The following is a 57,671-nucleotide window of genomic DNA, read 5'->3' as shown; positions in this document are numbered from 1 at the left end:
AGCCAGGGCCTTAGCTACTTCAAATGTCTTTCACGCATGAAAAATTCACAAAACACTCCAAAGATTTATGTTGGCACTTATGGAAGGTATAATTCCGGATCGCTTTTCGGAAAATGGTTTGATCTTTCAGACTATTCAGATGCAGCAGAATTTTACAAAGACTGCTATGAATACCACCGCAATGAATTCCTGCCAGAATTAATGTTTCAGGATTGGGAAGGCATCCCGGATTTTTTGATTTCAGAATGCAGTCTGTATGAAGAGGCTTTCAAATATTTTAAAGCAGTTTCAGAAATGGATGACGATAGGGCAGAGGCCTTTGAGTTATACTGCTCAAATATTGTCTCCTGGCCAGCCAATGGAAATGATCTGGAAGAGACATTGGAAGGGTTTAATGAGGCCTATCAGGGCTATTATGGAGGAGTCATGAAAGATCCTAAAACAGAGTTCACGTATCAATACGTTGAGGATACCGGAATGCTCGCGGGAGCGCCTTCTGTTTTGGAAAGATATTTTGATTACGAAGCCTTTGGAAAAGACTTGTTTCTGGATGGATACTCAGAGTATAACGGTCATGTTTTCATTGATATCTAACATGAAGTTCAGGAGTCTGACTAATTTCTTTCAGACTCCTGAATTACATAGGAAATACCACTCGTTTACCCCCTCTGAACCGATATCTGCACTTCCGAAGTGATGTGCTAACCTGATTTTGAGCTGATTAATTTTTTACCAGCAATTGGATTTTTTAGTACCTGTTGGTAACTTAACTAAAAAACCGACTGGCTATGAAAATATCCTACTTTAAAATCAGAGACAAATTCGACTTTTCACCTGACCGCTTTGAAATTGGCAACCCGCTGATCCAAAGCTGGCATTTTAACCACAATCACCTTTTTAAGAAAATTTACAGTCTGCCCGCCTGTGAGTATAACGCTTTTTATGATTACCACCTTCACTATTTTCTTGGGTCTAGTCCGGATCAACAGCAGCAATTCTTTGAAAACTTTTCAAGGCTTACATCCGAGCGGATCGCGTATTATAAAATGCAGGACCCGTTTTCTTCCAGACAGAAAACATATCAATCGAACCTTATCAAACTGGAATCCTTTCAATCGTTTCTTCGCTCCATCGATCAGTGGCACGTTTTCGACCCGCTTGAATCGGTCATCGCAGAAAAGAGCCGTCTGATCGATCAGCTAACCGCGGAAAACGCACAGTTAAAAGAGCAGCTCAAAGCGATGAAAGAATATGAGACGAGCGAAAAGATTGGCATTGTAGAAAACCACCTGGGCACTTTCGTTGATCTTCTTCTGCAAATGCAGGAGCTGACGCTGCCTGTGGAAAAGAAGACACTTCTCAGGGTACAAGGTAAAAGCGCCTGGTACAAACTGCTCTCCCGGTACTTTCTTCATGGGGGAAATCCTATCCCGATTGAGACCGCACGTAACTATTTTTCAGGAAAAGATGATGATGCATCTGCCAAAGGGACAAGAGTCAGAAAGGAGCATAAGTTATTTATAATCAGTAAAATGAAATAAACAGGTAGTTCTGGTGCTTGACCAATGGACCCTTTTGGTCATTATTATTGGGGCCTGTTCTTGTATGTTTGCTTTTGATGATTTCTGGCGGTGGTACCCCGTCAGCAGTCAGGTTTATGTTCCATTCTTAAACAAAAGCAGTCATGCATGTAGAGTTGATCACGAGGGAAGACTTGCGCCAGTTTAAAACTGAACTTCTCGAAGAACTTAAAACCGTTGTTTCCAAAACAAAACAGTCGCCACACAGCAGGTGGCTTAAAAGCGCCCAGGTAAGAGAGCTCTTAAAAATCTCGCCCGGAACACTTTTGAACCTGCGTGTCAATGGACATCTGCGCTACACCAAAGTGGGCGGCAGTTTTTACTACCAGTACGAGGACATCGAGCTCATGCTGGCAAACGGACCCTCTAAAAAGCGGTAACCGTTGAAAGTCTCAGAGACAAACATCACCAGTCCGGCGGGAGCCGGGTTGGTAGAAGGGGTATGGGATGATCCCAGGCTCCGCGCGGTGCACATCTGTCTGTTTGCGGCCATCGCTTTTCATTGCGGGAAGGCGGGCCAAGACCAGATACAGATCAGCCGCCGCAGACTGATGCGCTCTGCAAGGATTCAATCCGTTGCGACGTATCACAGCTGCATCCGGGACCTTGCCCGGTTTGGTCACATTGATTATCACCCTTCTTTTCATCCGCTGCGTGCGAGCCGTATAGGGCTTAGCGGTCAATATGAAAAGAGCTTAAACAGTCAGGACAATGGATAAAGAACTTTTGATAGCCATGTATGAGAAGAAAGATCCGAAGCGAAGAAGAAAACTCTACGAATTTTTCCAGGGGCTCTTCGACCAGAATCTTTCGGCCACGCTTACCGTCGAGCTCATCAACAAGGAGCTCGGCGCGCCGCTGACCGTGCTGTACGATGTGAAGTACATCCGCTCGCACGCCGGGCAATGGAATGACGCGGGAAAGTCTGGAAAAACGGCTCCGGTCAGCATTCCAAAACCGCTGGAACCACAAAGGTTACCGGTGGAAGAGGATGTAGTAAGAAGACAATCATTTAAAAGTAACAAATTTGGTAAATCATGAAAAAGTTTAATTTCATAACCCAGTCCAAAGGCGGCGTGGGTAAGTCCCTTTTGATGTATTTGTTTGCACTGAAATACGGACATAAAAAAGACATCCTTTTTGTTGACCTGGACTCTTCTACCGAATCCAGCAAAAAGCAGCTTTCCTTCATTGACCGTGACAACTTTGATATGGTCAGTTTGAACGATGACAGGGATGTTCTGGTACGGGATCTGTTGGTCGGTTACCTCGAAGAGGTTTCCGAGAGCCGGTACGAAACGGTTTATTTTGACCTTGGCTCGCCGGAAAGCGCGCAGCTCCCGTTTCTGATTCGGGACGATATCCCGATGAAGGAATTTGCTGACGACTCCGGTTTTGAAATGATTTTTCATGTCGTCATTGGCGGCGGTCCGGCTTACCAGTCTTCGGTCAATTACCTCGAGCAGATCAGGGCTGCGGTCGGAGATGATTTTAAGATCATCGTCTGGAAGAGTATTACTTCATTCCGGGGCTTTGGTGTACTTGCCCAGGAGCTGGAAGAGCGCTGCGCAAAGGCAGGCCTTACATTGAGACAATTCGGGGATTTCGTACCCACGACGGCTCAGGGAGGACAGATCCTGGATGGTGCAAGACTGGGCTGGGGACTGGATAATTATAGCCGTGGTACACGGTTCAGTTTAAAAAGACAACTTCAAATAGACATCAAAGATGAATGATGATAAGAGAGCACGGATGTCTGCCATGATCAGCTACATCCAGGCGGAGTATCTGATGAAATACGGCATGGAAATGGATGAATGGTCTGCCATTAATTTTGCTGAAATCAGGGAGCATTTTGGTGTCATCAGAAAAGAGCTGAATGCAAACCTTCTTGAAAGCAAAAAGTTGCAGCAGACCTTCAAGGGCTCTATCAGTTCGGTACACTTCGCTTCTGACAAACAATCGTTTCTTCACGGACTGGGCGTCAGTATTCCGTATGCCGTTTGCGTGTTGATCCTTGGCTTTTTATGCTACTATTATCTGAGCACCTTTAAGATGTATCAGGGTATAAGCAGATACGTTGAGGATTTGAAAAACATCGAATCTTACCAGGATCTTGTGCGGGAAGGAAATATCAGAACCCAGAACGGAGTTGAGTTTCTGATCCTGAAACAGGCGAAGCCTGGCGATAACACCTTTGGCCGGGTCTACGAGTTCGATGGGAAAAGAAAAGAGGTCCACGTTCCGCTTCGAAGGCTAAAATGATCCTTTTAGATCCAATCAAGGCAATTGAAGTCATTTTGGATCAGAAAAAGGAAATTAAAAGTCATAAGAATCATTTATGATCAATTTAAGTCACTGTTTAATCATTTTTAAACCGTTCGGGGCCTTGCGATGGCTTTCTCCATAGCCAGCTATCGCCGTTGCGTCGCGAAAATGCGACCAACGGCGAGAACTGGCCATGGGAAACCCCTGGACCCCGGCTATTCGCCTTTGGGCTCATAGCTTAATGCTGAAGACTTATGGAAAAAAAGCAAAAAGGCAGACCGCCGAAAGGGGAGCGGATTGCTAAAAAAGAACACTTCTCGGTGTGGGTAAGCAAGGATCAGAAAGCGCTGATCAATGAAAAGATCCAAAGGAGCGGACTTTCGGCGAGTCAGTACTTTCTCACGCAAGTACTGGATACGCCCATCAAAAGACCGCAGCTCAAAGTGCTGCCCAGGCAGACCGCGGAGCTTTACAAAGTACTCCGCATGCTCAGCGGACAGTTTGCCCTCGCGGTGCTTCGGGCCAGTCAGGCGGATATGCTTTCCAGGCAGTGGCAAGAGAGCAGCCAGAACATTTCACTGGTCTCCAAGTTGATTATGCAGTGGGTGTACGAAGACTTTGAAGTCAGATCGTTCCGTCAGACGCTGACGGATATCAACGAGTGGACGCGCCAGATTTATGGTTACCTTGAAAAGGTGTTGCCAACTGCAGAGAGCAAAACCGGTATCCTTGAAACGGCAGCCAGGCTACGTCATAAAAGCCAGGAGCTTCTTGAAAAGTACGAGGTGCATTATCTCAGGGATGAAGCTCCAAACGATCTGGCCGTTTGGCAGGATGAGAAACCGGACCCAAGAATTCCGGTTCATGATGTGATTAAAGAAACCATGGAGCAATTACTAAAACAACGAAAGTTATGATCGGGAAGGTAGGACTGGGCAGGTATGCCAAAGGGATTTTGGTATACTGCTATTATGACAAGCCGCTGAGCACAAAACAGATTAAGCAGCTGGGAACAGAGGACGTAAGAGGGGAGCTGGTGTATATTCAGAATCTGGCGCTTCAAAAGCTGCCGGATGGACGGTTTGATATTGAGAATCTGTCCAGGCAGTTTCTGGATAACATGGAAAAGAACAGAAGACTGACCAAGTTCATCTGGCACCAGTCATTTAGCTTCCCGCCGGGCGAGAATCCTGGCAACGAAAAGATCACAGAAATTGCCATGCAATTTGCCAGGGATTTCGGGTTTGAGGATAATCAGATGGCTGTCTTTTTGCATAGCGATAAAGCGCATAAACATTTTCATATCGTTGCCAACCGGATCAATTACAATGGAAAGAACACGGCTGACCATTTTAACAATTATGCCAGGGTCGGCAAGTTTTGTCGGAAGATGGAATTGGAGCTTGGCCTTCGCATCACGCCGGACATGCACCTGACAGCTGAGAATAAACAGCAGCCTAGACAAACGGTTGATCAGGCGCTTCTAAAATTGAAGCAGGCCGTTGACAGTATTTTACCGAATGTTTCTACCATGCAGCAGCTTGGCACTGCACTGCAAAAGCAAGGGGTTAAAACGCTTGTTAAGCGGGGAATCACTTTTATCAATACCCGAAACGGAATGAAGGTGAAGGGTTCTGATATCGGTAGGGAATATTCGCTTGCTAATCTGGAAAAACGGCTGGGCGAAGTTCAGAGCCCGCAGAAAAGTAAGTCGGCAGAACTAAGTCTGGCAAAGCAGCGAAAGAAGGGACTCAGTATCTAAAACCGTCATTCCTATTTTACTCACCAATATTTTTCCACTGCCTTACCGGGGAATGGGTAAGACAGTGGAAAAAATACCGTCTAAGTAAAAGTAATAAAGCCGATCTCAGTTGTATATGCCATAGCCCGGCATTTCATTAAAGCGTGCGCGGCTTTAATCCTGCGGCTGTACAAGCAGCCTCGTAATTTCTTTTTACTTAAAAATAAGCTAAACCCAGTTGTATATGCCCCAATGGACATTTAACGAAACTTTCCAAGTTTCATCCTGCGGCTTTACAAGCAGCCTCGTCATTTTTTTATTCCACCAGCACGGTGATGCCGGCACCGGCAGCTTTCCGCTCGATCTTTTGTTTTAATCCGCCATATCCCCAGTTGCGAAGAATAAAAGGATTTTCAGCGGCCTCTTCTTCTTTTTCCTGCTGGTCGACAAGCAGCAGTGTAGCGGCCTGGTTTCGGACGCAAAGGTCAATCAACCTTCTGCTGTATACGTGCTGTTTTTGGTTTACGTAGCGTTTTTCTGCGTTACGTAAATTTTCGATCGTGTTTTCCTTAATCTTCTTTCTGGCTTGGCTGTTCATAAAGGACATGGCATTTTGTTTTCTTCGGATGGCGGCCTGGATCGCAAGCCTTTTGTAAAGGAATTCATCCTTGTTTCCGATGGTGTAACGGCTCTTGCCAATAGTCAGCATGATCGGATAGTCCAGTGAAAGCGAGGCTTCCGCGATAATATTTTCGTCAAGGGGTTGCACGCTGTTTTCCGCCTGAAAAACAGCGGACATAAAGATCTTTCCTTTCTCGAGTACCAGCGAACTGGTGCAGAGTTTGATTTCTTTGTTGAGAAGTCTTTGCAGCAGCCCCCTTTTATCTGAGAAATCACTGCCAAGATAGGTTTTAAAAGGGATGTCAAAGAGCTTGAAATGAAAGACATACCCTTGCTCGTTCACGGTGAGCGATTTAAGGTCGGTACCCTTAAATGGAATCGGAATCTCCTTTTTGAAATTGGGAAGCGTTCTTTCGCCGGTGATATAGGACATCATGTTTGTGTTAAAGGTGCTCACCAGTGAAGCATTCAGCGAGCTCATAATATGCATCGGGATACTGCCCTTGAAGTTTCTGGCCAGGATCTGGTAGCTGGTGTTCATGCGGGAAGTAGTCAGAATGCCGCCTTCATCTACTTTTACATTGGCAAGTTTGACTTTGACTTCATCGGTAAGGTAAATGATCTCTTTGATCTGCTGCTGCACATAGTGGTGTGTAAAAATCAGATTGGACGCTTTGTAGCAAATGTAGCGCCAGTCGTAAAGCATTTTATAGACCTGAACTTTATAATCCGGGTCTTCGCTGTCCACTTTCAGCTGGATTTTACGGGTGAAGAATATCTTTTCCATTTTTCTGACCGGTTTGATTAAAATCGATTGACTTTCTGCTGGCTATTCTGATTTTTCAAAAGCTGATGCGCATGAATATATTGCTGCTGAACCTGGACCTGGTTCATTCCCAATTTCAAGGCGATGTCACCAAAGGACATCTTCCGGATTTTGCGAAGTTGATAAATGGAGGTCTGCTGAGTATTTAGTGATTCGGTGTCCGGATTTAATTTTTTGACAGAAAGATCCTTTGGTTTCCTTTTACCTTGCGCATGCACCATATTTTTAATTTGCTCCACACTTTTTTTGATCTGATTGGACACCTGGATGGTGCTGGTCCCTAATCGATCGGCGATTTGTTTATGGTTTAACCCTTGCTTAAAGTGAAGGGAAGCTATTTGCTGTGCGTCGGTGGACAGATATTTCAGTGCCTGGGTTATTCTTTCGAGATTTTGGATATCATTCTCATAAGATTCTTTATCTGTCAACACATCTTCAAAGTCTCCAATTGTCGATTCAAAATGGTCTATTAACACGGTTTTTCCGTATATGCTATGACGCGACTTTTCAATGTGTCGGAGAATCTGCCAGCGCAGGTTCATCCGGATGAATCTATATATATGGGGCAGGCTTTCCATTCTTTCACGATGCTGCCATGCTTTCAGGTAACATTCGTGAAGGATACAAGTAATTAGGAATTCGTCTTTGATTAGGGTTTTACCAAAATACAGAAGGTTATGGAAGGATTTACGGTAGATAAAATCCATTGCACGCTGATCGCCTCGATGAAACAGAGCGAGATATCCGTCATTTTTTTCACTGTCTATTGATAGATCATGTAGTCCCATGGTGCATGCTTTATGACTTACAGTTACAAATATAGTCAATTTCTAACAATTGTGAGTTATAACCCACTTTATTTTTTGGCATTTCCATCCAACTTTCGAAAAACAATGTAGAAAGTGAAAGACAGGTATAATAAAGAAATTAAGCTGTTTGGAGAAAGGTTAAAGGAAATTCGGCTGTATCGCGAAATGATTCAGCTTGATTTGGGAGAGGCTATTGGTATGGAGCGTAGTGAAATTAGTAAAATGGAACATGGGAAAAAAAACGTAGAGTTTAATACTTTGGTTAGACTTTCTGAGGCTTTAAATGTAAACCTTTACGATTTTTTTAGTCCGACTTTTGAAAGAAATTAAACTGATAACAAAGAGGTGGACTTATAGGTAGTTGAACAATAGTAATTTAGCTTACATCTTGAAACATTGAAATCTATAATCTTATAACTTGCCAACAGCAGTGAACCTTAGATCTTAATTTCAACATGTTAAAGTCATATCTGAACGGAATATGAATGCTCAAATCCTCCCCGCTGTCTCTATTTATTTGCTGTTATTAGATAATCAAATAATTTGCAGGAATTTTAAGTATAACCATGAATGGAAAGAAGTCAATAGTTATTTGCGATACTAATATTTGGTATGGGATTGGCGAAGGTACGATAGAGGAAAATGTTTTTAATGACGTTCATCTGGTGGGAACATTTGTCTCGGCTTATGAATTAAGCCATAGTCCAGCGATATACAAGAAAACTGAAATTTGGAAGAGAAGTGTTGATGCTTTTTTTCCAATTGCCAATTAGGCACAGATATTATTCTCCGCCTTCATATCTTCATTTTCTTGCTGGCAGGCAACTTCCTAATGCGGATGAACTAAGACTTTTCAGGGATCTTCAAATTTTGCGTAACAGTATTGACAACGTTAACCCTAATGATTTCTTGGAGCGAATTCAAACAATAAAATCTACGCTTAGTGAAAATGCTTCTAACGGGTTAGAGCAGATTAGGGAAGCTCAAACGGTATTTAACGATTTTAAGAAATTAAAGGAACTTTTAAAATATCCAAAGTACAAACTGGCACATGTTGAAATTGTCAAAACCCACCTTCTGAGTATTTCTGGAGAAGAGTATATGGATTGGACGATGTTAGATTTATGGTTACATACATATAATGAATGGCTAATAAAGATCACTAGAGATAAAAACACTGGCTTTACTAATAATGACTTTAACGATTTAATGAATTTAGTTTACGTCCCTCCCGGTGCGCTATATTGGTCACTCGATAAAAAAAAGACACTTCCATTGATTAGAGAGGCAGGATTTGAAAGGTATCTTTTCTCCTCTGATAAATAATTGACATTTTTTAATTTGTCATCATACATATCTTCTCTCAGGTTTATCTCAAATTTTTTAAAGGATCGTTGTGAGATTGAGCGAATTATTATAAGTGTACCAATACTTAGCTGCTTCAATTAATAGTCAATCATATAGAAATTTTGAAATTAAACTGAGTTAAAATTGCTTACTTTGGAATAAACCGTAAGTAACTCGATGTAGATCCAGGCTTTGCAATCCTGTTCTCATAGGTTAAAATAAAAGAACATTATATTAATTACTGGAATTGCCCTTTATGTCTGAAAATACCCATCCTGACCGCCTTGATATGGCAAGCACCGATTTGGTGAAACATAATATAGAAGCTCTTGCAGCCTTGTTTCCTAATTGTGTTACCGAAACAGCTGATGGCAAGGCAGTTGATTTTGATCTACTCAAACAGGAGTTAAACCATCAGGTTATTGAAGGTAACAAGGAGCGCTATCGCCTGGAATGGCCAGGCAAACGTGAGGCCATTGTAACGGCAAATCTTCCTACTACAAAAACGTTGCGCCCGGTACGTGAAGACTCGGTTGATTTTGACAATACTGAGAATCTTTATATTGAAGGGGACAACCTTGAAGTGTTGAAGATTTTGCAAGAAAGTTATTTTGGCAAGGTTAAGATGATTTATATTGATCCACCGTATAATACGGGGAAAGACTTTGTCTATCGAGATAACTTTACTCAGGACAGCGAAGAATTTAAAGAAGAAAGTGGGCAAAAGGATGAGTATAATCGTCGCCTTGTTGTGAATTCGGATACTTCTGGAAGATACCATTCAGATTGGTTGAGCATGATGTACCCAAGGATTAAGTTAGCCAGAAATCTTCTTACATCTGATGGAGTGGTTTTGATATCCATTGACGAAAAGGAAGTTCACAACCTCAAAAAATTATGCGACGAAATTTTTGGTGAGAAAAACTTTGTCGGGGAAATCATTTGGAAAAATAGTAGCAGGAATGATCAAGCCTACATAGCTATACAAAATGAATATATTCTTGTTTACGTAAATTCGAAGGAAGCTAACAAAGGTAATTGGGAAGAAAAGAAAGAGGGCCTTGAGTTAATATATAAGGCATTCGACACATTTAGGAGAGAGCGCGGTGATGATTGGGAGGCGATTCATAAAGACGCATTAGAATGGTACAAGCAGTTTCCTCCCTCCAATCCTATATATGGGTCGAAACACTATAGTTGGATGGATGAGAAGGGTGTATATTTTCCTGATAATTTATCTGGTCCAAATTTCGGTCAGTATAGATATGACATTATTCATCCTGAGACTAAGGGGGTTTGTAAAGAACCTTCTAGAGGGTGGGTTTACCCAGAGGAGACAATGAAGAAAAGGATAAATGACAAACTCGTTCATTTTGGAAAGGATCACACAACAGTACCTAACAACAAAACATATTTAAAAAATACAGAATTTCAGAGCATTCCGAATATCAAGTTTAAGGATGGAAGGGCAGCATCTAAGGAATTACGCGCGCTCATGTCAGGTGATGTCTTCACAAACCCCAAGGATGTAACATTGCTAACCGATTTGTTTAAGGCAATGAAATTGGATAAGGACGATATTATCATAGATTTTTTTTCGGGTTCCGGAACCATCTCCGAGTGCATTTTTAGATTAAATTATTCGAGTGGTTCAAAATGTAAATTCATACTAGTGTTAAGTTAACACTAAATTGACGGATAGAGTCTCTTTAATTTTATTCTGGCATCTTCCTTTTTAAACTGCCAGTTTATGGTTGCTTCTTTGTTGTTTCGATGATTTTGCCAGGCGTTTACTTCTGTTTCAATTTTTTCTCTGGTAGAAATATGTCGATTCAAGCATTGTCCAGTTAGAACATGCAGTTCTATTTCTGCCATATTTAACCAACTGCCGTGCTTTGGAGTATAAACAAATTCGAATCTATCCCAAAGTCTTTTTGCTTCTTCTGGCTCGAAAGCCTCATAAAATGCGGATGGGTCGTGAGTCTTAAAATTATCCATGACCAGTGTAATTTTTTGAGCATTGGGACAGAATTCGTCTGATATACGTTTGATGAATTTGGCCCATTCCTTTTTCGTTTTAAATTCTGTAACCTCAACAAGACGCCTTCCTCGCAATGGCTCGCTGGCCATAAAAATATTTGCAACTCCATGCCTGATATATTCATAATCAACTCTCGCCTCTTGACCCGGTTTCATTGGAACCGAAATTCTGGCGTCCTCAATTAGTTGTTTAGGCGACTCATCCATGCATATTATGGGAAAATGCTCATTATAAGGCCTTTGATATACATCAAGCACTCGTTCCATGTGTGCTACAAATTCGCTACTTTGCTCAGTAGCTATCACCCAACCCTTTACTTTCCAAGGTTTAAGTTCATTTTTTTTAGAACATTTCCCACTGCCACATGTGAGATACTTTCAACATATTTTAATTCTACCATTTTATCTGCTAAAAGCCGTAAAGACCATTTAGCAAAGCCTGTTGGTGGGCTGCTGCAACAGAGTGACACCAGTTTTGCTTCTATTTCTCCGTCTATTTTGGGCTCATATATACGGGTGGTCTTCCGACGTTCCAAAGTCGCTTCAAAACCATCCTCTACAAACTTTTTTTTTATCCTGTCAATTGTTCTCATTCCAATACGCAACACATTACTGATTTGTTCATTAGTTACTTTTTGAGAATATTCTCCTTCATCGCTATTCAAGAGAACATACGCTGCTCTAAAAGTCTGTGTGCTATGAGAGCCTTTATTGATAACCTGCATTAATTCTTCAACTTCTGTCTTCGTCAGTTTTATATGATACCGTATCATGAGCAATTTTTTTGACTAAGATACAGTTATTATACGTCATATCATAATTAACTTAACACTAGTTCAAATTCAGGAAGATTTAAATGAGACTTTAAAACTTGCATCAGGGGGAGCTGTATCCACCATAAAGAATGCAATTGAGTATCTAAGAGCTCAGAAATTGCCCGAAAATATTTGTGAGTTGGCCAAAATTAGAATACGGAAGTCTGGCGCAAAAATTAAGGCTGAAAAAGAATTAGCTAATTCAGGTAGACTACAATTCAAAGATAATTTAACTGATGAGTTGGATACTGGTTTCCGAGTGTATCGTCTGGATGAAAGCAATATGCAGGATGTTTACTATCGCCCCCAGGATTACAACCAAGAGCAACTGGAAATTTTTGCAGATAATATTAAGCCCGACAGAACTGCTGATGACCTATTAACTCAGGTCATGCTGGATTGGGGCTTGCCACTTACTTACAAAATTGATCAGCTTTCCGTTTCAGGAAAACAGGTCTTTCAGGTGGCTCAAAATTCGCTTATGGCTTGTTTTGATAACAGTATCGATGAGGCATTTGCAAAGGAAGTTGCTGTCTACAAGCCTATGCGTATCGTCTTCCGGGATAAAGGATTTAAGAATGATACTGCCAAAGAAAATGTGAGGCAGTTACTGAAACAATTGAGTTCTGAAACCGAAATGCGTGTGATCTAAGCTATGAAATTACAATTTAAAGAACAGGATTTTCAGGTTCAGGCAGTAAAGGCGGTTACAGATTGTTTTGCAGGCCAGCCAAGAGAAACCAACCGTTTTACGCTCGAAAGAAGTAAAGAAATTATCCGTAAGGCCAAAGCTGCGAGTGTTGGTCAAACTGATTTGGAGATGGATGTCATGGAAACAATTGGGTACCGTAACCGCCCTATCCAAATTACCGAAGATCAGTTGCTAAAAAATATTAAACTAGTACAACACGAAAATGATATACCGGAAAGTGACAAGCTTGAACGCCCCAAAGGCCTGAAACTTGGTTACAACCTAACCATCGAAATGGAGACGGGAACAGGTAAAACATATACCTACATCCGTACCATGTACGAATTGCATCAGTTTTATGGTTGGAGCAAGTTCATTATTATAGTGCCCAGCATCGCCATAAGGGAAGGGGTATATAAGTCATTCGAAGTTACCCAGGACCATTTTCAGGAATTGTATGGTCACCGTATCAGTCCGTTTATTTATAATTCTGGTCGTCCCCAGGATATTGAAAGTTTTGCGTCTGATAGCCGTATTAGCGTGATGATCATTAATACTCAGGCATTTAATGCAAAAGGAAAAGATTCCCGTAGGATATATATGGAGTTGGATCAGTTCGCATCCCGGCGTCCTATTGAAGTCATTGCGCAAACCAACCCAATACTTATTATTGACGAACCTCAGTCTGTTGATGGTGATAAGACGTTGGAAAGTATGCAGGATTTTCGTCCGCTTTTTACGCTTCGCTATTCAGCGACGCATAAGAATGAATATAACAAAGTGTACAGGCTGGACGCCTTGGATGCATACAATAAAAAGCTGGTTAAAAAGATACAGGTCAAAGGAATTAGTCTCAAAGGCAGCACCGGCACCACGGGGTATTTGTATTTGGAGCAGATTCAGCTTTCAACGAACAAAGCTCCCGTCGCAATCATTGAGTATGAGAAACGTAGTGGGACAGCCGTAAAGCGTGTCCGCGAAAAGCTCGAAAAAGGAGCCAACCTTTTTGAACTATCTGGTGAAATGCCTCAATACAAAAACTGGATCGTCCAGGATGTAGATGGTTATTTCAATAAGGTAATCATCAATGGGCAGGAGATTATAGCCGGTGAAGCCATAGGTGATCTGGACGAGAAAGCTTTCCGCCGCATTCAAATACGTGAAACCATTATTTCACATCTTAGTAAGGAACGTGATTTATTCGAAAAAGGAATAAAAGTACTATCACTTTTCTTCATCGATTCAGTTGAGAAGTATCGGGTATATGACCAGAATGGGGAACAGCAACTTGGAGAATATGCAAAGATTTTTGAAGAAGAATATAATCTTCAACGAAACGGACATATCAGCTTATTCCATCAGGACTACAATCAATATTTGTATGACACTGACCCCGGACAAATCCACAAAGGTTATATACCTGATGGATATGCCCAATATTTACAACGAGATGATGCAGAGCGTGTACACAATGGGTATTTCTCGATTGATAAAAATAAGAAACTCATTACCCCCTCAGTAAAGCGAGGAAAAGAAGATAGCGATGACATCAGTGCATATGATCTAATCATGAAAGATAAAGAGCGGCTATTGAGTTTTGAGGAACCAACGCGCTTTTTGTTCTCTCACTCCGCTTTGAAAGAGGGGTGGGACAATCCGAATGTATTTCAGATCTGTACACTTAAACACTCCGATGCCAACACTCGCCGTCGTCAGGAAGTAGGCCGAGGGATGCGTCTTTCTGTGAATAAGCATGGCATTAGGCAAGATTATGAAACAGTTGGTGAGCAGGTGCATGAGATTAACAAGCTGACAATTGTAGCATCAGAAAGCTACGAGGTATTCGCAAAAGGATTGCAAAGCGAAATAGCAGAGACCCTAAAAGATCGCCCTCAGAAAGCTTCGGTGGAATTCCTTGCTGGACGTTTGATTACGGACGTACAAGGGAATCAGCTACGTCTCACTCCTGAGGAAGCCAAGAAGCTAAACAAGTTCTTGTACAAGCGAGACGTGCTTGACGATGATGATAAGATTACAACTGAGGGACGTCAATTTATAGAAGGGAATACAGTTCCTATTCCGGATAATCTGGAAGTGTATCGTGCTAGCATAACGAGTTTGCTTCGCTCGGTATACACAGGCGAAGGTATATTGCCGGAAAACGATAGAGACAATATCATACTAACGATCAATCACAACTTTTACAAGAAAGAGTTTCAGGAATTATGGAGTAAGATAAATCTGAAAACGATTTATGAAGTTCAATTTGATTCCGTGAAGCTAATAAACGATGCCAAGATTCGGATCAACGCAAATTTGAACATAGATAAGCGTACATACGAAGTTCGTAGCGGTGAGCTTAAAGAAACTAATAAAGAAGAATTAAATAAAAGGGGAGGTTTTAAAGAAGAACAACGTGAGAGCAAAGAATTAAAGTCAGATATTTATACAAATACAGTATATGATATTGTTGGTGAAATAGTCAAATTAACAAATTTGACTCGTCGTACTGTTGTAGAGATCTTGAAAGCCATTAACCAGGAGAAGTTTTTCCTTTTAAGAAAGAATCCGGAAGAGTTTATCGCCAAGTGTGCCAAGCTGATTAATGAAGAAAAAGCAAGTTTGATCATCAATAATATTGTTTATCACAAGACAGAAGAGCGTCATGATGCCAAAACAGTATTTGCAAATGATAAGTCTACGATTCGTCAGTCTGAATTTCTAAGAAAACATATTTACGACTATTTGACTACGGACTCTACAACGGAAGCAACGTTTGCTAAGGCACTTGAAAATAGCAAAAATGTGTATGTATATGCCAAACTACCCAGAAGCTTTTATATCACGACTCCCGTAGCGAATTATAGCCCGGACTGGGCAATTGTGTTTGACAAAGAATCTGTAAGACACATTTATTTCGTGGCAGAAACCAAAGGTTCCGATTCCGATCTGGAACTTCGAAAAATCGAAGCGTTAAAGATTCACTGCGCAGGCGAACATTTCAAAACCATTAGCGGGCAAGAAGTGCAGTTTTCGAAAGTGAGCAGTTACGAGAAGATGTTGGAAATTGTACAGGTTAAGTGACGGTTTACAGTAAACTAATGGGAAAAGTTATTTGATCCGGAAACAGTATGGAATTATTTGATCGGAAAGATAGGGAAAACCTGAACTACGCGAAAAACAGGCATAGCACTTATCGCTTTTATGATGGGTCGGCCAAGGAGGAATTTGTTCGGGTCAGAGAGCGAATGAACGATTGGTTTTCCTACTATCCTTCTGATCATCAGGGGCAGTTAAAGTCTGATTTCAAAGCTCAGTTTGACTCAGCCTACTTTGAACTGTTTATTCATGAATTGTTCCTGAAACAAGGTTTTAATATGAAACCTCATGTAAGTCTGGATGCTTCCACGAAGACTCCGGATTTTCTGGCAGTTAAAGAAGGACTAGAAATATACATCGAGGCCAAAGTGGCAACAGATCTGACTGAGGCGGAAGTAGCTTTACGAAATAGGCAGGATATATTATTGGATTCAATTAATGAGATTCCGTGTAAGGATTTTTGGTTATCCATTAACCGACTTGAATTTAAAACAAGCCGCAACCCAAAAACCGCTACTATTAAGGCACATATCCGAGATTCATTTCAGGATCTTCGTGACGAGCTTAAAGGTTTTGAAGGTTCGCAAAACAACCCGGATTTTATCAGGGATTACTTCTATTCGGACGATTGCCTTGATTTAGAATACGCCCTGTATCCTTCTACAGTTGAACCGGAACCACTTATCGTATCGCAGCCGCCAGTAGCTTTTTGGGGAGGATCCGACGAGTCAATTCGCAAAGCTGTAAGTAATAAGGCAAGGAGGTATGGACTTCTGGATAAACCTTTTATTATCTGTATAAATGCTATAAGCTATAAATACACCACTGCAAGAGATGCTTTTAATGCCATCTTTGGTAATCACTGGGTTACCGAAGATGGCATTGAGGTAATCCACCACTCCGATGTCAACGGAATTTTTAATAACACGACACCAAAATTTACGACGGTTTCGGCGGTTTTTATTACTCGCACTAGTCCACATAATGCTCATTGTACAGAACACTGGCTGTTAGAAAATCCATCTGCCAGGAACCCAATCGATTTCAGTCATCTTGATTTATCTTATTACAAACTGGTAGATAACAAGATTGTTGAAATTAAAAAGACGGGAGTTCCCCAGATACTTTTCGGCAATAATTTACCAACGGAAATTGCTATTGAGAATGAAACTCTTTGATAATATATCTAGTCGCCTGGGCGATGACTTGAAAACCGAAATTAAACGGGGTAGTAAATTATCGATAGCCGCGTCCAGCTTCTCTATCTATGCCTTTGAGGCGTTGAAAAAGGAATTGCGAGGAATAGAATCCCTGCAATTTATATTTACTTCACCGACTTTTATAGAGGAGAAAATACAAAAGGAATCCAGAGAATTTTATATACCACATGTTCTTCATGAAGCAGACCTTTGTGGTGGAAAATTCGAAGTACGTCTCAAGAACGAGATGAATCAAAGGGCAATTGCCAGAGAATGCGCTGAATGGGTAAAGGAAAAAGTAATATTCAAATCCAATACGCAGGCAAGTTTACCGCTGACCGGGTTGATTCACGTGGATAACGGAAAGGAAGAAGGTGCTGCGTATGTTAACCAGAATGGATTTACAATTGCTGATCTCGGCTTCACTCCAAAAAAAGGTTTTCCAACGCTGATTCAAAAAACGGAATATCCTCAGAGTAATGCCTATCTTGAGTGGTTTAGTGAAGTGTGGGACAATCAGGAAAATCTTGCTGATGTAACAGAAGCTGTGCAGAGTTATTTTGAAAGTGCTTATAGAGAGAACAGCCCCGAATTTATCTATTTCGTCACACTCTATAATTTGTTTCAGGATTTTTTAAACGATCTATCCCTTGGGGCTTTACCCAATGAAAGTATTGGTTTTAAGGATACAGTCATTTGGAACAAGCTGTATAACTTTCAACAAGACGCTGTGTTAGGTGCGATCAACAAGTTGGAAAAGTACAACGGTTGTATTATTGCAGATAGTGTTGGTCTCGGGAAAACGTTTACCGCATTGGGTGTAATTAAATACTATGAAAAGCGGAATAAAGATGTTCTGGTGCTATGTCCAAAAAAATTAGAGGCGAACTGGAATACCTACCGTCATAATGATAAAAACAATATACTTGCCAAGGACAAGTTCGGTTATGACGTTTTATTTCATACAGATCTTTCTCGTGAAAAAGGTGTTAGTAATGGTCGCAACCTGGAAAGCGTCAATTGGGGTAATTATGGTTTAGTAGTCATAGATGAGTCCCACAATTTTAGAAATAACAATACTGTTGTCGGAAAGGAAAATCGTTATCAAAAGTTACTCAGAAAAATTATTCAGGAAGGTATTGAGACAAAGGTATTGATGCTATCTGCTACACCAGTAAATAACCGGTTTAATGACCTTCGAAATCAATTGGCGATAGCTTACGAGGGAGCACCTGACACAATTGACGCAAAGCTTGATACGGAACATGGAATAGAATTGGTTTTCAGAAGGGCACAACAAGCGTTTAATACCTGGTCTAAATACCCGACGGACAAGCGAACCTCCGAACGTTTATTGGAAATGCTGGATTTTGATTTTTTTGAAATCCTGGATAGCCTTACGATTGCGCGCTCCCGCAAGCACATAACTACTTATTACGACACTACTGCAATCGGTAAATTCCCGATTCGCAGCAAACCTATCTCTATTCACAGTGCCCTGAAGGAAGGGAAGGGTGTCAATTACAAAGATATTGCTGACTGGCTGGAGTTTTTAAACCTGTCGGTCTATTCTCCTTTAAACTATATATTGCCAAGTAGGGTACCAGTTTATGCCGCACGCTACGATAAAAAGGTAAAATCCGGAACCTTCAGGCAGCAGGATCGGGAAAAGAGTTTACAACTTTTGATGCGGATCAATCTGCTCAAACGTATAGAAAGTTCGGTAGATTCGTTTGTGCTAACGCTTCAAAATATTAGAAAGCTTATTGCGGAAGCCTTAGATGCCATCCACAAAGAAAATGCAGAAACTGTGTCAGGCGTCCAGGCAGATACTTCTTCGGAAGATTTTGACTGGGAAGCGGAGTGGGGCGAAGAAGAGAATGTTTTTGGCAATAAAGTCAAAGTACACATTGCTGATATGGACGTGGTTCGATGGGGCGAAGATCTTTCGACTGATATGCAAGTCATTGATGAGCTTCTTACCGAAATTACCACGTTGAAGGGGATTGAAGATCTGAAATTAAATAAGCTCATGCAGCTTATCTCCGCTAAGATCCAGAATCCGATCAATCCCGGGAACAAAAAAATTATCGTGTTTACAGCATTTGCCGATACGGCAAATTACCTGTATACACATTTGAAGGATTATCTGAAAATAAACTTTGGATTAAACACAGCACTCATAACTGGCTCCAAGCGCCTCTCATCATCAAAAGAAATTCCGTCTGATCTGAATGCATTATTGACGTGTTTTTCGCCAGTTTCAAAAGGGAAGGACATTATATTTCCCTCTATAAAGGAAGAAATTGATGTGTTAATTGCAACGGATTGTATTTCAGAAGGACAAAATTTGCAAGACTGCGATTACCTGGTGAACTACGATATACACTGGAACCCGGTTCGGATCATCCAACGTTTTGGCAGGATTGATCGTATTGGATCCATTAATAGTAATATCACCATGGTAAATTTTTGGCCTGATGTTACCTTGGACGCTTACATCAACCTGAAACAGCGTGTGGAAAGCAAGATGTTGATTAGTAATCTCGCTAGCACAGGCGATGACAACATTTTGAACACTGAAGAGAAAGACCTGGAATACCGGAAAATACAACTTCGTAAACTTCAGGAGGAAGTGGTTGACTTGGAAGATCTACGTGAAGGCGTCAGTATCACAGATCTGGGACTGAACGATTTCAGAGTTGACCTGTCAAACTTTATCAAGACATACGGTAACCTAAAATCCATACCGCTGGGATTGCATGCAGTAACGAAGGCTACTGATCCCGACAAGAGGGGAGTGATTTATGTTCTTAAAAATCTAAACAATTCAGTAAACATAGATAAACTCAATCGCCTCGCACCTTTTTACCTGGTGTATGTGCTGGACAGTGGAAGAGTTTTGCATGGTCATTTGGATGCCAAAAAAACACTTGATATGATTCGTGTCCTTTGTAAAGGGCAAACAGAGCCATTAGAAGAGCTATGTCATCTATTAAGCAAGGAGACACGAGACTACCGAGACATGCACGTATACACGCAGCTGTTGCAGAAAAGCATTAGCTCAATACTGAAATTGGAAGAGGAGAAAGAGGTACTTAGTTTGTTTAAGTCCGGAGGTACCACCGCTCTTGCAGCTGGAATGAAGGGTACGGAAGACTTTAATCTTATAACTTTTATTGTTGTGAAGTAATGAATCTCCTGAATTTGCCTTCAACTACAAGAGTGGATAAGATCATTCCTAAAAATGCCTTTGACACATTTACAACTTCACAGCAAAAAAAGAAGTTTGTTGATCTGGTAGAGCGGATACGCTGGTCTAATAAGCTTAGTTCTGAAACCATAAATTTGAGTGGTACAGACATTCGTGAGATACAGATTTTTTTGCTTGAATTAAGGAATGATGAAGGGTTTGAAGAGCTATTGGAAATAATAAATCGAGCGGTTCCTTATTCGATTATATTCTGTGTAGTGCTGGATGATAAAGTTATGTTTTCCACGTGCCAAAAACATCCCCATCCAACTAATGGTGACGTAGCGATAGTTGATTGGGTGTACAAAAGTGACTGGCTGGATACAAAAAAGCACACTTTTGAATTGCATCTTAGAAAGAATTTAGATTTTGTGTATTTTGATTTCTGTCGGCAATTGTCTGGTAAGTCAGAAAAAATAACGGGTCTGGCTGAGCTAACGATTTATGAACAAAAAATAAAAAAACTGAGCTCATCTATTAACAAACTTGAAAGTGAAGTTGCAAAATGCAAGCAATTTAATAAGCGAGTAGAACTAAATATTGAGCTTCAGAAGAAAAAAGCTGAGTATAAAGAATTAGATAAGGAATACAACTAGAATTTTCGACCCCCTCTAAAATAATACGTTATGAGAAAAACCGAGCACGGAATTATTATTTCGGCAGGTGACCTGTCTAATCATAGTGCATGTCGTCATTTAACATCTTTAGATCTTGCTGCTGCGCATGGATTTATTGAACCGCCAACTTATCGAGATCCATCACTTGCGATCTTACAAGAACGAGGCTTAGAATTTGAACTGGAATATCTCAGCCACCTAAACGAACAGGGATACAGTATCTTTGAACCAGGAGTCGACGAGACTAATGCCATTGAACGGACTATTTCTGTAATGAAGTCTGGTGTTGATATTATCTACCAAGCGAGTCTAAAAAGTGAAATTTGGTTAGGTCGTGCAGATTTTTTGAAAAAGGTCGACAAGCCGAGTAACCTGGGGAGTTGGTCGTATGAAGTAATTGATTCCAAACTTGCCAACGAGACTCGGGCCGGGACAATTTTGCAAATTTGTCTATACTCTGAATTGATTTCTGAAATTCAGGGAATCATGCCAGATCAGATGCATGTGATGACTCCTGCAGACGGATTTAGCATGCATACTTTCAGACTTGACGATTATCTTGCCTACTACCGCCTAATTAAAAATAGATTACTGAGTGCCATCGAGCCAACGGATGTTGAACTTTATCCAGTTCCTGTTGCTCAATGTGACATTTGTAGGTGGTGGCAAAAATGCGATCAACGTAGAAGAGATGATGATCATCTTTCTTTTGTGGCAGGTTTGTCAGGTTCTCAGACTAGTGAAATTAATAAATGGGGAGTTGATACACTTGAAAAACTTGCCGGTGTTGCTTTGCCGTTAGCACAAGTACCTGCACGTGGTGCAATTGAAACATATGTGCGAGTGCGGGAGCAAGCCAGGGTTCAATTACAAGCTCGGGAAACACAAGTGCCAGTGTATGAACTTTTGCCACATAACAATTTAACTGGTGTCAGCAGGCTTCCGGAACCGTCAGTTGGAGACATCTTTTTTGACTTTGAAGGCGATCCATTTGTGGGTAGAACCGGATTGGAATATTTATTTGGATGGGTGTTTGCAGACGATGATCGCTACCACAAGATTTGGGCATTGAACGCATCAGAAGAAAAGGATGCTTTCGAAACTTTTGTTGATCTGGTCATGGAGCGATGGGAAGCTTATCCCGATCTTCATATTTACCATTATACGGCATATGAGCCCAGCGCTTTGAAAAGGCTGATGGGCAAGTATGCAACGCGTGAGGCTGAGATTGACAAAATGCTTAGAGGAAATATTTTTATTGATATTTACAGCATTGTAAAACAAGCCATAAGAGCTGGAATTGAACGGTATTCCTTGAAAGAATTGGAGGTTTTTTATGAGTTTCAAAGAAAGATGGAGCTCAGAGATGCATCCCATCATTTGAGAACCTTCGAAAGGCTCATTGAAACAAACCATCGTGACCGAATTCCGGAGGATACAATTCAGGTTATTGAAAGTTATAATCATGAGGACTGCTTATCAACTAAGAATCTGCGGAATTGGTTAGAGACTATTCGGGAAAACTTATTGGGCGAGGGGTATGAAATTTCGAGACCACAAATCGGCACGGGTGAAGCAAGTGAAGTCTTAACTGAGCATCAGCAGCGAGTTCAAGAGCTGAATGATAGATTGGCTCATGATGTATCAATCAATTTTGAAGAAAGGAGTGAAGAGGAAAACGCAAGGTGGCTGTTAGCGAACATGCTCGACTGGTATCGGCGTGAGAAGAAAGCAATCTGGTGGGAATATTTTCGAATACTGGCTTTATCACCAGAAGAATTGATTGAAGAAAAGGCAGCTCTGTCGGGATTAGATTTCACAGGTTCAAGAGAATTAGATAAGAAAAGTGTCATTGATGTCTATCAATATCCTGCGCAAGATTGTGATATTAGGAAAGGAGATATCTTAAAAAATAACGACGGCTCAAACGCCGGAACCGTTGAGGTAATCGACCTCGATGCATGCGTAATACATATAAGAAAAGGGCCAAGTATTAAGGATAATCACCCAATATCTGTGTTTAAGCATGTGCAAATAGACGATACAGTTAAGGAACAAGCGATTTTTCGACTGGCTACTTGGGTAGCAGATAATGGGATTGACTCCGATGGGCTTTTTCGATCAGGACGGGATCTGTTATTAAAAAATGCTCCGCGTGTAACTCAGTACTACGAATTGTCTGATGACGCACAGGCATCGGCCGTGGATATCGTTTTAGCGCTAAATCAGGGAGTTCTGCCTATTCAAGGTCCTCCCGGAGCAGGGAAGAGTCATACCGCAGCAAATATGATAATCGCATTAGTAGCAGCCGGGAAAAAAGTAGGTATTACAGCACTTAGCCATAAAGTTATAAGTGGTTTACTGGATAAGGTGATCAAAACCGCCAATGAACAAAACGTTGAATTAGCATGTGTACAAAAAGTTAAAGCCAGATCTGAGCATCCGAATCCAAGATTATTGGAGGTTACAACGAATGAAAGAGTATTAGAGGCGCTTGTGACTGGGCAAGCCAACATTGCTGCAGGAACTTCCTGGCTGTGGGCACGAGAAGATTTTGAAAGTGTTGTTGATGTGCTTTTCGTTGATGAGGCTGGGCAGTTATCCTTAATTGACACTTTGGCCGTATCGCTTTCAGCAAAGAATATTGTGCTTTTAGGAGATCCGCAGCAGTTACAGCAACCACAACAAGGAAGTCATCCAGAAGGAACGGAAGTCTCGGCACTTGAACATATCTTAAATGGACAGAAAACAATACCATCAGACAGGGGAATATTTTTAGATACAACCTGGCGCTTACATCCAGAAATCTGTGCCTTTACGTCTGAGCTTTTTTATGAAAGTAGACTAGGCTCTAAGTCGCACTTAATTCGACAGTTACTTGACGGGAATACAAAATATACCGGTGCAGGATTGTGGTATGAGCCAGTAGTACATGAGGGAAACCAGAGTTTTTCACTTGAAGAAGTTTCTCGTGTACAAGAAATTGTTTCCGAGCTAATTAAAGGAGATGTGTTTTGGACTGACGGGCAAAATGTAAGGAGAGTGCTGACATTGTCTGATATTATGGTAATCGCTCCCTATAATGCCCAGGTAGTTGGTTTGGAGTCTGCTTTACCCGCAGGTACTCACATTGGAACCGTTGATAAATTTCAAGGACAGGAAGCTCCTGTGGTAATATTCTCAATGAGTACATCAGCACCGGAAGATGCGCCAAGGGGAATGGAATTTCTTTATAGTTTGAATCGGCTTAACGTAGCAGTTTCGCGGGCTAGGTCCGCCTGTATTTTAGTAGCAAGCCCGAGACTATTCGAGCCTGAGTGCAAAAGCCCTAGCCAGATGAGGCTGGCTAATGCGTTTTGCAGGTACATTGAGATGGCTAGATGAATTTTAGATTAGATTATTAAACCCCTTGAAAAAATATATATATGCCAGATTCAGAGAAATCAAAGTTTATAAAAGAAAAATTTCAACTCATTCAAAATGCAAAGTCAATTGAAGAACTAATTACAATCGAGGGGAGTAACATTCTTAAAAAATGTAAAATGGACTCGGAAACTTATCCGAAGGTTGATTTCAAGATTACGCCTAGTGAAATAAAACTTTTAGTCGAGAGAGGAATGCTTAACGAAAATTACGAATTTGTGAAGGGTGAAATGAGTAATATAGAAGATCCATTAACAAAAATATTGTATGCTATAATTTGGAAAAATGGTGATCTGAAAAAAATTAAGCACATTATCAAAGGAGTGACTGAGAGTGCAGAAACTGATAAAAGACAATTGCCTGACGATGCAATTGTCTTTTATCAGTTTGGTAAATATCTTTCTGGTAAAAGTGGCGAACCTATAATTGACCAGCATGTATTACGGGCGTTCGGGATCTTTAGAACTTCAAGTTTGAATGAAGTGGCGCCTTGGCGTACTTTTAAACTCGTAACGAGCAAACATCATGATTTAATCAAAGAGTATATTGACTGGTTATCTTCCGATAATATTCAGCCTGAGCTACGAGCAATCAAAGATTACAGTTATTACATTGACAGAGTTTTGTTCGCTTTGGGTAAGTATTCGAAGCGGTAAAGGCTATTAGAATTTGTTAAAAATTAGAAAATGAATTGATAATCAGCGATATAACTATTTGCGTAAAACCTTAACTATTGAAATTTCTCATGAACCATACATTAGGTAAATCAATCAAATTATTCTTAGTAGATGGTTCTTCACATGGTGTGCTAACTCTTGAAGTAATGAACTGGACGGGGCATATTTTAATGGGACCTCGCACCAAAATTACGGAAATTATACAACGCCCTGAAATGAAGAAAACAGGGATTTACTTTTTGACTGGCCCGGATCCAGACGGATTGGAGCGATTAGCAGTATATGTCGGAGAAAGTGATAATGTCGGCCACCGATTATTGCAGCACAATAAAGATGAGGGGAAGGGTTTTTGGGAACGGGCCTGTGTCATAACTAGTAAAGATCAAAACCTTACTAAGGCTCACATCCGTTATCTGGAAGCAAGATTTATATCTATTATTCAGACGACCGGTGCTGCTAATCTTTTCAATTATACCTCTCCAAAAAATGATGGGTTGCCGGAAGCAGATATCTCGGATATGGAATATTTTATTTCTCAGGTTCGATTGGTCTTACCTGTTCTTGGTCTTGATTTCTTACGTGATAAACCCAAAATTACGAAAACGGTGGAGACACCTCTGAACTTGCCTGCAACAGAACTTAGTGTCCCTGTTAATCCTGAATCAATCAGGCAAGAATCTAATGAAAATCCGATATTTGAAATCGTAAGTACGGTAAATAATTTGAAAGCTTCTGCAAAACAAGTGGATGGTGACTTTGTTGTTTTGGCTGGTTCTGAATCCAAAGCTGTATGGGGAAATAACTCAGCGCACAATTATCGAAAGCTCTTTGAAACTTTGATTGCTGAGGGTAAAATCCGCGTTGATGGTGGTAGTGGGAAGGGGGTATTTCAAGAAGATGTGGCATTTGCTAGTCCTAGTGCTGCTGCCGCATGCGTTTTTGCAAGAGCGGCAAATGGTCGTAAGGAGTGGTTGGTACAAGGAACCAAGAAAAACTATCACGAATGGCAAAATGACCAATTGAGATTAGCTGAAAGTGAGTTGAGTCTAAATGGCTTGGTGAGTTGATTGTCTGTAATCTCGCTGTTGATAAGTTGTATTCTTTCGGTTTCTTAAAGTTACAGGTCAGAATTAGTTGAGATTCTTTCTCAAAAGACCTTTTGTGGTTTTAATGCGTTGAATAATTTGAAGTTAATTCGTAACATCTTAAATACTTGAAGGGGTGACTTGATCGATACGGGTATGATAACTAGGAGAAGCACTAGTACGAAAATTAGTTGGGATTTTTATCAATATTTTATATGCGAGATAATACAACACAGCTTAAGAGCAATTGGAAGAGTAACGACTTAATATTGATCGCAACCTTAACTAAAAGCAAGGATCAATCACATGGTTACTTCCATAGTTTTAAAAATCCTCTCAGTAAAGCAAAATTATTTTATCCAACGATCGAGAATATAAGTGTTGAGGATAAGCGAATCTCATTCTATTGGGGAGATGTACAAACGCTTAATGACGGAGATTCTTATTTGGTAGAACTGGAGTTCACGAATCAGCCAAAGGGTAGAAATAATCCGTATTCTTTGAAAATAAAAGCTGTAAATCCGTTAAGCCAAGAAATAGATCCCCAAATAAACTCAATTGAATCTATTTACTATGGATGTTATCGAAGTGTAAATGATAGATATGCAGAATTTATATTTGTGATGAGTGCTGATTCTGGTGAAATTTTATTGCGGAACAAGGAGCCATTGAATGTTTTTGTTGACCCCAAAATATCCTTGTCCGAAAATAACTACTATTCTTTTTCCATAAAAGAAAATATTGGGAAACTACCCAGTGCTGTATCGCACTCAATTAAAAAATTGGAAGTAAATCCGTACAAAGATTTTATTCGATTACGTTTTGAGAGACTAAGTAATCCTGAGGCCAACAAAATGATTGCTAATTTAATGCGTGAAATCGGTAAAGGAATGTATTCCTCCAAGCAGCGAATGATTTTTGAATTGTTACAAAACGCAGATGACGCGCCGGGTAGGGAGAAAGTAGAGTTTCATATTGATATCAAGGGTGATTACTTCTTTATTATGCATGATGGTGCTCTTTTTAATCAAAATGACGTAGAGGCCATAACTAGTGCGGCAGAAAGCACTAAACGTGGAGATAACAAGAAAACGGGATATAAGGGTATTGGTTTCAAATCAGTTTTTACTGATAGTACAGAAGTGTGGGTTAAGTCTGGAGGCTATCAATTTGCGTTCCTTCGCAACAGCAGTATTTTTGAGGATTTTGATAATTTTTATTTTGCTGGTGAAAGGTATAGAAAATATCCAGAACTGTTAGAAGAAGATAAATTAAAGTTCAAAAACCAAAAGACGCGTTTTAACGGTTCAACGGACATACCATGGCAGGTTATACCTATATGGCAAAGTCATTTGCCAGAAGACTTCAATGATAGCAACTTCAATAATTTTAACAATCCGGTTCAATTCGCTCTAAAACTTGGTGAAACAAATATTGATGAATATAAAGTAGCAATAGATAACATCGCCAAGCGTCCGCAGTTCCTTCTGTTCCTTCGAAACATATCAAAATTTAGATCTCCTAAAAATGGAGTTACTGTTTTTCGAAATGATATCGACGATGTCGCTGAAATTACTAAGTCTAGAAAAGGTGAAAAAAATGAAGTTTATTATTATACAAAGCGAATTTTCGATAACATAGAAGTTTCGGACATTTCATTTTCTCAATCCAATATTGGATTGAAAAAGCAACACAAAATTAATGACTACAATGAGGTAACATATTATTTCACGGATTTAGAAGGTAGAGAAATTGAAACAATTCCTCCCAAATTGGCCTCTGTCGACGAAACGGAAATTTCGTTTGGCATATTACTGGAAGAAAATGAAATTATACCAGAACGAGACTACGCAAATGGAGTTGCAAAATATTCAAGTCTGTTCACCTACCTCCCAATGGAGGATACAAGATTCCAACTGCCATTTTTGATAAACGCCGATTTTGTTCCTTCCTCAGACCGTCAAAAGATACAGGGTGATAATCTATGGAACAAGTTTATCATGTTAAAGGTAGCAGACAATCATGTAGCTACTATATCATACTACGCGTCGGAGTTTGTCAGGGATAATAGATCTTTTAACTCGTACTTATCACTATTACTAAGGAATCTACTTCCTGAGGACGATACCGCTCAGGTAATAATAGACAGTTATAATGAGAGATACTTAGAACGATTAGAATTAGAATGTACGGTTGTTAATGATAGGAACGAGATACAATTAATTTCAGAAACAATTATTGATACATCAGGCCTGGTAAAATTATTTGGTCACGAAGTTTTTTATGAAATTGTCCAAACCCAAAAGTATCTTCCACATCCCAATCTTGATACAAGATATATTCGAGATTGTGAATATTTAAATTTGGAGACTATTGATTTGGAGAAACTAGCAGAGCATGTTACTCCAATAATATGCGAGCGCTTGGGAAGAATAATAGCCGAAAAATCTCTGTTTGAGAGACCCGAGCTACTCGGGTGGTTGGAAAAGTTAGCAGGTTTTGTACCTGAATATTTTAGTAAAATTCCTTTTGTAGTTCACAATGGTGAACTATTGTCACTTGAAGTTTTGGTTAATGAGGAGGAGGCTTGGATAATGACGGTAAATACGGCAACTTACGAAAATCTATTTCAACATCTCGGCTATCACACCGTTAACCTTAACTTTGCCAATTACACTAATATCAATGGCGTTATACGTTCATTAAATGGATATGTTAATGATAAGACATTAACATATGAAAGAATAGCGGCTAATGGTAATTTGTCAAACATGCCTATTTCGACAAAGTTGATGCTGATTGACTTTTTTCAAAATGCACCATTTATGGATGGTATAGGCGTAAGTAGGTATTTTGGACAACTTACGTTATTTGTCGATAGCAAAGGAACTCCGAGACCGCTTCATCAATTAATCAGTTTTGAAGAAGTCCTAAATAATACTGTTATAAGGGATTTTATAATCAGCAAGGTAGAATACAATGCCCTACCTGATTCGCTAAAAAAACAATTGATATCAAAACAGGATGTCTTTACGAAGTTCATTTTAAATAAATCTCTTTTTAGCGAATGGAATGTACAATTTAAAGAGGAAAGTATACAACAATATATTCAGTTTCTAAAAGAATCGTTCTCTTGGAGAAATGAGGATGTTGATATTTCACAAAGTCAGTGGGCTTTAATACCATGGCTATATATTAATGATGAAACAAGATTTTTGGAATGTGATGGAGTCTTTTGGTCGCGGGCGTTTCAGTCTATTTCTTCAATAAATTATGATAATCTTGGTGGCATTCTGGGTCGAATGTATCCAGTACTGGATTGTAAAGAGATTATTAATTTATTTTCACTAAAAATGGATAGTCAGCCATTTGATAATTGGGAGAGCTTAAAAAACTTGGATATAACATCAGCCAACATTCTTTTGGACTGGATGGAGGCAGATGGCAGTTATAGTGACTTTTTCTTTAAATATACCTTTATCTCTACCTCGGAGAACAAATGGTCAATTGTGCCAATAGGAAACAAGCAAGTTTTCGATAGTTCTGAAACATTTCTTAAATCATATATCAATAGTATTGAAGGTTTAAAAGGATTATTTCAGGAGCTTGATCTTGAATTGTGTAGTGAAACTAGAAGTAAAATTGGCTTATTGAGAGATCACGCTTTGTTAAAATCGATTATTGAAACAAAGCTATATGACCAAAATTTTGCAAGTTACTTACCACGAAATGCGGATTGGAAGGTATTTAGGAAATTTATTGAAAATCTCCCGGAATTAAAGCTAGGTTTAGATTTTGAGTATTCGGCCTCTTCACCAGAACATATAATTGTTAACAACATTTTAAGAGTTGTGGAAGGGCCTGACACCACTGATCCTGATGTACAGTTTGTCATTGATGACCTTCGCAATAAAATAAAAATTGGCAATAGTTCATTGAGTGACTTTGATCTTAGTAACAACGTTTATATTGGGAAGGGTGATGGAAAGAAAATTCTCAAACTTTCTGATATTTTGGAGGAATTTAAAGGAGAGTCAGATATCCTTGATAAATTAATTGTCTCATTTTTTGAAATTACAGATAAGACCAAGTTAAGGAAACTAATTTTTAAGACAAGATCACTGCCGATAAATGAAATTTGTAGTAGAATAGAGTCTGAGTCAAGAGGGTATTACACCGAATATCAAGTGGTGTTTCAAATTTTATATCGTTCGGTTAATTCTGGTTGCAAATGGTCTAAAATGCATTTTGATAATTATTTCCAAAACCAGAAGAATTTAATTTCTTTATTTTCTTCTTATAAAAGATTTTTGGACATAATCCATGATATTGATCTCGTGGATTTAAATGGATTTAGTTTTATTGATTTTGATCTTAGAAATTGTGTTCAGAAAGATTGGGCTATTTCAAGCGAAATATTGCCTCATTGGCTGCAAGAATGGATTGAGTTAGACGTAGAAAAGCGGATTCATTTTATCTCTCAATTGGGTTATAATGAATTCGAGAGCTCTATTGTTAAATTAAGACGCGAAGTTATTTCGGAAAATTATGATAGAGTTAAAGTGGATCATTACTATGATGAATCTAGGAAAAACCATCAACTTATTTGGAATACAAATATTTGGTTAGCAAAATTTAGTTCAGAAATAATTACCCGTAGCATTGATCTTATAAGATTAATTAATAACCAGGTAAGTTTTAACAAAGGAAGTATTACGTCTTTAACAATACCAATAATCGGTGGAATCAATGAGGACGGACGTAGAACTTATAAATTTATTAATGTAAAATTGGATCGAAAACTGCTGATTTTGAAACTAGATCAAGAATTATCTTTTGAGATTTTTCAGGCTCTCTCTAAACGGGATCATCAAGTTTTAATCGTAGACGACACTTGCGGCAAGCAAATATCACATTTTAAGACAGAAACTATTAAAGTTACTTCCAGTATCGATACGGAACGGTTGGAAGGAAAATCTAAATTATGGAATGAGCCATTTTATGAGGAGTGGATCGAGCATAGAAACTACCCGATATTTCTCTATGATGGTGGAGAAATTCCTTTCAGGATGATGTATGATAATCTGGATATTAAGGCTTTTACCAAAGACTTAAAAATAACATATGGGGGGAAATATTATTTTTCTAATTTGCTTAGGTCAGATTTAATGAGGTATTTATCGAATGTTTTTCCTAAAAATGCATTGCAGTCTTTGGAAAAGTGGGAATTAGAAACGCGTAGGGATCCATCTATACTAGAAAAGCCTCAATTTACCTATAATGAAACATTCGACAGGATGATTCAAGATCGTTTCGGGATTTCATCAGAGAAACAAAAGGATGAAAATGATAATGCTAAGGTTCACGTATTGTATTACCTGAGCGAGCAGGGATACAAGGTGAGTGAAGGTGAAAGTGGGCTGAAGTATTCAGCGCTATATGATATTATTGATTCAAACGGTAATAAGATTACGTGTATTGTTCGTAGTGCAAGGGGAGGGCTACTATATCTGGATAAGGAACATTGGGATATGTTGGAGGATCTATATACCTACTTGGCCGTAGTCTATCCTGGCAACTCTGTGAGATTATTCAAAGATAGAATTGATCTACTGAATGACGATCTGTCGAAAAATGTATTGTTTCGTGTTTCTAATAATAAACAGGAGTCGAAAATGGATGATGTTTTCGACTCACTGGAATCCGATGCACATATGATACTTGTAACAAGTGAGAAGATGAGGGAAAGTCTCTTCTCCAAGTTGAAGAAGTCAAGTATTCGGATAGAAGAAAGTGATATTGCTGTTTCTGACGATGATTTTAAACTTTGACAAATGATAGCTAGGCAGGATCAAATCGATTTTTATACTGAGGAGCTAAGGGAATTAGAATTCTCAGTGAAAAAAACTTTTAATGCAAGTGGTATATCACTTTTCCAGGATGGGGAGGTATATGTAGGTCAATATAAAGGTGTTGACGAAAAAAGAGGTAATGTTTTCGTAGATATCCCTGCCGGGGAGAAATATAGTTCTCCCCGGCTAGATCAAAAAATGAATTGTTTTACTCTTAAAGCGGGTATGGAGCGACCATCTTCTTGGGGAGAGATGATTTATGCAGATCTGTTAAAGGATAGAAACAGTTCCGAGACTGTCATTGTAGATTATATACCATCCAAAAGAGAAGGATGGATAACGATGCTGTTAAGAGGGATGGAAAAAGAGTTTGTTGACAGTCTGCTGTATAATCAAATTATAGCATTTGGCCCTACGCTTCCTCCGTTCGAGTATTTAATAAATTTGAAACAATTTAGCGAGTCTATAAACATTGAAAACACCGACATCTGGTGCAATATTTTGAATTTTAAGTATACGGTTGATAGAAACAGAGCTCCTGAATTGTTAACGGAAGAGATTGATATTGTTCAAAGTATCATTGACGACTTAAAAGTAAATGATGTATATGTACTCCAGGGACCACCTGGTACAGGAAAAACCTATCAAATTGCTGATTTAGTTTCTCGCCTTGTTTTAGACAATAAGTCTGTGATGATCACAGCTTTAACAAACAAAGCTGCTATGGAAGTTTGTGAAAAGCCCTTTTTTGAAAAGCTTTTCAAGGAACAACGTGTATCAAAATTGCCTCTCCTGCTAGATGAGAAACAAAGGTTTTCCCTAGTAATGGATGCGAAAGATCTGATTGCGGCAAAAGGTATCTTGATACTTACTACCTACTATCAATTTTCTAAAATTTGGGAGACGCAGACTCAGACGTTTGATTATGTTATTGTTGAAGAGGCGTCTCAGGCCTATTTAACTACGATTGCAGCTGCTTGTAAAATTGGGAAGAAGGTGATTGTGGTGGGTGACCCTAAACAAATTGTCCCTATCGTGACTAATAAAAATTATGAGGTATTTCCAGATGTAAACGATTTAATTAATGGAATGAATGTGGTTAGCCAAGTGTTAGGCTTTAAGTTCAAAAGAAAAATTGAAAGCCGGAGATTAACCCAACGGTCAACAGAATTTACCAATGTTTTTTATCAGGGCACAATAAGGTCAAAATCTTTATTTGAGGATATTGATTTGGATATTAAAAAACTTCCAACGTTGTCTAGGATTATGCACTCTAATGGCGGTCCTTCACTCTTGCTGTTCCATAATAACTCTGGTAGCATAAATAGCGAAATGGAAAAATTTCTGATACAAGCCATTGATGAAATATCATTTCTTAAAAATTCCTCGATGGCAGTTCTAACACCGTATGTCGAAGTACTTAAATTTTTACAACAATCTTTAAAAAGCAAAACTAAGAGTAGAGATTACTTAATCGATACTGTTGATAGGGTACAAGGGTTAGATGTTGACTATTGCTTTTATGTAATACCGTCATCTAGTTCATTTTCATATAATGTTAATCGTTTTAATGTTGCTACAAGCAGAGCAAAAAAATCGACATTTATTTTGGTAGAACATGATTTTGGTAGGAAGGTGAAGCTTCATGGTGAGGTTGCTTTGTTTCTATCAAAACTTAGAGACAGCTTGGCCTTTAACTATCCACTAGATCTTGTAGAATCTCATCTATCAGAAGAATTGAAACCAAGTAGTGCTGTCAACGTGGATTTAGTAAATCTTGCAATCGATACGGAAGTTAATTCCTCTACACTAATTGGGCTTAAAGTGGTTGGTAAGATTGATGTATCTCAATTTGAAAGAAAGAAAAAAGAAATAGATTCGCAGAAGGAAAACATGTATGTAATTGACACAAATGTATTTGTTGATTATCCTGATATAATACAAAAAATTGATAAGAAATTTTTCGTAGTTCTTTCTGCCAAAGTTATAGATGAACTCGATTATTTGAAGATTTCATTGTCGGAAGAACTAAAGAATAATGTTCGACGAGCTTTGAAAAATATAAATTTGAGTTTGGATAGAAAAAATGTAAAAATGGAGACGGCAGAATTATCTTTACTGCCAATTGATTTTAATAGGAAGTCACCTGACAACTTAATTCTGTCCGTAGCTCTCAAATACAAAGCCGAGAACCCGATTCTATTGACATCTGATAATGGCTTGCAGATAAAAGCCAAGGGTTTAGGTATGGCAACCATTAGCTTGAAGGATTTTTTGAAGAGATGAAATAGCGGTCTTACAGAGACTGAAAACTAAACTGTCACCTCTTAATTCTATTAAGGGAAAAAATAAGTAAATTGATTTTAAACTTATCGACACAATGAAGACAAACGAATCCTTCGATCGCTCCGGCGAACCGGTTCAAAGAAGAAGCGATGCAAGGTCTCTGTGACGGCAAAAAAATGGGTGGTACCGACGGGGAATTTCCTCCGATGTTAAAAAATCTTCTGGAGTCCATGCTGGAAGGTGAGCTGAACAATCACCTCTAAGCAATATCCGTGCATCACCTGAGTTATACTTTCTGGAAGGGCGACCCGTTCATAGATAGTAGATATTCTGGTCGTCAGGCGGGTCATGAAGATCGAATAGCTGTTGGCTGATAAATGTATTTTATCAAATTGGTCATTAAATGGACTCTCGGCTGAAAAATTTGAAAAAATCAGTAAAAAAGGGTGAAGTTAGGTAAATTCTTTCGTTAAGTGGCTTAAATTAAGCTATTTACAAATTTAAAAAACGATCCTTTTGACACTCGAACCCGCGGAGATTTGAAAATTTATTTCATTAAACTATTGATTATAAGCTAGTTAATTCCTAATTTTGATGTAACAATTGCCCAATTTTAAGCATCAAGTGAGCAATCCGGGAGCAGGCAAATTTTGATCGTCATAAATTACTGAAAATAAGCTAGATACAGATTGGGTTCGAATCCCTCTCTCTCTGCAACATGCCCTTCCTGCTCGCAGGAGGGGCTTTTTTGTTGTTCGGGACAATTACCGGGACAAACACACACACTAAGAAAATGATAAAAGACCATAATGGCGACAAGCCGTTCAGGCGCGCTATCCTGCGTGACCGGAACGGTGATTTAACCAAAGAGTGGTATGTTGAATACTACGCCTGGGACGAAGTTCTCGATGGACTCGTTAGAAAGAGAATCAAAGTTTCAATGTCTTTCCAGACAAAAAAGGCTCGTGTTCATGAAGCCAATAAGATAATTGCTGACACCAACGAATTATTAGAAAAAGGTTACTACTTCAAAAGAGAGGTGGTTTCTGATGAAACTTCCATTTTAACAGAATGTGAAAATGATCTGGTTAGGTGTCTGGATAAAGTTCTTAGTATCATAAACACAACGCTGAAACCAAAATCGGTTGGGACTTATCAATCTGCTATTAATAAGTTAAAAGATTATGCTGGTGAGCACATTCTTATAATTCAGGAATTCACAGATAAGGACGTTATTAAATTCCGTGATCACTTGCTCACTACGCTTGGAAATACCTCCCGTACGGCTAACAATACAATTATTCACCTTAACACGCTGTACCGGTATTTAAAGGATCGTGTCACGATTCCTGTAAATTCATTTAAGACAAGAAAATTAAAGCAGGCGGTTACCACTAAAAATATTGCATTTACTGATCGTGACAGGGAAGCAGTTGGGAGGTATTTTTCTTTTCTGCTGCTACACAGGACTTGCCTATATCGATGTTTACAGGATGGGCCGCTCTGAAATTATCACCGGAGTAGACGGAGGGAAGTGGCTTGTAATCAAAAGGCAGAAAACGATTCTTATCTCTCTTTAATCATAAAATTGGGTACATGTTTTAATGTACGTGAGTCGAAAAGCGAAAAAGGGGTCACGTCGATTAGGTAATAACCCTAAATTCTCTGAGCGTGCTGCTAAATATCCGATATTTTGATATCTAATATTATTTCATAAGAAGATTTCATACCGACGTAGATAGAGAAAGTTGCGGTTTTTTAATTTTCTTTCAGAATATCCATCAATTTGTGATTCAGATATAATTTTTCCTTTCCGACATTTATGCTCTTCAAAAATCCTTTTGCTTCCAGGCTTCTGAGGTAGGCCCCCGATGTTTTAATATTTCCTAACCCTGCACTTTCAATGAAATTTCTTTTCACGTAAGGAAATCTGAAAAGTACTTCCATTAAGTCTTTTGAATAAATTTTAGGTAAAGTGTCTTTAATTTCCCCACCCATTTTGGTCATCAATTGCTCAATCTTCTGAATGCGGTTCCGTCCATTTTCTGACACAACTTCTATCATATCCAGGATATAAAGAATCCAACTTTCCCAATCGTTGTTTTCTGTTACATTTCGCAAGCTTGTATAATACTCATTTTTGTTTTGTAGGATATAACTACTCAGATATAAGGCTGGTAAGTCTATCAGTCCACATATTTTTAAATATAGGAGAAGTATAATTCTTCCGGTTCTTCCGTTACCGTCAAAAAATGGGTGAATTGCTTCAAATTGATAGTGGATCAACGCAAGTTTGATCAAAGGATCAATTTGATAATCTTCCTGATTGATAAAGCTTTCCAATGCTTGCAGTTTGTCACGAATTATGTTTTCTCCTTCTGGGGGAGTATAGATCACTTGGTTAGTTGCGGGTTAGTTAATTGTGTTCCTGGCAGATTTCTAATCGCCCATCTATTCTCTTTAATGATCTGCATGATTTCAATAAAGAGATTAGTTGTCAAAATGGGTCTTTTTGTAGTTTGCTCTAAGCCGTACCACAAAGCGTCTTTGTAATGTATAACTTCTTTAGTAGCAGTATTCCCAATGAACTTTTCGGCCACTGATGCCTGAAAGAGGGCATCCTGGGTTGTTACAATGTTTTCAATTTCGGAACTTGCTTTCGCTTCCTGCAGGTTTATCATATCAATAAACAATAGTGGATTAGGCAGGGTTGTAATAGCGCCCTTTAACTCAGAAAGTGCCCGGCTAGCCGATATCGTCTTTTTTAAGATAATCTTTGTCTCAATTTCAACCTTTGGCGGCAGGTCAGGTAGATCATTATATGGATGTAATGGATGATAAGTCATATTCTATTGTTTATTAACGAGGGCAAAAATTACCTCCATATTGACAACGAGGGTGAAAATAGACAAATTTTACCCTCGTTTATTTTAGGATAGAAATTACCTAAAATTAAAAAGCCAGATTTTTGCATATTGCATTCAGCAAATTGCCTTTGAGAAATTATACGTTTTGGATCGGCGCATAATCCTTTATTATGTGAACTTCTTTAAGTTAAATAGTCTTGGTATTCGAAACCATTTTTATTGCAAATAGCCTATTTGCCGATACCTTTTGTCTGCCATTGATCGTAGAATATGCATTTTTCATCACCCAAAATTATAAACTATACCGATCTGATAAACATGGTTCCATCGAACAGATAAGTTTATATTGAAAGAATAGTCAGAATAAAATGGTTTACGAGAAATTGGCGGTTTTTTTTGACCGCTTGAATATTTGTTATCTGCGGTCTTCATAAAGTTGAATGGCCATTTGTGCATTTGCAGCAGCAGTTAGCCTTCAAAAAGTTTCTATCAAAATTGGCGTAACGTTTAAAAAAAAGTAAATTGGGAGGAAGGTCGGTGGCTGGTTAATCTTAATGGATTATAAAGCCCATTTTGCGTTAATTTCGATCCTTTCAAGTTGTTGTAGTAGACTTTCGCGCTACGATCACTTGGGATAACTAGTGTAAATTAAAAAGGCCATTATCAGAATCGCGGGTACATCGGAACTTCCCAAAGAAGAGCAATTCTCCATCACTGCACTAGATAAAGTTGCGGTAGAGTTAAAGAAGATGGCGATTAAAAGGGGTGAATGGATAGACGACGGGGATTTAAGCCGATATTTTAAAGGCGTTTACAACGGAGCAAAGTTCATTCGGGAAACCTTCGGATTTAATGATTACTTCACGAAAGGGAAATCATATTATTATCGCAAGTCCAGTAGTGAAAGAATTGCTAATACAACGAAACTTAAAAATACCAAAACGGGCCTGATTTTATGCTCGAGACCTAAAATGGTAAACGGTGCCGGGTTCAAGGGCGTTTTGTATGCTTAGAGCGTACCGTTCAAATAAACAAAATAAAAAAGGAGAGCACAAGCAGTACCAAAGGGTGTGGCAGAGCCCGGTTTAACCCGGGTTTTGCCACACGAAAAGTATATTGAACCAGTAGCTCTCTTTTCTTTGAATCAGCGCTAGTTCCAAAAGTTAACGCCACCCCAGTCCAGGTGCCACATACTCTAAAATAGAAGACAGTACATGTACGTTATAATCAACTCCTAATGTATTGGGTATTGTCAAAAGAATTGTATCCGCTTCCTGAACAGCTTCGTCCTGCGCTAGTTCTTTGACGAGTTGATCTGGTTCCGCAGCATAGCTTCTACCGAAAATAGCGCGTTTGTCCTGTTCGATCATCCCGATTTTATCCCTCCGATCGGATTCCTGTCCAAAGTAATAGCGGTCCTGATCGTTTACCAATGCGAAAATAGACCGGCTTACCGAAACCCTTGGTTCGCGCTGGTGTCCCGCTTTCTTCCACGCTTCTTTGTACAACCTGATCTGCTCCGCTTGCTGCACATGAAAGGGCTTGCCGCCTTCATCGTATTTCAAGGTAGAACTTTGAAGATACATACCGTTTTCTGCCGCCCAAACAGCGGTAGCATTAGAAGCGGCTCCCCACCAAATGCGTTCGCGCAATCCTTCCGAGTATGGTTCCAAACGCAGTAATCCCGCAGGGTTCGGAAACATCGGGTACGGATTTGGCTGAGCAAATCCTACACCTTTTAATCTTTCCAGAAATTCCAGTGCCTTGCGGCGTCCCATATCCGCGTCGGTTTCACCCTCAGCCGGTTCGTATCCAAAATACCGCCACCCGTCGATCACCTGTTCCGGCGAACCTCTGCTAACTCCTAATTGCAGTCGCCCCTCGGAAATTAAATCCGCAGCCCCGGCATCTTCCACCATATACAGTGGATTTTCATAACGCATGTCAATTACGCCCGTTCCAATCTCAATTTTGCTTGTTTTGGCACCGATAGCCGCAAGCAACGGAAAAGGAGATGCTAACTGAGATGCAAAATGATGAACGCGAAAATAAGCGCCATCTAAACCGATCTCTTCAGCAGCAACAGCCAGGTCAATAGATTGCAGCAAGGTGTCACTTGCTGTCTGGGTCTTATAAGCCGAGTGGTTAGACCAATGCCCGAACGATAAAAATCCTATTTTTTTCATCAAGCTTTTATCAAAGTTATTTTAGAACTAGACAGATTATTAGGCTTTAAAAGTTCCTGGTTTTGGCTACACTTTGGAACTAAGCGGTAATTCCATTTTGAAAACACTCGCCTAACGTTCAATCTCTCCACCCTTCAAAATGTGTCTTTCTGTGAGATTCACGCTAAGCCTGCCGATATAAGTAACAAGCCCTCCTGAAAACAAGAGGGCTTATCTAATGGTCTAAGTAATGTAATGTTCTAGACCATTTTTACAACTTTTGCAGGGATACCGGCGACTATTGCATTAGCTGGAACGTCCCGGCTGACTACTGCGCCAGCTGCAACAACAGCGTTTTCACCAATCGTGACACCAGGTAGGATAGTCACTGCCGCTCCAATCCAGGCGTTCCGCCGGATTACAATTGGCTTGAGAATAACTGTCTCGCGCTCGCTAGGGTCTAAGTGGTGTGTTTCAGATGTCAAACTAACCCTGGGGCCGATCATTACATCGTCCTCGATAGTGATTCCGCCCATATCCAAAAAAGAGCAGGCGTGGTTTATAAATACGTTTTTACCCAGGATTATAAACTTGCCAAAGTTGGTGTAGAAAGGAGGAAATATGGTCGTTGATCCGTCGATGTTCGTTCCGGTTATTTCACTCAGCCGTTCTCGCACCTGGTTGATATCTGTGGAAGCATTCAGGGCAGCGGATAACCGGATCGTTCTGGCCACGGCCTGCTGAAACTTATCGTATTCAGGATCATCTTTCCGGATAGCTTCACCTACTCTCATTCTATCAAAAATGTCTTTTCCTTTTAACTGACTACTCATATCCATCAATATTTACTCTAATTCAAAGGTGACTGTTACGCTTCCGGGACCAACTGCGGCAGCAAGTCCAGCCGTATCATCGATGCGTCCGAGTTTTGTGTAACTGTAAGATGTCGGAAATGATTGATAGAAAAGCACCAGCGTATTAGAACCATAGATCATCAGGTCGCCCGAATTGATATTTCGGGGATTTGACGCACTGGTGGGTAAGTTGTTCGGGAAGCGGTACAGCTTTTCATTGCCATTTAACTCACTCATCGAAACGGTCATAGGCAATCTGGCTTTGAAAGCAGCTACCATCGCATTGTTAAGGAGCGTCGCAGTGAACTTTTTAGAACCGATTCTGATTTTAAGCTGACTGCTTGTCGTATCAATATGATTGCTGTCGTTGGTCTCCATATTCGTATCGGTAATTGTGACGTCATCCGTTTTACAGGCCAAACTTCCTGTTAAAAGCATGACGAGTCCAAAGAGGATAATTGGGTAATTTTTCATTTTCCTTCATTAAATGTAAGTTCTAAATTGTAGCGGTATCAATCACAAACCGGTATCGGGCTTTTTTATCAACAACCTGCTGCCAGGCGTCATTGATCTCTTCGGCTTTGATGATTTGTACTTGTGGGTAGATTTTGTTCTTCGCACAATAGTCCATCACTTCCTGAGTTTCGGGAATACCTCCAATAAGGGAGCCGTTGAAATTCACCCGGTTAAAAATCATATTGAAGTTATTGATCGTCAATTCACCATTTATCGGCTGACCAACCTGGGTAAAATAACCATAGGGTTTCACACAAGAAATGTAATTGGACATATCATATGTATAGGGAACGGTGGAAATCATAAAGTCCAACTTTCCAAACCATGGTTTTAGATCATCGGCGTCTTTCACTACAATTGCTTCTTTGGCCCCGAATGAGCGGATATCATCTAGCTTACTTTCCGATGTTGTAAAAGCGTAAACTTCGGCACCTTTTGAAACCGCCAGTTTGATAGCCAGATGCCCTAAACCACCAATACCAACCACGCCTATTTTATCGCCTTTTTTCATCCCAACTCTCATCAATGGGGAGTAAGTTGTAATACCGGCACAAAGTAATGGAGCGGCAAATTTTAGCTCCATTGATTCAGGGATTTTAATGACAAAATGCTCGGTTACAACGATGTTACTGGAATAGCCACCCTGAGTAATACCGCTTGGTGATGAATTTTCAGGACTGCCATATGTTCCGGTCATGCCCGTGGTTTCGCAGTGATGTTCTTCTCCTTTTCTGCAGCTTTCGCATTGCATACAGCTGTTGACCATACAACCAACACCGGCTTTATCTCCCACCTTGAATTTGGTAACGTTTTTTCCAACGGCAGTTACGATCCCGGCGATTTCATGACCAGGTACCTGCGGGTACTGCTGCGGCCCCCAATGGCCTTTAATGGTGTGAATGTCCGAATGACAGATACCCGAATATTTAATGTCGATCAAAATGTCATGATCTCCGAGAGGACGCCGCTCAAAATTCCAAAGTTGTAGTTTGCCTAGTTTGTTCGTTCCTGCGTATCCTTTCGATTTAATATTGCTACTCATACCTGTTTGGTTGGTTTGCGAAAAAAGCCGCGTAGGGTATGTAATTAACAGACCTGTTGTTGTCATAGCCGTTTGCTGAATGAATTGTCTTCTTGATGCCTTTTTCATTATTTCAGTTTTTTAAAGATTTCTAACATGATTTGCCCGTCTAGTGTGTTCATATCCACCAGTTTTAATACCTTCACCATTTTAAGTGTCGTTGTTTTATAATGCTGGAAGTGTGACGTTTTTAAATGTGACTGGTAGGCAGCGCTGTCGGCATATATTTCTATAATCCTGATCTGGGTTGGCTGCTCTTTGATGCTCATTGGAAAAATGGCAATTACTCCCGGTTCCTTTTCGACCGAAGCTGCCGCTTCTTCTTCCAGGATAGCGTTATAATCAGTCAGGAACTGTGGCAGGATTTCGATTTTTGAGATGCGCACTATCATGTCCCGTTCAATAACAACAGCCAACGGCTTCCCTATAATCTCTCTTAATGCATTTGCCTGGGTCCTGCTGACAAATTTTTCAATCAGCTGTGCAACTTCTACAAGTTGATTGTCAGTGATACCGGCATTGATACCCATTTTCACATGGGACTGTAATTGCGAACTAACGCCAGGCATTGCTGCAAGGGCTGAAATCGTCACAAGCTCCCGCTCTTGAAAGGTGAGTACCTCGCTTTCAAAAATGTCGGCAAACAGATGTTCTTTCAAAAATGCATCGATCCTGGGGGCAAATTCCCCAAATCCAGGTGCAGGCTTAAACTGAGGCATTTTGGTTAAAGCTTCCAAAACCTTCCTGCCTTGTTCGTACTTATCCTGAACACCGTCTTTTGAAACGGTTTGCTTTCCTTGCTTGTCATGGATGCCATTTGCCTTTCTTTTATCAATTTCAGTCATTAGCGTGCTGATCGCGTTCAGGCTCCTTGGAAAACCACAGTAGGCATACAGCTGCACAAGAATTTCCTTCGTTTCTTCAACTGTTAAACCAGCGTCCAGGCCGTTGCCAAGCTCAGTTGATAACCTTCCAAGATCCCCGGTCGCGGTTAATCCGGAAATAGCTACGATACTTTGCAGACGATCGTTTAGTACCTGTTTCTGAATTGTATTAGTTTGTGCTTTCATGGCAGTGGTGCCCAGCAGGAACACAAAAATGAATACTGTTGAGAGCAGTTTGTTTGGGTTTATTATCGCCATGTTTACTGCTTGTTGACAGCATTATATTCTTCTTCTGAGACCGGCTTAAGCCAAACTACATTAGCATCACCCTGGAAATTGGTTATCGCAATATGTGCCATTTGGGAAGTTGCAGCTGCCCCGTGCCAATGCTCGACGTTCTCTGGAATATTGATCACACCACCTTTTTTGGTGGGTTGGGCCGGTCTGCCTTTTTTCCGGTAAAAACCCGCCCCTCGTTTACGATTAGCACTTGCCCTTTGGGGTGGGTATGCCATCGGACCGACGCGGTTTGTCCTTGCCCCAGGTTCAAAGCTTACATTGCCAATCACAAAATCATTGTTTTTATCTCTTGCCAAAAGTGGCAACAGGTATGCGTCCCCTGTGAAATATCCGTTTGTTAATTTATCACCCTTGGCAAAAAGAGGGGCATTGCTATTGTCTGTCATTTTTGTAGGAGTTTTGGTTTGGCTATATACTGTGAACGGTAGCATAGCTCCGATCTGCAATGTGCAAATACTTGATTTAGTGATATGTTTCATTGCTGCACGAATTTGTTTTTCAATTTGTATAGCAAAGGTCGGTAGTAACACCCCGCCAATTTTTATACAGGTTACAGGTTTATTTACCAGTTTTACTGATCTGGGCATTTACATAATTTTCTACGTGATGACGTTACTATATTTGAGCTGTAAATCACCAGTATATGGAACAAGTAGAAAGGATAGACACTGTAAAGCAGTACAACAATTGGGTGGGAGCTGCTACGCTACACCCTTTGGTGAGTGTGGTCAATTTCAACGAAATACCGACTGTGCAGCATTTCAGACGCTATATGGGCGTCTATGCCGTATTCCTCAAAAATATCAAGTGCGGTGATATGATCTATGGCTGCCAGCCATACGACTATGATGACGGGACATTGGTCTTTGTGGCACCAGGGCAGGTTTATGGGATTGACAGCAAAGGAAAGTCAATAAAGCCGTCAGGCTATGCATTGGTTTTTCACCCTGATCTGCTTGCAGGTACCCATTTAGGGAAAATGATCAAGGAATATTCGTTCTTTTCCTACGAGGTGAATGAAGCGTTGCATGTATCAAAAAAGGAAAGGGAGACAATTGTTGATTGTTTTGAAAAGATCAGAGCCGAGATAGATCAAAATATCGACAAGCACAGTAAGACGCTGATTGTTTCCAATATCGAATTGTTTCTCAACTACTGTATGCGGTTTTATGACCGGCAGTTCATTACGCGCAGTAATGCGAACAAAGACATTCTGGTACGCTTTGAAGAATTACTCAAAGATTATTTCAAATCAGGAAAAGCCCAAACATTAGGCCTGCCAAGTGTAGCCTACTGTGCTGAAAGGCTCTATTTGTCCTCTAACTATTTTGGAGACCTCATTAAAAAAGAAACGGGAAACACGGCTTTGGATTTCATTCAATCAAAGTTGATTGAGGAAGCAAAAGTGAAAATATTCGAAGCCAATACCTCGTTTGGCGAGATTGCCTATCAGCTGGGATTTAAATATCAACAACATTTTACGCGTCTTTTTAAACAAAAAACCGGGGTTACGCCTAATGAATATAGGAGTCTAAACTAGCCGTTGCGGCTAGACTTCTGCCTATTTGAATAACGACCTATACATGTGTACTCCTGCTTTGAGCGATGGTTGCTGATGGGTCGGCAACAACTTTTGATTATATTTATGTACGCTCATGTCCATTCCTTTTTCGTCCCTTTTAATTCAAAATGCCACTTTTAAATTACAGTTTAGTAGTGTAAGCGGTAACTAACAATGCACCAAAAATGGAAATTAGGAATGCACCACCTTGGCAAATATACACGGGTTAATTTTGGGGTTCAAAAAAAGTCTTTCTGTTTTTCATTTGATAACTTTCCCCACTCATACTGATCACGTCGCATCGGTACAGTAATCGGTCTAACAAAGCCGTTGCCAGTACTTCATCATCCAGCATTTTGGCCCATTCAGTTGCCATTTTATTGGTTGTAATAATAAAACAGGTTTTCTCATAAAGCAGGTTGATGAAGTTAAACAATGAGACGGCCTGACTTTTTTCTACCGGAAAGAGCATGATATCATCAATGATAATCAGGTCAGCCTTTATAAGTATCTTATAATCAGCCAGAGAAGACCTTGTCAAGTCTTTCATCTTGAGTGTGCTTATTAACTCTTCCATCGTTTTAAGATAAGCTTTGTATCCATTTTCGATGGCGTCTGCACACAGACCGGCAGCCAGGAATGTTTTTCCTGTTCCCGAAGGTCCAAGCAGCATGAGATTAAATCCCTGATCCAGCCAGTTAAGTTCTCTTAGTTGATGTAGCCACTATTGTGTTTTTCGGCTGTGCTGATAATTTCATCAAGCCTGCGCTGCATGCCAGCTATTCTAAACTGCCGGCAGTAATCAATAATCTGTTCTTTTTTATCCATTGGACTGTTTGGTTTAAGGCCACCAGGATTTACTGGATCCTGGTGGTGATATACTGATTGCTACTTAATGTTTTTATGTGTCAAAAGATTTTGATAATCGTCGATAGAGCTTTTATCGGGCTGTATTAAAGCATTTTGTGGCACTTTTCCGTTTAGCGGGCGGTCCGCCGCGCGGTTTAACTGTATTATTTTTGGATATGCTCTTTTCTCTGGATTCCGATGATGCTTTTAAAGTCCGGTGCCCGGGCAATACGGTTTTCAAGACAGTAATTCAGCACCTGGCTCAAGGTCTGAGCATCCAGATCCGCTATGCCACTCCTGACCATAATCAGTTGATCGCGAACATAGCGGATTTTTTCAGACTTAATCATTTCGATCCGTTCCAGGGCTTTCTGCTGATCAGGGAACAAAGCTGCAACCTGGGTGATCATTTCATGAACAGCAATACTTTTATCCCTGTTATGGTCAGTATTGAGCACTTTTTGTCCTTTACCGGTGGCTGGGAGATTTAAATGTTGCATCTCTGGAATTGCAGGGACTGATCAAAAGTCTGGAAAACAAGGATGACGAAGCGATCAAAATCCTTATGATTGCCCGGAAAAAGGAACATGATCTTGGTTGCAGTGAGCCGCCATCGTATGCCCGCCCGGTTTTGATCAGTCTTGGTGAAGTATATCTGAAAGCCGGGAAGTATGATCTGGCTCTTAAGGCTTATCAGGATTTAGCCAAAAAACGTCCGAACAGCGCAAACCCGTTATGGGGGCCTTTATAAAGTATACAAGAAAAAGGGCCATGCGGAAAAAGTGAAGCAATATACTGCTGAGCTTGCTGAGGTGATCAAAGGAGGAGATAAATCGCTATATCCTTTATAGTATAACTCGTTCAGGTTAAGCAACCGATATTAAATTATTTTAAAATTATATAGAAAATACTTGAAGGTTAGCGATTAATAACATTACTTTGTCTATTGAATTAGTAGAGTATATATGATATGTTTTCATTTTTTCAACGATTTGAAACACTAACCGAATAAAATAACAGTGGTCTTTCAAATTTATTGTCTACTTAATTTATAGAACAAATCAATTTTTAATCAATACAAAAACAAAGCTCAAAGGAAGCCGCAAAAAAAGAACCGCCCTGCCGGACAATTCGATCTCGAACATCGAATCAGGCAGAGCGGAGTAGATTCAATCGTCTAAATTAAATCAATCAAATGTATGTATTTTATTACTTATGAGTCAAGGCCTCATTTTTCGCGAGGCCTTGTTTTTAAAGGGACCATAGCCGCTTTTGCTATGGTTTTGGTGTTTTTTCTTTTACAGGTTCCGGTTTTCGGTCAGTCGGCCAGCTCCGGCGATATTGTACTTACCGGAAAAGTAACGGATGAAAATAAAGAAGCTTTACCAGGCGTCAGCATCCGTGTCCATAATACGAGCCTGGGCGCTGTTTCAGATGTTGAAGGCAATTTCAGAATTACCCTTTCCAAAACCAATAAACTCCTAACGTTTTCCTTTATTGGATACAAAACACTGCAAATTAATTCGGGTAACAGAAGTACAATTAACGTTGAATTAGCCGCCGATCACAAATTATTAAATGAAGTTGTTGTCGTCGGATATGGTACGCAAGAGCGTAAAAATCTGATTGGTTCAATCAGTAAAATAGACCCTACGGAAACCAAAGGAATCCCAGCCGGTAGTTTTGATGCGCAGCTGCAAGGAAAAGTCGCCGGCGTTCAGATATCGAGCAGCACGGGTGTTCCGGGAGAAGCAATCAATATCCGGGTTCGCGGCGCGACCTCTATCAACGCAAGTAACGATCCGTTGTATGTTTTGGATGGCGTTTTTATAAACAGTACCAGCAATCAGACGTTCAGTACAGGCGGAAAAGCCACATCACCGATTGCCGATATCAATCCATCGGATATTGAAAGCATTGAGGTTTTAAAAGATGCAGAAGCCACAGCACTTTACGGTTCACGCGGAGCAAACGGCGTTATTATCGTTACAACGAAACGTGGTAATTTTGATCAGAAAGCAAAGATCAATTTCAGTACTTCACAAGGCTGGGCGAAGGCTGCCAAACTTTGGGATCTGACAACGGGCCCGGAACACGCAACGCTGGTAAATGAATGGTGGATTAATACCGGAAGAGATACGCCTTCTTTAAATCGCACCGAAGCCAATAAGCCTTTCCGCCCGGTTTCAGAAGGCGGACGTGGGTTGCCGGAAGAGCAGAAAACGTATGACCGTTTAAGTGAAGTTTTTCAAACGGCACATCTTCAAAATTACGATCTGTCGCTTAGCGGCGGTACAAAAACGACAAAGTATTACATCGGCGGTGGTTATAATGGCCAGGAATCAATTTTAAAACCGATTACTTTTCAAAGAGCAAGTTTCAAGGTTAATCTTGACCAGAAAGTTAACGATGCAGTCACGGTCGGCGTGAGCAATACCTTTTCACGCACATTCAGAAACCAGGCAAGGGCAGGGGACGGACCGGCTGGTGGGCTTCTTCAGGCGGCGCTTCATACGCCAACCTACCTTTCGCCAACAAATGAAAACGGTGAACTGGTGGGCCGCGCAGGTTTTGATAATACAACGCTTCTGTTAAAATATTACGATGTAAATTCGACAAGTCTTCGCTACATTGGTAATTTGTATGTAGAAGCGAATATTCTGCCCAATCTTAAATTCAGATCCAGTTTCGGAATCGATTATAACAATTACGATGAATCCGAATATTGGAATACCTACCTGATCGCAGGGAGTCCAAGCGGACTTGCTACTTCGAGCATCGGTCAGTATACCACCTGGATCAACGAGCAAACACTTTCTTATCGTAAAAATCTGGGAGCAAAAAGTTCTTTCGGGATTCTGGTAGGTAACACCTTACAAAGCTCTGTTTCTTCCCGTACAGCGGCGGAAGGACGCGGTTTTGCAAACAATTCTTTCACACAAATTTCCTCAGCGGCTGTTACAACAAGTTCTCAGAGTTGGAGTAAAAATACATTGACTTCCTTTTTTGCCAGAGCAGATTATAATTATGGCGGGAAATATCTTGTTGATGTAAGTGTTCGCGGAGATGCTTCCTCACGTTTTGGTAAGGACAATAAATGGGGTTATTTCCCGGCTGTTGGTGCAGCCTGGCGTATCAAACAGGAGGGTTTTCTGAAAGAAACCCGCGTGATCAGCGACCTGAAACTGAGAACCAGTTATGGTATCACCGGCAACCAGAACGGGATCGGGGATTTCGCAGCGCGTGGTCTTTGGGCTGGCGGATCTTCGTATGAAGGTTTGCCGGGAATCGCGCCGCAGCAGTTGGCGAATCCCAATTTGAAATGGGAAAAAACAAGCCAACTGAATGTAGGTCTTGACCTTGGTTTGTTTGACCAGAGAATTACTGTTGAACTAAACGCCTACCGGAAATATACTTCTGACGGTCTGTTGCAGGTATCCCTGCCGGGTACGAGTGGTTTTAATACCTATTGGAGTAACGCGGCCGAAATCAGCAACAAAGGATTTGAATTCAGTATACAAACGGCAAACATCCGGAAGTCTGATTTTACCTGGACGACCAATTTCAATGTGGCCAGAAACGTAAACAAGATTGAAAAGCTTGCCAATCCGCTCCGCTACGGAAGTCGTGATCTGATTTTACAGCAGCAAGGCTCACCGCTTTATTCTTTCTGGGTTTACAAACAGCTTTATGTTGATTCTCAAACAGGAAATACTGTTTATGAAGATGTGAATAAGGATGGCAAAATCACGGTGGATGACCGTCAGGTTTATGGAAGTATCTGGCCAAAATTCTTCGGCGGTATTACCAATAACTTCACTTACAAAGGAATTGATTTAGGTGTTTTTTTTGCTTTTCAATATGGAAACAAAATTTACAACCACAATAAATTCTTCGGGGAAGGTGGCGGAGCACGGGATGCGGCCAGGGTGATTTTTGCCAGCAATAATGACCGGTGGCAAAAGCCGGGGGATGTCACTGATGTGCCAAGACCGGATGGTGTAAACGTGAATAACTACCGTGACGGAGGCAGCCGCTGGCTGGAAGACGGTTCCTTTCTTCGTTTGCGTTCACTGAATCTTGGATACACGATACCAAAAACATTTACCAGCAAATTAAGAATTGAAACGCTCCGCCTGTTTTTGCAAGGTGCTAACCTGCTGACGTTTACAAAATATACAGGCCTTGATCCGGAATCAAGTGCAAGCAGCGCGGCCAACCAGCAGGGAATTGATTTGGGAACACCTCCGCAGCCTCGTTCGATCCAGGTTGGTTTGAACATCACGTTGTAATCAGCGAAGCAGAAATTATATAAAATTCTCAAAACAATGATGAGAAACATGAAACGAATTAATTATTTCCTTGCGCTGTCTCTGGGTTTATCGGTGCTGACATCCTGCGATTCTTTTCTGGATGTTGAGCCGAAAGCTTCCATCTCTGACGAGCAAACCATATTTGATAAGACTTCCGCAGAAACGGCTTTGCGTGGCGTTTATAATGCCGTTGCCAATTCCAGTTATTATGGTATTACCTTCCAGTCCATCGGATATTTGTCGGGAGATAATATCCAGTGGACCGGCTCACAGTCCCAGATACAGGAATTTATAAACCATAAAGTAAGCGCGGAAAATTCAACGATCAGCGGTGCATGGATCGCAATTTATGCCACCATCAACCGGGCTAATCAGGTTATTGCAAAAGTACCGGCCGTTACCGATGCAACTTTAACTGAGGCATTAAAAAATCCAATCGTGGGTGAAGCTTATTTCATCCGCGCACTTGCTTATTTCGATCTGGCCAGAACCTGGGGCGGTGTTCCGCTGATCACACAGCCAACCTCTACGCCCTCGGAAAATTCAGGAATCAAACGCAGTACGCAGGCTGAAACATACGCGCAGGTTTTGAAAGATCTTGATGCCGCCGAACCGCTTTTAGCAGAAACGGTCAACCGATATCACGCAACGCGAAAAACCGTTTGGGCTTTAAAATCGCGCTATTATCTGTATCAGAAAGACTGGGCGAAAGCGGAGGAGTATGCTACCAAAGTGATTTCAGATGCTACGAATTATAAACTGCTGACGCCATATAATGCGTTTTTCGCAAACAATGTACGCGGAACACAGGAATCTGTTTTTGAAATTTTCTATAACGGAACTTCCGAAATCAACGACCACCGCGGACAATGGCAGCCTCAGACGAATGGAGGAACCCGCCAGTGGGCTCCAAATGATGCTTTTGTAGCGCTTGTGAATGATCCGTTGAAAGGCGGTAACAGAAGTACGCTTGTGGCAAAAGATAACCAGTCGCGCTGGTATGGAAATCTGTATTACCGTTCGCCGGGTTCAGACCCTTCCTACGTCATTCGTATTGCTGAACTTTACCTGATCCGGGCGGAAGCACGTGCACAGCAATCAAAACTTACCGATGCCGGGGCGGATGTGAACGCGGTTCGCACAAGAGCTGGTCTGGCGGCAACGACTGCTGCTTCAAAAGATGAACTTCTCCTGGCGGTTGAAAATGAAAGAAAAATCGAGTTTGCATTGGAACCGCACCGCTGGTTTGATCTGGTACGTACGGGTCGTGCGGCAATTGTTTTAAGCATAACGGACCCAAATCGTTATCTGATGCCGATACCTTCTGTTCAGCTTCAGACGGACAAAGCTTTGGAACAAAATCCTGGATATTAATTCTTAAACCCTTAGTCTATGGCAACGTCAAATGTGTCAAATGGTGTGAATGTAAAGGAAGAAGCGGTTGAGAATTTTCAGTCGCAATGGAGCAATGCTGAAAAGGTGGCTTTCCGGATATCCTTTATCTATTTCTTTTTGCTGGCCGTTCCGCTGGATTGGAAATATTATAAAACAGTATTTTCAATCAACTGGCTGGATCTTCATTATGGTGATTTTTTCAATCCGGCTCATTATTTACCCGGTTTTTTTGCAGAGAATTCCTTCCTGAATTTAGCAATTTTACTGGTTATTGCGATAATCGGTGGCCTGATTTGGGGACTGATTGGAAAAGAAAAAAAGGAATATAACGCGTTGTATTATTGGATCCGGGTTATTGTCCGTTACCGGCTTGCGCTGGGGTTGATTGCTTATGGTCTGATCAAATTTTTCCCGCTTCAATCGCCGCTTCCTTCGATCAGTAATCTGAACACGCAGTATGGCGATTTTTCTGACTGGAAGATATTTGCGCTGACTTTAGGCGTTGTTCCGGGATATCAGTCTTTCCTGGGTCTTGTGGAAATTCTTGGCGGACTTTTGCTTTTAAACAGAAGAACAACTTCGATCGCAACACTGATCATTATTCCCTTTACCGGAAACGTATTCATGTCAAATCTTGCTTATGGAGGCGGCGAGGCTGTTTACAGTTTTTATCTGATTTTGCTCGCTCTGTTTTTGTTTGCTTTTGATGCACCAAGATTTTACAGTTTGCTGACCCTGGAAAAACCAACAATTCCTAACCGCTTCCATCCAACTTTTCAATTGAAATGGCAGCAGTATGGCAGACTAGGCCTGAAAGTGTTTTTCATTTTCTTCTTTGTAATCCTGTTTGGTTTTAAAACAAGAAATGGGTATCACAACGATCCTTACCAATACCCAAAAGCACCAGGGCTGACCAACGCTGCGGGGATTTATAATGTGGCAGAATTCAAGATTAATAATCAGGCAGTGCCCTATTCGCCTGTTGACCCGGTGCGCTGGAAAGATGTTGTTTTTGAAAACTGGGCAACACTGAGTATCCGCTCAAATAAACCAGTCATTATTGATTCGACAAATGTTGAGGAGATCAATGAAAACGACAAAGACCGGGTGTACGAGTTTCTGGGTTCTGCGGGAAGGCATTATTACAGCTACAAAATTGACCCGGCAGCGCAGGTACTGAATCTTGAAAACAGAAACAAGAATTATCCTGCTGACAAATTCCAGCTGCATTACAACCGGCCGGATTCTGCAACGATTATTCTTTTCGGAATAAACAGCGACCGCGATTCTGTTTTTGTACGTCTTGAAAAAATTAACAAGAAGTATTTGCAGACGGAAATCAGGAAACTTGGAAGAAGAGGAAGTCCGAAACTTTGAAATGAAACTGTTCGAAATTAAAATATAAAACAACATTCATTATGTCAATTTCAACTAGTAATTCGGCAGATGTAGCAGAAGACACCGCTGGCGTTATCAGCTTAGCCAGTGAAGCTGCTTTGGCCGGGAAGCAATGGCCGGAGTGGCAAAAAATCCTGTTTCGGGTAGCATTTGTTTTCTTTGTCAGTATTTCCCTGCCCTGGAATCCGGAGTGGTATAAGGTTGTGTTTTCGATAGACTGGACAAATCTGCATTACCGCGATCCGTACGATGTGGCCCGGTTTGGCTCAGGTCTTGAAATTTTTGGCCGGACGCTTTTTGGAAGTGGTTTGAACGGTTATGCAACCTACGTGATCACACTTATTTTCGCAATTGCCGTAGCTGCAATCTGGACAGTAGCCGTTAAACTTCTGAAAAAAGATCCGCAGAATTATATCAAATTAAATTATTGGCTGCGTACCATTGTGCGTTACCGGGCAGGAATTGGTATCATCGGTTTTGGGTTTACCAAACTGCTGCCTACACAAATGCCATATCCATCTCTGGGGCTTTTAAATACCGATTTTGGTGATTTTACCTTGCAGAAAATTTACTGGTTGTCTGTCGGAATCGTTCCATGGTACCAGGTTTTTGCAGGTGTTGTTGAAATTGCGGGCGGCGTATTATTGTTTTTCAGGAAGACGACTTTTCTGGGAGCCATACTTCTTTTTGGAGCGTTGGGCGATATCGTTTATGTAAATTTTGCATATGACGGAGGCGTGCATGTGTATAGTTCTTACTTTGTGATTTTGACGGCATTTCTGATGGTCCAGGATATTCCTCGTTTGTATAATCTGTTTATTCTCGAACGCTATACAGTACCGGTTAACTATTACCCAACCTTTACCGAGGCCTGGCAGAAATATGCAAGAATTGGTATCAAATCGGCTGTAATTGGCATTTTTCTATTTTTGTTTTTCTATCTGTCACTGGTCAATTTTCTTTATGATCCGTACAAACAACCATCTACGGCGGGGATCAAAGAGCTTCGTGGGAATTATAACGTAACCGAATTCCGCATCAATAATAAGGTGATTCCTTACTCGCCGCAGGATACGGTAAGATGGCAATGGGCAACTTTTGAAAAATGGACATCGCTGACTTTTAAAGTTAATAAACCTACACTACTCGATCTTTCCAACGGGGGAGGTTCGCCGATGAAAGACATCAGCAGGACATTCGAGCTTACTGGCACAGGTGGTGGACAAAGGGTTTTTCACTATTACGGTGATCCGGTTGAGCATGTTCTTTATTTACAGGATAAATTTAAAGCGCCATCGGGACGGGAACTGGGTGCACGTGATGCGACGGATCTTTCAGGCGGTGCTCCAAAACCGAAAAAGAAGAAACTTAAACCGGAGGATGAACCCGATCCAAACTGGATCAGCAAGGCGGCATGGGTTAACATTGGTGATGAGGTCAAAAAAATCGATGAACGTGCTGCGTCAACGCGCCGCGACCGGGAATTTGCCGAAGCACCTAAAAATGAAAAGCGCAACCGGATGATTTTGACTTATCAGACTACGGATGGTTCTCGTGTCATTTTGAGAGGAATTGACCAGAACAAAGATTCTCTTTATGTGGTGCTGGACCGGGTTAATAAAAATTATGTTTTGCCAAAAAGTACGCTTGACGCAGGGAAATATGACTAAATCCACAGTGAAAATCGGAGCGGTTTGTCTTTTTTTTTCAATATCGTTGACTTCATTACAAAGCCCGACTATCCGTAAAAACGGTGGTCAGGCTGATACGCTTGATTATCCCAGGACTTTTGGTTTTGGCAGAGCGGCCACGCTGAAAGAAATTGCGTTACTGGATACGGACGTCCGCCCTGATGGGAAAGGTCTTCCGGCGGGTTTTGGAAAAGCTTCCGAAGGTAAACTGGTTTATGCGGCAAAATGTTCAGGTTGTCACGGCGCTACCGGCATTGAAGGTCCGAGCGATCAGCTGGTAACCATAAAAAATCCGACCGATCCAAAAGTAAAAGCAAGAAATAAAACGATTGGAAATTACTGGCCTTATGCCACGACGGTTTTTGATTATATCAAACGGGCCATGCCTTTTAATCAGCCGGGTTCGCTGACCGATCAGGAAGTATACAATCTGACTGCTTTTCTGCTGCATGAAAATGGCCTGATAAAAGCTGACGATATTGTCAATGCCAAAACGCTACCCAAAGTGGTAATTCCTGCACGCGATTTTTTCGTGCCTGATGATCGTAAGGACGGTCCGGAAATCCGTTAGCAAACCTTTAAAAAATCAATCACTTTTATGCCTGATCAAAAGGGAGATAAACCGCTGACAACGGAGAAAAAGATAAGCCGCAGAACCCTTCTTGGAGGTGCTGCAACGGCTGCTGTGGTTTTGGCTCAAACAGCTTCGGGGAAAACTTTCCAGGCCGCGCTGACAAAATCTGAATTGCATTTAATTGAAGATCCGACCAAGGTTCCGGGCGTTCCGCCTGGAACTTTGGGAACAAGATCGCCTTTTGAAAAACCTGTCAAAGCCCCTTCTGATATTTCGTCCAGAACACCGTTGCAGGATTTGTTTGGCACAATAACGCCTTCGGATCTTCATTTTGAAAGAAATCATAACGGAGTACCGGCAATCGATCCCGCAAAATATGAGCTGGTAATCCACGGCATGGTGAACAAGCCAATGGTTTTCACGCTGACGGATTTAAAACGTTTTCCATCCGTTTCGCGAATTGCATTTCTGGAATGTTCCGGCAACTACCGGGGCGCTGCGGATGGAAAAGTTACCCCGCAGCAGATATGCGGACTGACCAGCCAGAGCGAATGGACGGGCGTAAAACTTTCCACTTTATTTCGGGAAGTAGGGGTTAGTCCAAAATCAACCTGGTTTTTAGCGGAGGGCGGTGATGCGGCGGTAATGACAAGAAGTGTTCCGATAGAAAAAGGTTGGGAAGATGCTATTATCTGTTACGCGCAAAACGGAGAGGCGATCCGGCCAGAACAAGGATATCCGGTGCGTTTATTTCTACCGGGATGGGAGGGGAATATTAACGTAAAATGGCTGAGAAGAATTGAATTGTCAGACCAGCCGTTCCAAACCCGGCAGGAAACGTCAAAATATACCGAAGCCATTGGTGGTGGAAAAATCCGCCAGTTTAGTTTTACTATCGATGCAAGATCGATTATTACCTATCCGTCCTATCCGCAGAAAGTTGAAAAAGGCTGGATTGAAATTCGTGGTATCGCATGGAGTGGGAGGGGGAAAGTGGTTCGTGTGGAGGTTAGTACGGACGCTGGGAAAACCTGGAAACCAGCTGAATTGCAGGATCCGGTGATGGATAAAGCCCATACTGCTTTCCGTTATTTATGGAACTGGAATGGGCAGCCAACAGAAATTCTCAGCAGAACGGTGGATGAAACCGGGTATGTTCAGCCGTTTTTAAAAGATTTGCTGGCAGCCCGTGGCGGCAATATGGGCTATCATTACAATCCGGTTACAGCCTGGTATATTCAAAATGACGGGCAGGTTTTGTTTAAAGCAACTTAATTGATTCAGCAGGTTTTTATTCGGTGCGTTACAATAATGATATAAATGAGAAATACTCAATATGACGCAGTGGTTGTAGGCTCCGGCCCTAATGGTTTTGCGGCAGCCATTACACTTCAAATGGCAGGCCTTTCTGTGTTACTGGTTGAGGGACGGGATACCATTGGGGGCGGCATGCGCACGTCGGAGTTAACGCTTCCCGGCTATCACCATGATGTCTGTTCCGCTGTGCATCCGATGGCAGCCATTTCTCCTTTTTTTACGTCGATCCCACTTAAGGAACATGGGCTTTCGTTAATTGAGCCAACCTATGCAGCAGCGCATCCGTTTGATGACGGCACGGTTGCCTTGCTGAAAAATTCACTGGAAGATACAGCCGCTGGTCTTGGTGAAGACCGTGAAGCTTACCTTTCTTTGATAAAAAATTCCGTAAGGGATTTACCCAAACTTTTACCTGACATCCTTGGGCCTTTTCCTATCCCCAGATATCCGCTTGCACTGGCATCATTTGGTCTAAAAGCTTTGCCTCCTATTGGCTGGACAGCCAATAGGTTTAAAACAAAACAGGCACGTGGATTATGGGCCGGTATTGCTGCTCATGCGGTTCAGCCTTTTAATAATATTGCATCCTCGGCAATCGGGCTGGTGATGACCTCGGCAGCGCATATCGGTGGTTGGCCAATCGTGGAAGGCGGTTCTCAATCCTTAGCTAATGCGCTGGCGTCTTATTTTCTTTCATTGGGAGGGAAAATTCAGACTGGTGTTTTTGTGAAATCCATCGACGAACTCCCATCTGCGAAAGCAGTTCTTTTTGATGTTGGGCCGAAACAACTTATCGGGATTGCCGGCGAAAGGCTGGGAACTTCCTACATCAACAGACTGAAAAAGTTTAAATATGGCATGGGTGTTTTTAAGATGGATTGGGCTCTGAGTGAACCGATTCCTTTCACTGCCAAAAGTGCATCCGGAGCAGGAACGGTACATCTTGGCAATACTTTTGAAGAGATCGCTTACAGTGAAAAAATCACTTCAGAGGGCAAACATGCCGACAAACCCTATGTACTGTTATCTCAGCCAAGTCTGTTTGATAAAACCCGGGCACCTGAGGGAAAACACACGGCCTGGGCCTATTGTCATGTTCCAAATGGCTCCCAGGTTGATATGACTGATATTATTGAAAACCAGATCGAACGCTTTGCGCCGGGTTTCAAAGAAATAATCCTGAAACGGAGTACGCTGAACGCAGTGCAAATGCAGGATTATAATCCAAATTATATTGGCGGCGATGTTAACGGCGGACTTCAAAATCTGGCACAGTTATACAGTCGTCCGGTTTTAAGCTTATCTCCTTACCGGACTCCTGCAAAAGGAATTTATTTATGTTCAGCATCGACACCTCCGGGTGGAGGTGTGCATGGTTTATGCGGATACCATGCGGCGCAACAAGTGCTGAAAGACTTGTTTGGAAACAATAATTAGTACTTCTTTTGCGATTCAAAAATATTCCTGAAAGCATTTTCCTACATTCAAATATGATATCAAAAAAAGCAAAATACGCACTGAAAGCACTTAAATTTTTAGCGGAGCGATATGACAAGGGACTGGTTCTTATTGCAGAAATCGCTGAAAAGGAAAGAATTCCCAAGAAATTTTTAGAAACCATATTGCTGGATTTGCGTAATCATGGTGTCTTGCAAAGTCAGAAAGGGAAAAACGGCG

48 protein-coding genes (1 of these 48 only partly in view) are annotated in these 57,671 nt (G+C 40.8%); 35 read left to right on the top strand and 13 right to left on the bottom strand.

What is annotated here, in order from left to right; genetic code table 11:
- Window positions 1–36 precede the first annotated feature (36 nt).
- From FDK13_RS07550 to FDK13_RS07510, 9 genes are all read left to right on the top strand, one after another.
- Window positions 37–594, top strand: coding sequence for an antirestriction protein ArdA (locus FDK13_RS07550; protein WP_137339389.1), 558 nt, complete (start codon window positions 37–39; stop codon window positions 592–594).
- 194 nt (window positions 595–788) lie between these two features.
- Window positions 789–1,541 (top strand): SlyX family protein, encoded by a 753-nt coding sequence (locus FDK13_RS07545; RefSeq protein ID WP_137339388.1) that lies wholly within the window; start codon window positions 789–791, stop codon window positions 1,539–1,541.
- Between the two features lie 143 nt (window positions 1,542–1,684).
- Complete coding sequence (locus FDK13_RS07540) at window positions 1,685–1,960, top strand: helix-turn-helix domain-containing protein (protein ID WP_137339387.1); 276 nt, start codon at window positions 1,685–1,687, stop codon at window positions 1,958–1,960.
- Between the two features lie 87 nt (window positions 1,961–2,047).
- Window positions 2,048–2,299: a hypothetical protein gene (locus FDK13_RS07535; protein WP_137339386.1), complete on the top strand. Its 252-nt coding sequence runs from the start codon at window positions 2,048–2,050 to the stop codon at window positions 2,297–2,299.
- Window positions 2,292–2,621, top strand: coding sequence for a hypothetical protein (locus tag FDK13_RS07530; RefSeq protein WP_137339385.1), 330 nt, complete (start codon window positions 2,292–2,294; stop codon window positions 2,619–2,621). Before FDK13_RS07535 ends, FDK13_RS07530 begins: the two co-directional genes overlap by 8 nt.
- Window positions 2,618–3,316, top strand: coding sequence for a P-loop NTPase family protein (locus tag FDK13_RS07525; RefSeq protein WP_137339384.1), 699 nt, complete (start codon window positions 2,618–2,620; stop codon window positions 3,314–3,316). Before FDK13_RS07530 ends, FDK13_RS07525 begins: the two co-directional genes overlap by 4 nt.
- Window positions 3,309–3,845, top strand: a complete 537-nt coding sequence (locus tag FDK13_RS07520) for a hypothetical protein (protein WP_137339383.1) — start codon at window positions 3,309–3,311, stop codon at window positions 3,843–3,845. The genes FDK13_RS07525 and FDK13_RS07520 overlap by 8 nt, the downstream gene beginning before the upstream one ends.
- Window positions 3,846–4,102: 257 nt before the next feature.
- On the top strand, window positions 4,103–4,765 hold the full coding sequence (locus FDK13_RS07515; RefSeq protein WP_374756088.1) for a plasmid mobilization protein: 663 nt from the start codon (window positions 4,103–4,105) through the stop codon (window positions 4,763–4,765).
- A complete protein-coding gene (locus tag FDK13_RS07510; RefSeq protein WP_137339381.1) occupies window positions 4,762–5,610 on the top strand; it encodes a relaxase/mobilization nuclease domain-containing protein in 849 nt (282 codons plus the stop codon). The genes FDK13_RS07515 and FDK13_RS07510 overlap by 4 nt, the downstream gene beginning before the upstream one ends.
- Window positions 5,611–5,905: 295 nt before the next feature.
- Here the strand turns inward: FDK13_RS07510 and FDK13_RS07505 are convergent, their stop codons facing one another.
- The gene (locus FDK13_RS07505) at window positions 5,906–6,997 is read right to left on the bottom strand and encodes a hypothetical protein (RefSeq protein WP_137339380.1); all 1,092 of its coding nucleotides are present in this window, start codon (window positions 6,995–6,997) and stop codon (window positions 5,906–5,908) included.
- 17 nt (window positions 6,998–7,014) lie between these two features.
- The gene (locus FDK13_RS07500; protein ID WP_137339379.1) at window positions 7,015–7,824 is read right to left on the bottom strand and encodes an RNA polymerase sigma factor; all 810 of its coding nucleotides are present in this window, start codon (window positions 7,822–7,824) and stop codon (window positions 7,015–7,017) included.
- A gap of 114 nt (window positions 7,825–7,938) precedes the next feature.
- Between FDK13_RS07500 and FDK13_RS07495 the strand changes: the two genes are divergently transcribed.
- The 4 genes from FDK13_RS07495 (at window position 7,939) to FDK13_RS07480 (ending at window position 10,876) form a co-directional block, all read left to right on the top strand.
- The gene (locus FDK13_RS07495) at window positions 7,939–8,175 is read left to right on the top strand and encodes a helix-turn-helix domain-containing protein (RefSeq protein ID WP_137339378.1); all 237 of its coding nucleotides are present in this window, start codon (window positions 7,939–7,941) and stop codon (window positions 8,173–8,175) included.
- A gap of 236 nt (window positions 8,176–8,411) precedes the next feature.
- The gene (locus FDK13_RS07490; RefSeq protein WP_137339377.1) at window positions 8,412–8,618 is read left to right on the top strand and encodes a hypothetical protein; all 207 of its coding nucleotides are present in this window, start codon (window positions 8,412–8,414) and stop codon (window positions 8,616–8,618) included.
- A 97-nt stretch (window positions 8,619–8,715) separates the two neighbouring features.
- Window positions 8,716–9,171, top strand: a complete 456-nt coding sequence (locus FDK13_RS07485) for a hypothetical protein (protein ID WP_170982741.1) — start codon at window positions 8,716–8,718, stop codon at window positions 9,169–9,171.
- Window positions 9,172–9,448: 277 nt separating this feature from the next.
- Window positions 9,449–10,876, top strand: coding sequence for a site-specific DNA-methyltransferase (locus tag FDK13_RS07480; RefSeq protein WP_170982740.1), 1,428 nt, complete (start codon window positions 9,449–9,451; stop codon window positions 10,874–10,876).
- Between the two features lie 2 nt (window positions 10,877–10,878).
- Here the strand turns inward: FDK13_RS07480 and FDK13_RS07475 are convergent.
- Window positions 10,879–12,005 (bottom strand): IS630 family transposase gene (locus FDK13_RS07475; RefSeq protein WP_229215945.1). Its coding sequence is split into 2 segments (ribosomal slippage): window positions 10,879–11,588 and window positions 11,588–12,005, totalling 1,128 coding nucleotides; the frame shifts between segments, so codons are not numbered across the junction.
- Between the two features lie 160 nt (window positions 12,006–12,165).
- On the opposite strand from FDK13_RS07475, the gene FDK13_RS07470 reads away from it, so the two are divergent.
- The 11 genes from FDK13_RS07470 (at window position 12,166) to FDK13_RS07420 (ending at window position 35,736) form a co-directional block, all read left to right on the top strand.
- Window positions 12,166–12,699, top strand: a complete 534-nt coding sequence (locus FDK13_RS07470) for a hypothetical protein (protein WP_137339374.1) — start codon at window positions 12,166–12,168, stop codon at window positions 12,697–12,699.
- Window positions 12,700–12,702: 3 nt separating this feature from the next.
- The gene (locus FDK13_RS07465) at window positions 12,703–15,822 is read left to right on the top strand and encodes a type III restriction-modification system endonuclease (protein ID WP_137339373.1); all 3,120 of its coding nucleotides are present in this window, start codon (window positions 12,703–12,705) and stop codon (window positions 15,820–15,822) included.
- 47 nt (window positions 15,823–15,869) lie between these two features.
- Window positions 15,870–17,015 (top strand): hypothetical protein, encoded by a 1,146-nt coding sequence (locus FDK13_RS07460; protein WP_137339372.1) that lies wholly within the window; start codon window positions 15,870–15,872, stop codon window positions 17,013–17,015.
- A complete protein-coding gene (locus FDK13_RS07455; protein WP_137339371.1) occupies window positions 17,002–20,229 on the top strand; it encodes a helicase-related protein in 3,228 nt (1,075 codons plus the stop codon). Before FDK13_RS07460 ends, FDK13_RS07455 begins: the two co-directional genes overlap by 14 nt.
- Window positions 20,229–20,885, top strand: a complete 657-nt coding sequence (locus tag FDK13_RS07450; protein ID WP_137339370.1) for a DUF4391 domain-containing protein — start codon at window positions 20,229–20,231, stop codon at window positions 20,883–20,885. The genes FDK13_RS07455 and FDK13_RS07450 overlap by 1 nt, the downstream gene beginning before the upstream one ends.
- Before the next feature lie 30 nt (window positions 20,886–20,915).
- On the top strand, window positions 20,916–24,290 hold the full coding sequence (locus FDK13_RS07445; RefSeq protein WP_137339369.1) for a TM0106 family RecB-like putative nuclease: 3,375 nt from the start codon (window positions 20,916–20,918) through the stop codon (window positions 24,288–24,290).
- Between the two features lie 41 nt (window positions 24,291–24,331).
- A complete protein-coding gene (locus tag FDK13_RS07440) occupies window positions 24,332–24,985 on the top strand; it encodes a hypothetical protein (protein WP_137339368.1) in 654 nt (217 codons plus the stop codon).
- An 89-nt stretch (window positions 24,986–25,074) separates the two neighbouring features.
- A complete protein-coding gene (locus tag FDK13_RS07435; RefSeq protein ID WP_137339367.1) occupies window positions 25,075–26,073 on the top strand; it encodes a GIY-YIG nuclease family protein in 999 nt (332 codons plus the stop codon).
- 233 nt (window positions 26,074–26,306) lie between these two features.
- Complete coding sequence (locus FDK13_RS07430) at window positions 26,307–31,922, top strand: sacsin N-terminal ATP-binding-like domain-containing protein (protein WP_137339366.1); 5,616 nt, start codon at window positions 26,307–26,309, stop codon at window positions 31,920–31,922.
- A 3-nt stretch (window positions 31,923–31,925) separates the two neighbouring features.
- Complete coding sequence (locus tag FDK13_RS07425) at window positions 31,926–34,229, top strand: PIN domain-containing protein (protein WP_137339365.1); 2,304 nt, start codon at window positions 31,926–31,928, stop codon at window positions 34,227–34,229.
- Window positions 34,230–34,947: 718 nt separating this feature from the next.
- Complete coding sequence (locus FDK13_RS07420; RefSeq protein ID WP_137339364.1) at window positions 34,948–35,736, top strand: phage integrase SAM-like domain-containing protein; 789 nt, start codon at window positions 34,948–34,950, stop codon at window positions 35,734–35,736.
- A gap of 251 nt (window positions 35,737–35,987) precedes the next feature.
- On the opposite strand, the gene FDK13_RS36045 is transcribed toward FDK13_RS07420, so the two are convergent.
- Both FDK13_RS36045 and FDK13_RS36040 read right to left on the bottom strand, forming a co-directional pair.
- Complete coding sequence (locus FDK13_RS36045) at window positions 35,988–36,626, bottom strand: Fic family protein (RefSeq protein ID WP_229215944.1); 639 nt, start codon at window positions 36,624–36,626, stop codon at window positions 35,988–35,990.
- Window positions 36,623–37,075, bottom strand: a complete 453-nt coding sequence (locus FDK13_RS36040) for a Fic/DOC family N-terminal domain-containing protein (protein ID WP_229215943.1) — start codon at window positions 37,073–37,075, stop codon at window positions 36,623–36,625. Before FDK13_RS36040 ends, FDK13_RS36045 begins: the two co-directional genes overlap by 4 nt.
- A 770-nt stretch (window positions 37,076–37,845) precedes the next feature.
- Between FDK13_RS36040 and FDK13_RS07405 the strand changes: the two genes are divergently transcribed.
- The gene (locus FDK13_RS07405) at window positions 37,846–38,109 is read left to right on the top strand and encodes a hypothetical protein (protein WP_137339363.1); all 264 of its coding nucleotides are present in this window, start codon (window positions 37,846–37,848) and stop codon (window positions 38,107–38,109) included.
- A gap of 150 nt (window positions 38,110–38,259) precedes the next feature.
- On the opposite strand, the gene FDK13_RS07400 is transcribed toward FDK13_RS07405, so the two are convergent.
- The 6 genes from FDK13_RS07400 to FDK13_RS07375 form a co-directional block, all read right to left on the bottom strand.
- Window positions 38,260–39,282 carry an LLM class flavin-dependent oxidoreductase gene (locus tag FDK13_RS07400; protein ID WP_137339362.1) on the bottom strand — a complete coding sequence of 341 codons (1,023 nt, stop codon included), beginning with the start codon at window positions 39,280–39,282 and terminating at the stop codon, window positions 38,260–38,262.
- A 239-nt stretch (window positions 39,283–39,521) separates the two neighbouring features.
- Entirely contained in the window at window positions 39,522–40,094 is a 573-nt protein-coding gene (locus tag FDK13_RS07395) for a DapH/DapD/GlmU-related protein (RefSeq protein ID WP_137339361.1), read from the bottom strand.
- Between the two features lie 12 nt (window positions 40,095–40,106).
- A complete protein-coding gene (locus FDK13_RS07390) occupies window positions 40,107–40,589 on the bottom strand; it encodes a cyclophilin-like fold protein (RefSeq protein ID WP_137339360.1) in 483 nt (160 codons plus the stop codon).
- A gap of 22 nt (window positions 40,590–40,611) precedes the next feature.
- Complete coding sequence (locus FDK13_RS07385; RefSeq protein ID WP_137339359.1) at window positions 40,612–41,781, bottom strand: NAD(P)-dependent alcohol dehydrogenase; 1,170 nt, start codon at window positions 41,779–41,781, stop codon at window positions 40,612–40,614.
- Window positions 41,781–42,854 carry a carboxymuconolactone decarboxylase family protein gene (locus FDK13_RS07380; RefSeq protein WP_137339358.1) on the bottom strand — a complete coding sequence of 358 codons (1,074 nt, stop codon included), beginning with the start codon at window positions 42,852–42,854 and terminating at the stop codon, window positions 41,781–41,783. The genes FDK13_RS07385 and FDK13_RS07380 overlap by 1 nt, the downstream gene beginning before the upstream one ends.
- Window positions 42,855–42,856: 2 nt before the next feature.
- Complete coding sequence (locus tag FDK13_RS07375) at window positions 42,857–43,483, bottom strand: cupin domain-containing protein (RefSeq protein WP_220417336.1); 627 nt, start codon at window positions 43,481–43,483, stop codon at window positions 42,857–42,859.
- Between the two features lie 56 nt (window positions 43,484–43,539).
- Here FDK13_RS07375 and FDK13_RS07370 point away from each other — a divergent pair, with 56 nt between their 5' ends.
- Window positions 43,540–44,436 carry a helix-turn-helix domain-containing protein gene (locus FDK13_RS07370; RefSeq protein WP_137339357.1) on the top strand — a complete coding sequence of 299 codons (897 nt, stop codon included), beginning with the start codon at window positions 43,540–43,542 and terminating at the stop codon, window positions 44,434–44,436.
- Window positions 44,437–44,683: 247 nt separating this feature from the next.
- On the opposite strand, the gene FDK13_RS07365 is transcribed toward FDK13_RS07370, so the two are convergent.
- Together FDK13_RS07365 and FDK13_RS07360 are read right to left on the bottom strand one after the other, a co-directional pair.
- The gene (locus FDK13_RS07365; RefSeq protein ID WP_137339356.1) at window positions 44,684–45,130 is read right to left on the bottom strand and encodes an ATP-binding protein; all 447 of its coding nucleotides are present in this window, start codon (window positions 45,128–45,130) and stop codon (window positions 44,684–44,686) included.
- Between the two features lie 340 nt (window positions 45,131–45,470).
- Window positions 45,471–45,806 carry a hypothetical protein gene (locus tag FDK13_RS07360; RefSeq protein ID WP_137339355.1) on the bottom strand — a complete coding sequence of 112 codons (336 nt, stop codon included), beginning with the start codon at window positions 45,804–45,806 and terminating at the stop codon, window positions 45,471–45,473.
- An 8-nt stretch (window positions 45,807–45,814) separates the two neighbouring features.
- On the opposite strand from FDK13_RS07360, the gene FDK13_RS07355 reads away from it, so the two are divergent.
- The 9 genes from FDK13_RS07355 to FDK13_RS07315 all read left to right on the top strand — a co-directional run.
- Window positions 45,815–46,057, top strand: coding sequence for a tetratricopeptide repeat protein (locus FDK13_RS07355; protein ID WP_137339354.1), 243 nt, complete (start codon window positions 45,815–45,817; stop codon window positions 46,055–46,057).
- Window positions 46,058–46,505: 448 nt separating this feature from the next.
- Entirely contained in the window at window positions 46,506–49,598 is a 3,093-nt protein-coding gene (locus FDK13_RS07350) for a SusC/RagA family TonB-linked outer membrane protein (protein WP_229215942.1), read from the top strand.
- A 48-nt stretch (window positions 49,599–49,646) separates the two neighbouring features.
- A complete protein-coding gene (locus FDK13_RS07345) occupies window positions 49,647–50,993 on the top strand; it encodes a RagB/SusD family nutrient uptake outer membrane protein (protein ID WP_137339353.1) in 1,347 nt (448 codons plus the stop codon).
- A gap of 18 nt (window positions 50,994–51,011) precedes the next feature.
- A complete protein-coding gene (locus FDK13_RS07340; protein ID WP_229215941.1) occupies window positions 51,012–52,391 on the top strand; it encodes a DoxX family protein in 1,380 nt (459 codons plus the stop codon).
- A gap of 41 nt (window positions 52,392–52,432) precedes the next feature.
- Window positions 52,433–54,082 (top strand): hypothetical protein, encoded by a 1,650-nt coding sequence (locus tag FDK13_RS07335; RefSeq protein ID WP_229215940.1) that lies wholly within the window; start codon window positions 52,433–52,435, stop codon window positions 54,080–54,082.
- Window positions 54,075–54,674: a c-type cytochrome gene (locus tag FDK13_RS07330; protein WP_137339352.1), complete on the top strand. Its 600-nt coding sequence runs from the start codon at window positions 54,075–54,077 to the stop codon at window positions 54,672–54,674. The genes FDK13_RS07335 and FDK13_RS07330 overlap by 8 nt, the downstream gene beginning before the upstream one ends.
- A gap of 27 nt (window positions 54,675–54,701) precedes the next feature.
- The gene (soxC, locus tag FDK13_RS07325) at window positions 54,702–55,952 is read left to right on the top strand and encodes a sulfite dehydrogenase (RefSeq protein ID WP_137339351.1); all 1,251 of its coding nucleotides are present in this window, start codon (window positions 54,702–54,704) and stop codon (window positions 55,950–55,952) included.
- Between the two features lie 45 nt (window positions 55,953–55,997).
- The gene (locus FDK13_RS07320; protein WP_137339350.1) at window positions 55,998–57,431 is read left to right on the top strand and encodes a phytoene desaturase family protein; all 1,434 of its coding nucleotides are present in this window, start codon (window positions 55,998–56,000) and stop codon (window positions 57,429–57,431) included.
- A 53-nt stretch (window positions 57,432–57,484) separates the two neighbouring features.
- A protein-coding gene (locus FDK13_RS07315) for an RrF2 family transcriptional regulator (RefSeq protein ID WP_137339349.1) crosses the window boundary here: on the top strand, window positions 57,485–57,671 show its beginning. It continues 251 nt past the right edge of the window; 187 of the gene's 438 nt are visible here — the first part of the coding sequence; its start codon is at window positions 57,485–57,487; its stop codon lies off the right edge, out of view.

This window comes from Dyadobacter frigoris (assembly GCF_005280585.1).
GTDB lineage: Bacteria > Bacteroidota > Bacteroidia > Cytophagales > Spirosomataceae > Dyadobacter > Dyadobacter frigoris.
Note: the sequence above shows the minus strand (reverse complement) of the source record. Positions and strands in the feature narration are given on the sequence as shown.

Bases quoted from the DNA above. Each gene is read 5' to 3' on its own strand.
- FDK13_RS07370 (WP_137339357.1), top strand. From the start codon at position 43,540: ATGGAACAAGTAGAAAGGATAGACACTGTAAAGCAGTACAACAATTGG.
- FDK13_RS07525 (WP_137339384.1), top strand. From the start codon at position 2,618: ATGAAAAAGTTTAATTTCATAACCCAGTCCAAAGGCGGCGTGGGTAAG.
- FDK13_RS07520 (WP_137339383.1), top strand. From the start codon at position 3,309: ATGAATGATGATAAGAGAGCACGGATGTCTGCCATGATCAGCTACATC.
- FDK13_RS07515 (WP_374756088.1), top strand. From the start codon at position 4,103: ATGGAAAAAAAGCAAAAAGGCAGACCGCCGAAAGGGGAGCGGATTGCT.
- FDK13_RS36040 (WP_229215943.1), bottom strand. From the start codon at position 37,075: ATGACTTATCATCCATTACATCCATATAATGATCTACCTGACCTGCCG.
- FDK13_RS07510 (WP_137339381.1), top strand. From the start codon at position 4,762: ATGATCGGGAAGGTAGGACTGGGCAGGTATGCCAAAGGGATTTTGGTA.
- FDK13_RS07360 (WP_137339355.1), bottom strand. From the start codon at position 45,806: ATGCAACATTTAAATCTCCCAGCCACCGGTAAAGGACAAAAAGTGCTC.
- FDK13_RS07385 (WP_137339359.1), bottom strand. From the start codon at position 41,781: ATGAAAAAGGCATCAAGAAGACAATTCATTCAGCAAACGGCTATGACA.
- FDK13_RS07550 (WP_137339389.1), top strand. From the start codon at position 37: ATGAAAAATTCACAAAACACTCCAAAGATTTATGTTGGCACTTATGGA.
- FDK13_RS07465 (WP_137339373.1), top strand. From the start codon at position 12,703: ATGAAATTACAATTTAAAGAACAGGATTTTCAGGTTCAGGCAGTAAAG.
- FDK13_RS07480 (WP_170982740.1), top strand. From the start codon at position 9,449: ATGTCTGAAAATACCCATCCTGACCGCCTTGATATGGCAAGCACCGAT.
- FDK13_RS07340 (WP_229215941.1), top strand. From the start codon at position 51,012: ATGGCAACGTCAAATGTGTCAAATGGTGTGAATGTAAAGGAAGAAGCG.
- FDK13_RS07425 (WP_137339365.1), top strand. From the start codon at position 31,926: ATGATAGCTAGGCAGGATCAAATCGATTTTTATACTGAGGAGCTAAGG.
- FDK13_RS07320 (WP_137339350.1), top strand. From the start codon at position 55,998: ATGAGAAATACTCAATATGACGCAGTGGTTGTAGGCTCCGGCCCTAAT.
- FDK13_RS07450 (WP_137339370.1), top strand. From the start codon at position 20,229: ATGAATCTCCTGAATTTGCCTTCAACTACAAGAGTGGATAAGATCATT.
- FDK13_RS07390 (WP_137339360.1), bottom strand. From the start codon at position 40,589: ATGAAAAATTACCCAATTATCCTCTTTGGACTCGTCATGCTTTTAACA.
- FDK13_RS07405 (WP_137339363.1), top strand. From the start codon at position 37,846: ATGGCGATTAAAAGGGGTGAATGGATAGACGACGGGGATTTAAGCCGA.
- FDK13_RS07420 (WP_137339364.1), top strand. From the start codon at position 34,948: ATGCCCTTCCTGCTCGCAGGAGGGGCTTTTTTGTTGTTCGGGACAATT.
- FDK13_RS07500 (WP_137339379.1), bottom strand. From the start codon at position 7,824: ATGGGACTACATGATCTATCAATAGACAGTGAAAAAAATGACGGATAT.
- FDK13_RS07490 (WP_137339377.1), top strand. From the start codon at position 8,412: ATGAATGGAAAGAAGTCAATAGTTATTTGCGATACTAATATTTGGTAT.
- FDK13_RS07345 (WP_137339353.1), top strand. From the start codon at position 49,647: ATGAAACGAATTAATTATTTCCTTGCGCTGTCTCTGGGTTTATCGGTG.
- FDK13_RS07330 (WP_137339352.1), top strand. From the start codon at position 54,075: ATGACTAAATCCACAGTGAAAATCGGAGCGGTTTGTCTTTTTTTTTCA.
- FDK13_RS07540 (WP_137339387.1), top strand. From the start codon at position 1,685: ATGCATGTAGAGTTGATCACGAGGGAAGACTTGCGCCAGTTTAAAACT.
- FDK13_RS07440 (WP_137339368.1), top strand. From the start codon at position 24,332: ATGCCAGATTCAGAGAAATCAAAGTTTATAAAAGAAAAATTTCAACTC.
- FDK13_RS07455 (WP_137339371.1), top strand. From the start codon at position 17,002: ATGAAACTCTTTGATAATATATCTAGTCGCCTGGGCGATGACTTGAAA.
- FDK13_RS07460 (WP_137339372.1), top strand. From the start codon at position 15,870: ATGGAATTATTTGATCGGAAAGATAGGGAAAACCTGAACTACGCGAAA.
- FDK13_RS07445 (WP_137339369.1), top strand. From the start codon at position 20,916: ATGAGAAAAACCGAGCACGGAATTATTATTTCGGCAGGTGACCTGTCT.
- FDK13_RS07395 (WP_137339361.1), bottom strand. From the start codon at position 40,094: ATGAGTAGTCAGTTAAAAGGAAAAGACATTTTTGATAGAATGAGAGTA.
- FDK13_RS07545 (WP_137339388.1), top strand. From the start codon at position 789: ATGAAAATATCCTACTTTAAAATCAGAGACAAATTCGACTTTTCACCT.
- FDK13_RS07365 (WP_137339356.1), bottom strand. From the start codon at position 45,130: ATGCTGCTTGGACCTTCGGGAACAGGAAAAACATTCCTGGCTGCCGGT.
- FDK13_RS07505 (WP_137339380.1), bottom strand. From the start codon at position 6,997: ATGGAAAAGATATTCTTCACCCGTAAAATCCAGCTGAAAGTGGACAGC.
- FDK13_RS07375 (WP_220417336.1), bottom strand. From the start codon at position 43,483: ATGCCCAGATCAGTAAAACTGGTAAATAAACCTGTAACCTGTATAAAA.
- FDK13_RS07530 (WP_137339385.1), top strand. From the start codon at position 2,292: ATGGATAAAGAACTTTTGATAGCCATGTATGAGAAGAAAGATCCGAAG.
- FDK13_RS07350 (WP_229215942.1), top strand. From the start codon at position 46,506: ATGTATTTTATTACTTATGAGTCAAGGCCTCATTTTTCGCGAGGCCTT.
- FDK13_RS07335 (WP_229215940.1), top strand. From the start codon at position 52,433: ATGTCAATTTCAACTAGTAATTCGGCAGATGTAGCAGAAGACACCGCT.
- FDK13_RS07400 (WP_137339362.1), bottom strand. From the start codon at position 39,282: ATGAAAAAAATAGGATTTTTATCGTTCGGGCATTGGTCTAACCACTCG.
- FDK13_RS07435 (WP_137339367.1), top strand. From the start codon at position 25,075: ATGAACCATACATTAGGTAAATCAATCAAATTATTCTTAGTAGATGGT.
- FDK13_RS07430 (WP_137339366.1), top strand. From the start codon at position 26,307: ATGCGAGATAATACAACACAGCTTAAGAGCAATTGGAAGAGTAACGAC.
- FDK13_RS07380 (WP_137339358.1), bottom strand. From the start codon at position 42,854: ATGGCGATAATAAACCCAAACAAACTGCTCTCAACAGTATTCATTTTT.
- soxC (WP_137339351.1), top strand. From the start codon at position 54,702: ATGCCTGATCAAAAGGGAGATAAACCGCTGACAACGGAGAAAAAGATA.